The organism is Proteus mirabilis ATCC 29906, from assembly GCF_000160755.1.
Classification (GTDB): domain Bacteria; phylum Pseudomonadota; class Gammaproteobacteria; order Enterobacterales; family Enterobacteriaceae; genus Proteus; species Proteus mirabilis.
This window is the reverse complement of the sequence record NZ_GG668578.1, coordinates 504,060-561,730: the sequence shown is the minus strand read 5'-3', so window position 1 is coordinate 561,730 and position 57,671 is coordinate 504,060. Positions and strand designations below refer to the sequence as shown.

Below are 57,671 nucleotides of genomic sequence, written 5' to 3'. Positions count from 1 at the left end.
AATATCAGCAAACCAAATTCATAGGGAATACCCGCCGCGGTTTCTAATAAGCGAGCACCACCAATAAATTGTACGGTCATGGCACCAACAAAAGCTACCAGTAGACTTAAGCTGGCAAACCAGACTAAAAAGCGACTTTGGTAGCGAGCATAGAGCATATCATTTAGGGTGACGGCGTTATAACGACGCGCCAAAATAGCAAATTTTTTACCTAGTACCCCGAGGGAGAGCCAAATAGCGGGGAGCTGGATCATCGAAAGAAGTACCCAGCCAATGCCGTATTTGTAAGCCGCGCCTGGTCCCCCAATAAAAGAGCTAGCACTGACATAGGTTGCCGTGATGGTCATTGCAAGGACAAATCCACCCATAGAGCGGTTACCAAGAAAATACTCGTTAAGAAATTGTCCTTTTTCACGTTTACGATATGCGTATGCGGATAATAGGAAGACCAATAAGAGATAGCCAACCAGTGGCACGATAACCTCAGTTTGCATTGTCATGCTCATCTCCTAACGGCATATCTTTGAAAAAATAGCGTACCATCAGATAACACAGTAAAAAAAATAGCACAGGCAAAAATAGGCATGAAAGCTCAAACCAAACCGGTAGGCCGGTTAGCCCCACAGTATTATCGGGTAAATAGGCAGTAAGTAACCAACCCAATAAGTAGATAAAAGTAAGCACTAAGGCCAAGAGGGCTTCTTTGTGGGCCTGAACAAAACGCTTGTCCATCTGTTCTCCCAATCTTTATAGGATTAAAACGAATGGGAAGGATTGTACGGGAAAGTGAGAGGTGATTCAGTGAAAATTGATCATAAACTTATTGGTGGCATCAAATGATGAGGAATTGATTGGCGGTTAAGTGTGCTGCAGGAACTTATTTGGGTTATTTAATAGACTATTTAGTCGAATAAAAAAGGCATAGTCGATAAACTATGCCTTTTACTGATAAGCTAAAAAGATTAATTTTCAGTTAAACCTAGGCGTTTTTCTAGGTAGTGAATATTAGTACCACCTTTTTGGAATTGCTCATCATTCATAATGAATTGGTGTAGCTCAATATTGGTTTTAATGCCGTCAATAATAAGTTCTGCCAACGCATTTTTCATACGAGAAATCGCAATTTCACGTGTTTCACCGTAAGTGATCAATTTACCAATCATTGAATCATAGTGTGGTGGAACGGTGTAACCTGCGTAAATATGTGATTCCCAACGTACACCAAATCCGCCTGGTGAGTGGAAACGAGTGATGGTTCCCGGGCTTGGCAAGAAGGTTTTTGGATCTTCTGCGTTGATACGGCACTCAATAGCATGTCCATGAACGTGAATTTGATCTTGCGTGACCGATAATGGTAAGCCTGATGCAATACGCAGTTGCTCTTTGATAAGGTCAACACCGGTGATCATCTCAGTAACAGGGTGCTCAACCTGAATACGGGTATTCATTTCGATAAAGTAGAATTCGCCATTTTCATAGAGGAATTCAAACGTACCCGCACCGCGGTAGCCAATTTCAATACACGCATTTGCACAGCGTTCACCGATATTTTTACGGATCTCAGGGGTAATACCCGGTGCTGGTGCTTCTTCAACCACTTTTTGGTGGCGACGTTGCATTGAGCAGTCACGTTCAGCTAAATAGATAGCATTACCTTGTCCATCGGCCATCACCTGAATTTCGACGTGGCGTGGATTTTCAAGGTATTTTTCCATATAGACCATATCATTGCTAAATGCCGCTTTGGCTTCCGCACGGGTCATGGAGATTGCTTGCGCTAAGTCTTTTTCTGAGCGAACAACACGCATACCGCGACCACCGCCACCACCTGATGCTTTGATGATAACAGGGTAACCAATGCGTTTGGCGATTTCGATATTTTTGGCTGTATCGTTACCTAATGGGCCATCTGAACCTGGTACACAAGGAACACCGGCTTTTTTCATCGCTTCAATAGCGGAAACTTTATCACCCATTAGGCGAATGGTTTCCGCTTTAGGGCCAATAAAAATAAAGCCTGAGCGTTCAACTTGTTCGGCAAAATCGGCATTTTCAGACAGGAAGCCATATCCTGGGTGAATGGCTTGCGCGCCACTTATCTCTGCCGCGGCAATAATTGCCGGAATATTTAAGTAACTTTTTGCTGAAGCAGCGGGACCAATACAGATAGTCTCGTCTGCCAGCAGAACGTGTTTTAAATCACGGTCTGCCGTGGAGTGAACGGCGACTGCTTTGATCCCAAGTTCCTTACAAGCTCTTAGGATACGCAGTGCAATTTCACCACGGTTGGCAATGAGGATTTTTTCTAGCATGGGCCTGCCTCGTTATTCGATGACAAAGAGTGGATCGTCAAACTCAATAGTATCGCCATCTTGGCAAAGGATAGATTTAACAACGCCCGCTTTATCAGATTCGATTTGGTTCATCATTTTCATTGCTTCAACGATACACAGTGTATCGCCAACATTGACTTGCTGACCCACTTCAACAAAGACTTTTGCTTCTGGGCTTGGTGAACGATAGAAGGTACCTACCATTGGTGAGCGAACAACATGGCCGCTAATTTCTTGCGTTGCTGTAGCCGCTGGTGTTTCTGGTGCTACAGGTGCCACAGCAGCTGCTAATGCAGGTTGAGGTGCTGCTGGTGCCGCAAAATATTGCTGAGGAGCCATTTGACCCTGAACGCCAGAGTTGCGACTGATGCGTACTGACTCTTCACCTTCAGAAATTTCCAGTTCAGAAATGCCAGACTCTTCGACTAGCTCGATCAGTTTTTTAATTTTACGAATATCCATGAGTTGATTCCGTACTCTTTTGATGTTTTTTATTAAGACAAGCGGTTGACCGCTGCCTGTAAAGCAAATCGATACCCTTCAGCACCTAATCCACAGATTACGCCAGTTGCGATATCAGAAAGATAAGAGTGGTGACGGAAAGGTTCCCGACTGTAGACATTGGATAGGTGAATTTCAATAAATGGAATATTCACCCCTAATAATGCATCACGCAGTGCAACACTGGTGTGCGTAAATGCTGCAGGGTTGATAAGAATATAATCAACATTTCCCCGCGCCGCATGAATTTTATTTATTAGCTCATGTTCAGCATTTGATTGAAAATGAGTCAGTTTCACATTTAATGCTTGAGCATCCGCTGACAAACTTTGAACAATATCATTCAGAGTTAGGTGTCCGTAAGTTTCCGGCTCTCTAGTGCCAAGCAGGTTTAAGTTCGGACCATTCAGGAGCAAAATATGAAAATTTTCCGACATTATGCTTCTATCTCCGTCAATTCGTCAACGAAATGACAAAATAACCTGTGCTTTTCGTTTTGTCATCTTTTATTGTATCGAATGTTACGATACAAATCACAAAGTCCGACATTATAGACATTTCACAGAAGATAACAGCAAAATACTGGTCTAATCAGGGAAAGATGGGATTATTTTGATGAAAAGTTAAAAGTTTTTACAAGATTGTAAAACCAAGAAAGTAAAATAAACAGAAGTTTAAAAAATAATCATAACATGACGTTATTTATTGATGTGACAGGAAATCTACGCTTCTTTGAGCTGGATCGATAATATATGTTATAAATGTGATCTAGATCACATTGCTAAGCAGGTTTAATATTAAAAACGCAATAATCTGGCATTAAATTAATCTGTTTAATGCCAGAAATTAGCTCAAAATCATGATAAATAATTACAACTTAACTAAGGTTCTACCTGTTACTTGATTATCCATTATCATCTGAGCATAGCGTGGCACCTCATCGAGTGTAATTTCGGTTACTGTTTGCTGATAAAATGTATCAGGCAATAGCTGTAGTAAACGTTGCCATACTTGAGCGCGTTTTTCTGCAGGATAATAAACGGAATCGATACCTTGCAGACGAACATTGCGTAAAATAAATGGCATGACTGTAGTAGGTAACGTATATCCTCCTGCTAATCCACAGGCGGCAACGGTGCCATTGTAATGTGTTTGTGACAAGATATTGGCAAGGATTTGTCCACCTACGGTATCAATAGCGCCTGCCCAACGCTGTTTATCTAACGCTTTACCCGCAGCCTCAAATGCTTCACGGGTGATAATATGCTCGGCCCCCAGTTTACGTAAATAATCGTGATTGCTGGCTCTGCCACTGAGAGCGGTAACCTGATAGCCAAGTGCGGTTAATAAACTAATTGCGGTGCTACCGACACCACCGCTGGCACCTGTAACCAAAATCTCACCACTATCGGGTGTTATGCCACCTTGTTCTAACGCCATCACACAAAGCATGGCAGTAAAACCAGCTGTACCAATGATCATGGCATTTTTTAACGACAGTCCTTCGGGCAGCGCCGTTAACCAATCACCTTTAACGCCCGCTTTTTGTGCTAAACCGCCCCAGTGGTTTTCACCTACCCCCCAACCGGTTAGTAACACATGTTGTCCAATATGAAAACGGGGAGCTTCTGTATGGTGAACTACCCCTGAAAAATCGATACCGGGGACCATCGGAAATTGGCGTAGAATTTTTCCTTTACCTGTTATAGCTAAGCCATCTTTGTAGTTTAGTGTCGAGTAGTGGACATCAACAATGACCTCATGAATAGGGAGTTGTGATTCATCGATATGTTGGACGCCGGCGCTAAGTTTATCGCTGTGTTGTTCGACTAATAATGCTTTCATGATGACCTCTTATTGCTATCCGTTTCTGTCATGATAGGTGATTTTTTAGCAAGCGTTGTGATTGTGCACAATATCTCGTGTAATAATGAGACAAATTAACGCTTTTTAGTGTATAAACGATGGGTTCTATGTTCATTTAAGCAGAGATTATTCTGAGTTTTACATTTTTGTTGTGAGTTGATACTTAAAATATTTTACGATTGGGCCAAAAATAACATTTATCTTCGTTTATTGAAATTAAGCTAATAGGTTGTTTTGGCCACCATCAAGATGAGTATGATGATCGCTATCTTCATCAAATGATGGGGTAAATGTTATCGAAAATAGATATTGCTGATGTGAATAATTAAATGAATAAATTTTATTTGAACTTGAACCCTTACTTTTGTGTCACAGTGTGGCAACCAAGTAAGATTTTTCTTTGTCGATATCTACGTGATTTGTATTGTGATTAAGTCAAATAAATCTTACGTAGGATCGAATTTATGCGTTAATCGTTTTAATTAGCCCATTTTTATGCAGTTTTTTTCTGCTCCAATTGGGAAAAGTAACGTAGAATATTGTGCCTTTATGATTATTCACGTGTCCACTTTTAACTAAGTAGCGGATCGCGCCTTGTCGCTGCTTATTGTGGTTGGTAGAGTAGACGGATTTTTCCGTCCCGGCTTGCAGGATTATCCTTTCGTATGTTTAAAAAATTTCGTGGCATGTTTTCCAACGATCTGTCTATTGACTTGGGTACCGCCAATACCCTGATTTATGTCAAAGGACAAGGTATTGTTCTCGATGAACCTTCTGTAGTTGCGATCCGCCAAGATCGCGCAGGTACATCAAAAAGTGTTGCAGCCGTCGGGCATGAAGCCAAACAGATGCTAGGGCGTACACCTGGGAATATCGCAGCTATTCGTCCAATGAAAGACGGTGTTATTGCTGATTTTTATGTAACCGAAAAAATGCTTCAACACTTCATAAAACAGGTTCATAACAACAGCTTTATGCGTCCAAGCCCTCGTGTATTAGTGTGTGTACCTGTTGGTGCGACACAAGTTGAGCGTAGGGCTATCCGCGAGTCGGCACTTAGTGCGGGTGCTCGCGAAGTCTTTTTAATTGAAGAACCTATGTCTGCTGCAATTGGTGCAGGTTTACCGGTATCTGAAGCGACGGGTTCAATGGTCGTTGATATTGGTGGTGGGACTACAGAAGTTGCGGTTATCTCATTAAATGGTGTGGTTTATTCCTCTTCTGTACGTATTGGGGGAGACCGTTTTGATGAAGCTATCATTAACTATGTACGTCGTAACTACGGTTCGTTGATCGGTGAAGCAACCGCTGAGCGTATTAAGCATGATATTGGCTCTGCTTATCCTTCAGACGAATTAAATGAGATTGAAGTACGTGGACGTAATTTAGCGGAAGGGGTACCACGTAGCTTTACTTTAAATTCCAATGAGATCCTCGAAGCCTTACAAGAGCCATTAACAGGTATTGTAAGTGCTGTGATGGTTGCCTTAGAACAGTGTCCGCCAGAGCTTGCTTCTGATATTTCAGAACGAGGTATGGTCTTAACGGGTGGTGGGGCACTGTTACGTAACTTAGACCGTTTATTAATGGAAGAAACAGGTATTCCTGTTATTGTGGCTGAAGATCCGCTTACCTGTGTGGCTCGTGGTGGTGGTAAAGCATTAGAAATGATCGATATGCACGGTGGCGATCTATTTAGCGAAGATTAATATTATTGTGCGAGTAAGGGAGAAAGGATTCCCCCTTAATCACAATATAACAATATTAACACCTGTTCTTTTACTTCTCCGTGTGAGTGATCTTAGAGTTTATGAAGCCTATTTTTAGTCGGGGGCCTTCCCTGCAACTAAGATTAATAATCGCTGTGATTATCGCGATATCGTTGTTAATTGCTGATAATCGCATAGGTGCTTTTTCAAAAGTCCGTCAGTATTTGGATACTGCTGTGAGTCCTTTCTATTTTCTTGCAAATGGGCCTCGTCGTTTCCTTGATCAACTCTCTGAAACCTTTGCAACTCGCGAACGTTTACAATTTGAAAATCAAGCGCTAAGAAAAGAGCTTCTTGTTCGCAGTGGTGAAAGTCAGCTACTGGAACAATTTAAACAAGAAAATGCCCGCTTACGAGAATTACTTGGTTCACCTTTACGTCAAAATGAACAAATGACGGTAACACAAGTGTTGTCTGGTAATAGTACGCCTTATCGAGATCAAGTGGTGATAGACAAAGGCACTAATGATGGGGTGTATGAAGGTCAGCCTGTTATTAGTGATAAAGGCGTTGTTGGACAAGTTATTGCCGTAAGTGAGTTAACCAGCCGAGTACTGTTAATTTGTGATACCTCTCATGCATTACCGGTACAAGTATTACGTAATGATATTCGCGTTATTGCCTCAGGGGCTGGGTGTGCGGATGATCTACTGTTAGAGGCACTACCTGCGAATATCGATATTCGTGTAGGGGATGTGTTAGTCACCTCAGGATTAGGGGGACGCTTTCCTGAAGGTTATCCTGTTGGGGTTGTTTCTTCGGTAAAAGTCGATAATCAACGTGCTTATTCGGTGATTAATGTGCGACCTTCTGCTGAATTACAACGTTTACGTTATCTGTTGCTATTATGGAACGCCTCAGAGAAGAAACAAGCGCCACCGTTACCCTCAGAGGTTTACCGTGCTGCCAATGAACGTTTGATGCAATTAATGCCACAGGTACTGCCTAACTATGAACAAGCGGGGCCACCACTGCCTCGTTCTATGTCACAAGAGCCAACGGAAAATAGCGCCACCCCAAGTGATATAGCACCAGTACCACCAACGGAAAACAATAAACCTCAACCTAATACGAATCGAGGTAGATAGTGACAATCAATCCTTATCGTAGCCGTGGGCGTTGGATTATTTGGCTCTCGTTTCTAATAGCTTTGGTGTTACAAATTATGCCTTGGCCTGAGCAACTAGAAGTTTATCGCCCTATTTGGCCGGTGTTGTTTCTGATTTATTGGATAACGTCATTACCTCATCGTATTAGCGTTGGAACAGCATTTGTTCTTGGGATGAGCATGGATTTAGTGCAAGGGACAACATTAGGCGTAAATGCGTTGGCTTATACCCTAGTAAGTTATGTTATCGCCTTTAAATATCAATTATTTTGTAACTTAGCGTTATGGCAACAGGCATTAGTGGTAATGTTAGCGATTGGTGTGGTTGATCTTACTGTATTTTGGGCAGAATTTTTGCTTTCTCCCGTGACTTTTCACCCACAAGTATTCTGGAATAGTCCAGTCAGTGGTATTCTTTGGCCATGGCTTTATTTTTTGCTTCGCAAAGTCCGTCACCAGTTTTCAGTTCATTAACCTCTCTGGATCATGACGGTATTTTTGTGTCACCGTCATGAGGATATTATTGTGATCACTCTTTACCTTGCATCGAGTTCCCCCAGAAGGCGAGAGCTTCTGTCACTGTTGGATGTTCAATTTAGCACCATTACACCGGCAATTGATGAAATTTGGCAACAAGGTGAAGCACCAGAAGATTATGTTATCCGTTTGGCGAGAGAGAAATCTCAAGAGGGGGTACGTCAAGCGACAAATGACTATCCGGTATTAGGCTCTGATACTATCGTGGTTCAAGCAGGTCGTATTCTGGAAAAACCACGAGATAAAGCGCATGCAGCACAAATGCTAAGTAATCTTTCAGGTGCAACCCACCAAGTGATGACGGCGATTGCTATTTCAGATAAAACCCGAACAATAAGCCAATTAGTTGTCACGGATGTGACTTTTAGAAAGATGACAGAAAGTGAAATTAGTGCGTATATTGAAACGGGAGAGCCAATGGATAAAGCTGGCGCTTACGGTATTCAGGGAAAAGGAGGCCGTTTTGTACAACGGATTGAGGGTAGCTATCATGCTGTTGTCGGCTTACCGCTTGTTGAAACCGAAGCATTGATAGCTCAATTTTTGTCTCTAGCGAATGATAAGGAGATTTCATGACAGCAGAGCTATTAGTGAATGTGACTCCCTCTGAAACCCGAGTGGCCTATATCAGCGGGGGCATACTACAAGAGATCCACGTTGAAAGAGAAGCCAAACGAGGTCTTGTCGGAAACATCTACAAAGGTCGGGTAAGTCGTGTATTACCTGGGATGCAAGCTGCATTTATTGACATTGGGCTTGAGAAAGCCGCTTTTTTACATGCTTCTGATATTATGCCTCACACGGAATGTATCGCGGGTGAAGAGCAGAAAAAATTTAATGTTCGTGATATTGCGCAACTTGTACATCAAGGTCAGGACTTGATTGTACAAGTGGTGAAAGATCCTCTAGGTACAAAAGGGGCACGTCTTACAACAGATATCACATTACCATCACGTTACTTGGTGTTTATGCCGGGGGCTTCTCATGTGGGTGTTTCACAACGTATTGAAAGTGAAGAAGAACGTGAGCGCTTAAAACGCTTGGTAGAAGAGTATTGTGATGAAAATGGCGGGTTTATTATTCGCACTGCCGCTGAAGGTGTCGGCGAACATGAAATAAAACAAGATGCTGCTTTTTTAAAGCGCCTATGGAATAAAATCATTGAGCGTAAAAAAAGAAATAAAACGCGCATTCAAATTTATGGTGAGCTCGCTTTAGCACAACGTATTTTACGTGATTTTGCAGGGGCTGAATTAGATAGCATTCGGGTTGACTCTAAATTAACTTATCATCAATTACAGGAGTTTATTGGTGAATATATTCCTGAATTAACCGCTAAACTTGAATTACACCAAGGTAATCAACCTATTTTCGATCTTTACGGGGTTGAAAGTGAAATTCAGCGCGCGTTAGAGCGAAAGGTCGAGTTAAAATCAGGAGGCTATCTGATTATCGACCAAACCGAAGCAATGACAACGATTGATATCAATACGGGCGCTTTTGTTGGTCATCGTAATTTAGAAGAGACGATTTTTAATACCAATGTTGAGGCGAGTCAGGCGATAGCGCGGCAACTGAGATTACGTAATTTAGGCGGCATTATCATTATTGATTTTATTGATATGAGTAATGAAGATCATCGCCGTAGAGTATTAGCTTCCTTAGAACAAGCATTGAGCAAAGATCGCGTGAAAACGACCATCAATGGTTTTTCACAATTAGGTTTGGTTGAGATGACACGTAAACGAACCCGTGAAAGTCTCGAGCATGTACTTTGTGATGACTGTCCTACTTGCCAAGGCCGTGGTACAGTAAAATCAGTTGAAACGGTATGTTATGAAATATTACGAGAAATTGTTCGTGTTCATAAAACCATAGACGCAGATCGCTTTTTGGTTTATGCCGCCCCCGCTGTTGTGGAAGCACTAAAAGGTGATGAATCACATGCTTTAGCCGAAGTGGAAATTTTTGTTGGGAAGCAAGTCAAAGTGCAAACTGAGCTACTCTATAGTCAGGAGCAGTTTGATGTGGTGATGATGTAATGGATTCGCCTTGCTAATAAATATGATGGCAGAAAGGAGACTAAATGAAGCGGCTGTCTAAATCTTTATTATTGATAACCCTTTTTTGCCTGATTATTTTCGCCGTAGTATTAAGTGGATTTCGTTATTTTCTGCCTCGTTTAGATAATTATCGCCCTGAAATTGAAACCTATTTATCTAAACAGTTCAATAGCCCAGTCACCATGACACAGGTGAAAGGAGAATGGCAAAACTTTGGCCCTGATATCCAAATTACTGGGCTGTATATTGATAATAACAGTGTTGAAGTGAGTGCTGAACAGATCATTTTCTCTTTTGATGTTTGGCGTTCACTGCTTCATTTTCAACTCTATTTTCGTGAATTAACCTTTGAACAGTTAGCTGTAAATTACAAAAAGCCTATTTTTACTGGGCAAAATGGTGATATTACCTTCACTGAACCTGATGATATCTCTTCCATTTTCTTACAACAATTTGACCGATTTAAATTGGTTGATAGCCGTTTCGTGTTTTTATCACCTTCTGGTGACACTAGCACGCTCCATATTCCCGAATTAATGTGGCTCAATCAGAAAAACCGCCATCGTGCGCAAGGGGAAGTTACTTTAGATACCCCAATAAATCATTATGGTGGACTAAAAGTACGTCTTGATCTCTATACGAAAAAGCAGGGGGCACTCGATAAAGGACAGGTGTTTGTCACCGCTGATGAGGTTGATATTTCCCCTTGGTTAAGCCAATGGGTTAAAAGTAACAGTGGCCTTGGTGAAGCGAAAGCCAGCCTATCTAATTGGATAGAGATCAGTAATGGGCGGATCACGGGTAGCCAGTTACAAATCCATCAAGGTGAAATGGATTGGCGTAATGAAGGGCGCACACATGTATTAAAGGTAGAAGATTTAATTCTACGTATGAGACGCCAAGAAAATGGCTGGCTTGCTGATATCCCTTATACCCGAAAAATAACGATGGATGGCGATGAATGGCCAGATGGTTATTTAGCGGTACTTTATCAACCTAAAGAAAAACAACAAGATGAAGCTTGGCGTATCCGTGCTAAAAATATTGAATTAGAACGGTTATCTGCGTTATTGCCTTTGTTCTCTTTTTTAACGCCTGATGTCGTGCGCCAATGGCAGTATCGTCAATTTTCTGGCATGGTCGACTCATTTGCTCTTGATTTAGCCCCCGATGATTTTAAACGTAGTGCCATTGATATCAGTTGGCAAAATGTTGCTTGGAAACGCTGGCAAGAAATCCCTTCTGTGGCACATTTTAATGGTCATTTAAAGGGCACATTACAGCAAGGAGCGCTTAATTTTGCGCTTAATAACAGTGAAATTGATACTGCTGGGCTTTTTAAAGCGCCACTTAATATAGAAAAAGGCACTGGTACGGTTTACTGGCAGCATCAGGGAGATTCTCTGTCGTTATGGAGTCAAGGGATTGATATAAAAGCCACCTCCGCTTGGGTTGCCGGTGATTTTCGTTATCAAAAACAAGGAGAGCATCAACAACTGTCTATTCTTTCGGGAGTGAATGTGACCGATGCCGGTGAGACATGGCGCTATTTACCTGAAAAATATGTCGGTAAAGATTTAACACAATATCTCTCTGACGCGATTATTGCCGGAAACGTTAAAAACGGTACGTTTATTTTTCATGGTGATCCGCGGGATTTCCCTTTTGAACAACATAATGGTTGGTTTCAAGTCTATGCCCCAGTAAAACAGGCAACCTTCAAATATGATAGTGAATGGCCGGCACTGTTTGATCTCAATGTTAATCTTAATTTTATGAATAACGGCTTATGGATGTCCTCTGATAATGTTCAGGTTGGTAAAGCCACCGCTAAAAACTTGACGGCGATTATTGAGGACTATAACAAAGAAAAAATTGTTATTGATGCAGATATTGAAGCCACGGGCGATGATTTAAAAGAGTATTTTCTAGCTTCGCAAATGGCAACGATTGGTCATACACTTGAAATACTAAAAGTGGCTGGAAAAATTAACGGGAGTTTGCATCTCGACATTCCTTTTGATGGCGAGCAGGTGGTCGCTTCTGGTCAGGTAAACTTAAACAATAACGATGTCACATTAGCCTTTATGGATACCACCCTAGAAGGTGTTACGGGACAATTTCGTTACCATAATGATAAATTAGAGAGCGATACTTTAACCGCGAATTGGTTTGGTCAACCTCTGACATTTTCTTTTGCTGGTGGTGATCAACGGGATGCTTATCAAGTTGGTGTTGATCTAAAAGGACAATGGGATATCGGGAAAATTAAGGGATTACCTAATGATATACAACATAAATTAAGCGGTTTTTTACCTTGGCATGGCGCGGTAAGTGTTAATATTCCAGAAACAGCGGATGTCAATTATCAAGTGGATCTGACCGGACAAGTGAATGCGCTACAAAGTCAGTTAGCTGCGCCAAGTACCGATGATTTTAAAAACGCTTCCCCCATTGTGATTTCAGCAAAAGGGAATAGTGAAAAACTTAACGTTAGTGCCGATGCACAAGATCAGTGGTCATTAAATAGTGAATGGGCGTTAGGTGAACCATTACGTCTATTACAAGGTAATTTAGTCTCTTCCTCGCTCACACTACCTCAATTAAATGATCAATCACGATTGACTATTGCTTTGCAGGGATTGCAAGGCGATAAATGGCTACCTACTTTAATGGCTTTTTCATCATTAGCCCCTTCTGAAAACGCGATACGTTTCCCTACCAATATTCATATTAGTCTGCCTGAACTTAATTTTGCTGGTCAGCAATGGATTGCGCCACAAACAGAAATTATGCGTGCTGATGATGGTGTAAAATTATCCTTCTCAGGGAGTGAGTTACGAGGTGACTTATTTGTACCCAATACGGCACAACCTTGGCAGGTGAATATTACCTATCTCTATTTTAATGGCGCTAGCCCAACAGAAGAAAATAAATCCTTAAAAATGGCAAATGTGCCTGATGCCAAAAAAGCAGTTCAATTTTCACTTAAAGATATTCCTGCTATCAATTTCGCCTGCCAAGAGTGTTGGGTGAATGGATTATTACTAGGGAATATTGAAGGTGCAATACAGCCTCGTGACGGAGCATTATTGTTAACTGCAGGTAAGCTTAAAAATAGCAGTGGCGAGCTATCTGTGAGTGGTGTGTGGTCAGAAGATAGTTTAGGCAACAGTATCACTAAGTTGGCAGGTAAACTAACGGCACCGGAAGTCGATGAAATGGCGGCTTACTTTGGTTATATCATTCCGATTGTTCAGTCACCACTTACGGCAGATTTCTCACTGCAGTGGCACAATACCCCTTGGAATTTTGATCTAAAAACACTCAATGGTGAAGTGAATGCTTCTCTTGGAAAAGGGCGTATTGAAAAGGTGGATGTTGGGCAAGCAGGAAAATTATTACGTCTAGTCAGTTTTGATGCCCTGTTACGTAAGTTGCAATTCGACTTTAGAGATACTTTTAGTGATAATTTTGAGTATGATTCCATTAAAGGTGATTTGACGGTTAAACAAGGTGTTTTAAACGCGAAAAGCGTTGCTGTAGATGGTGTTATTGCCGATATTGCTATAAAAGGTCAAGTGGATCTGTTGGCGCGTAAAATGGACTTACAAGTAGTGGTAACTCCTGAAATATCAGCTACAGTAGGCGTTGCTACCGCATTTGCTATTAACCCCATCGCTGGTGCTGCTGTATTTGCAGCTTCAAAAGTACTGGGGCCACTTTGGAGTAAGATTTCAGTTATACGTTATCATGTTACCGGAACGGTAGAACAACCAAAGATTGACGAAGTACTGCGTCAACTTAAGGAGGATCAGGCGTTATGAAAAAAGTTAATGTCGCACTTTTGCAGCTTTGTAGCGGAAAAAATATAAAAAATAATCTGGCGCAAATAGAGCAACAGATTAAGCAACTCCCCGATTCAGTCAAGCTTGTATTAACGCCTGAAAATGCATTACTTTTCTCCAGCGCAAAAGATTATCATAAACATGCTGAAATTCAGGGGAAAGGACCATTACAAGATGCGATTGCTAATATGGCGCAGCGCTATAAGGTGTGGATCTTAGTGGGTTCAATGCCATTGATTAGCCGAGATTCTCCTGAGCAGATCACCAGTAGTAGTTTAGTTTTTGATGATGAAGGGGTGATCCGCGCTCGTTATGACAAAATTCATATGTTTGATGTGAACATTGATGATGAACAAGGCGAATATAATGAATCAGCCATTTATCAACGTGGTGAACGCTTGACTGTAGTGGATACACCTGTGGGTAAATTAGGTTTAACGATTTGTTATGATTTACGTTTTCCCGGTCTTTTCCAAGCATTAAGAGAAAAAGGTGCTGAAATTATTTCTGTACCGGCAGCCTTTACTCGTTTAACAGGTAAAGCGCACTGGGAGCCATTGTTACGCGCGCGGGCTATTGAAAATCAGTGTATTATTTTGGCACCGGCTCAAGTCGGTACCCATGATGCTCGTCGCACATGGGGTCATACAATGGCTGTGGATGGTTGGGGGAAAGTATTGAAAAAGAACCCTGATGCGGTCAGTGCCCTAACGCTCAATATTCGAGTCGATAGTTTAGAAGGTATGCGTGAACAGATACGGGTTGTGAAACATAATCGCTTTCGCCCGAAACTGACACACTTAATAAAAAAAGTTAAGGATAAAAAAGAATTATGAGTTTAGCTGTTGTCAGCGAAAGTCTGTTGGAAGCGAACAACCTGAGTTTAGATGATTTAGCATCGACACTAGAGCAGCTTGCACAGCGTCAAATTGATTATGGTGATCTTTATTTTCAATCAAGCTACCACGAAGCATGGATATTAGATGATCAGATAATTAAAGATGGCTCTTACAATATTGACCAAGGGGTTGGCGTTAGAGCGATTTATGGTGAAAAAACAGGTTTTGCTTATGCAGACCAATTAACACTCAACGCACTTAACCAAAGTGCTCATGCTGCGCGTAGTATTGTGCAAGCACAAGGCAATGGGCAGATCCATACACTGGGTGCTATTCAACATACTCCGTTATACAACCTAAATGATCCATTACAAAGTTTGTCTCGTGAAGAAAAAATAGCACTATTACATGACGTTGATCGTGTGGCACGGGCTGAAGATAAACGTGTTAAACAAGTCAATGCCTCATTAACGGGAGTGTATGAGCATGTGTTAGTTGCTGCAACGGATGGTACTTTAGCGGCGGATGTGCGTCCTCTTGTACGTCTTTCAGTAAGCGTACTGGTCGAAGATGACGGTAAACGTGAACGTGGTTCGAGTGGTGGCGGTGGTCGTTTTGGTTATGATTATTTTCTGACTAAAGAAAATGGCGAAACCCATGCAGCGACTTATGCCCGTGAAGCGGTACGCATGGCATTAGTTAATTTATCGGCTATTGCTGCACCGGCAGGTACAATGCCTGTGGTTTTAGGCGCCGGATGGCCCGGTGTTTTATTACATGAAGCTGTTGGACATGGTTTAGAAGGTGATTTTAATCGTCGTCAAACATCGGTATTCTCTGGGCGTATTGGCGATAAGGTAACTTCTGAGTTATGTACTATCGTGGATGATGGTTCAATTGAAGGCCGACGAGGCTCCGTGGCGATTGATGATGAAGGCGTACCAGGTCAATACAACGTATTAATCGAAAATGGCATCTTAAAAGGCTATATGCAAGATAAGATGAATGCGCGTTTAATGGGGGTAAAACCGACGGGCAATGGGCGTCGTGAATCCTATGCACATTTGCCAATGCCACGTATGACCAACACCTATATGCTTGCGGGTAAATCTTCTCCTGAAGAGATCATCGCCAGTGTCGATCGCGGTATTTATGCGCCAAACTTTGGTGGTGGGCAAGTTGATATTACCTCGGGTAAGTTTGTTTTCTCAACTTCAGAAGCCTATTTAATTGAAAAGGGTAAAATTACTAAACCAATTAAAGGCGCAACCTTGATAGGTTCAGGTATTGAAGCGATGCAACAAGTTTCTATGGTGGGTAATGATCTCGCATTAGATAAAGGTGTCGGGGTGTGCGGCAAAGAGGGGCAAAGCTTGCCGGTAGGGGTTGGGCAACCGACACTGAAATTGGATAAGTTAACCGTTGGTGGTACTGCTTAACAGTTGTTATTGTTATCTATTTATACAAATTACCCCAATAAAACTCCATCGCTATGATGGAGTTTCTATTTAAGTGAGTAAATGGAGCTATTTATGGGCAAACGTCTATTCCCTGTTCTTATTGTTGTGGCTGTTTTATTTTTTGTTCTTTATAAAGGATTAGTACCTGAAACGCAGATACCAGCAACAGCGCCTCCTACATCAACAACATCTACATCGTCAAAGAGTTCAATCAGTCAGCCTGAGTCTCAACGTCCTTTAGCAATTGATGAAAAGACCCAAGCCAATAAAGTGGCTGATTATTTGCAACAACACGCCCGCTTACCTGATTTTTATATCAGCAAAAAAGAGGCTCGTGCTAAAGGTTGGAATGCGAAAGCGGGCAATTTATGTGAAGTTTTACCAGGACGGGCGATTGGTGGTGATCGCTTTATGAACCGTGAAAAACAGTTACCTGAAGAAGCGGGGCGCCAATGGTTTGAAGCAGATGTCAATTATCAATGTGGACATCGTGGTAGCGATCGCCTGCTATATTCTAATGACGGATTAATTTATTTAACCACCGATCATTACCGTACCATGCAAAGAGTTGCACCTTAATGAAACAGATTATTTTTGATTTCAGCACATTGGCGGATCGAGATGCTTTTTATCATCAGTTTGCTCAGCAATTTCAATTGGATGAAGCATTTGGTAATAATCTTGATGCGTTATGGGATGTATTAACAGGAGAAATTGAATTGCCTGTTAATATTGTTTTCAGACATGCACCGCATCATTCCCGCACCTTCCAGCCCATTATTGAGATAATGCAAGAAGCGCAAGAGACGCTCGGTAAAGAGCTATTTCGCTTTCATTGTGAACATAAAAAAGCCAAGTAGAGCTAGCTGAAAGCCCATAAGTATTACAAGGTATCCTGAAAACCGCAGTGGTATCATGATTTAGCACTGCGTTTTCAGGAGCATCAGTCGTTAAGCTGACTCTGAGAGATCTTTTAGATATTGAAACAATAAGCGGAATGATTTTGGCGGTTTATTGGCTTCTTTCTCTTTTTTAGCATTACGAATAAGTGTGCGTAATTGCTGGCGATCGGCCATAGGATAAAGCGCTACCACTTCCTCAATCACTTCATTACCACCGTCAATCAGACGTGTACGCAGATCTTCTAGTTTATGTAACACTAAAATTTGCTGATTATGGCGATTTTTTAGTTTATCTAGTGCTTGGCGGATCGGCTCTTCATCAACATTACGGAGTAACTTACCGATATATTGAATTTGGCGACGACGCGCTTCGCGTTGTACCTTTTGCGCCAATTTAATTGAAGCGAGTAGTTTTTCATCAAGAGGAACACGTTCAAGCTCTTGAGCACTTAACTCAACAAGTTCGGTGCCTAATTTCTTTAACGCTTCAGCATCACGTTTAATTTCACTTTTGCTGACCCAAATGATCTCTTCCTCTTCTTCCTCTTCTAACGGTGTATTGTCAAATTCAGGATTGAGGTAGTGCCACTCTTCTGGCTGCTTTGCCATAATAAAAATTCCTGTTGCAGAGTAAGCCGGGAGTGTGATTTGGTGAATGACCAAAAGCCCGACGGGTGATAACATTCATATATCTTCTATTGTAACTGGGAAAATCGCTTGTTGACCACCTGTCAATTGATTTACTTTAGCAAAAATAAGTAAAAAGTGATGTTCTCCTTAGGAAAATGGTTCTCAATGAATAATACAGATCAGGTAAAACAGCTGGAAGAGGCAGTTTCTCTTGCACTGGAGATCGCCGCAAAACAGTGTGACGGTGCAGAAGTTGCAATTAATAAATCAACAGGCATAAGCGTTAGTACACGCTATGGTGAAGTAGAAAATGTTGAATTTAATAGTGATGGTGCATTAGGGATCACCGTCTATCAGCAACAACGTAAAGGGAGTGCATCTTCTACAGATTTAAGTCCTGATGCGATTAAACGTGCAGTACAAGCGGCTGTAGATATTGCGCGCTACACTTCTGTTGATCCTTATGCAGGGCCTGCTGATAAAGCCCTGTTAGCCTTCGATGCCCCTTTTCTTGATCTCTACCACCCAACAGACATAACAGCAGATAAAGCGATTGAGCTGGCGTCTCGTGCGGAGCAAGCTGCATTAGACAGTGATAGCCGTATCGTCAATACCGAAGGAGGAAGCTTTAATAGTCATAGTGGAACTCGCGTCTTTGGTAACAGCCTTGGTTTATTAAAAAGCTACTCTTCATCTCGTTATTCAATGTCGAGTTGCGTTATCGCTCGTGAGGGTGAGGATATGGAGCGCGATTATGCCTATACCATTAGTCGCCGTTTTGAGGCGTTACAATCTCCTGAATGGGTAGGACAAGAGTGTGCACGCCGTACCTTATCTCGTCTAGCTCCCCGTAAATTATCCACCATGAAAGCGCCTGTTCTTTTCTCAGCGGAAGTAGCAACGGGGATCTTCGGTCATTTAGTGGCAGCCATCAGTGGTAGCATGATCTACCGTGAGTCATCTTGTTTGTTAGATAGCTTAGGAAAACAGATTTTCCCTCAATGGTTAAATATTCAAGAGCGTCCACATATTGTGGGAGGATTAGCATCAACGCCTTTTGATAGTGAAGGGGTACGCACATCAGATGCAGATATTATTAAAGATGGGGTACTGCAAGAGTGGCTCCTTACTAGCTATTCCGCAAGAAAATTAGGGTTAAAAAGCAATGGACATGCGGGGGGCATTCATAACTGGCGTATCCCAGGGCAAGGCCTCTCCTTTGATGAATTGTTAAAAGAGATGGGCACAGGGCTTGTGGTCACTGAATTAATGGGACAAGGGGTTAGCACGGTGACAGGGGATTATTCCCGTGGTGCGAGCGGTTTCTGGGTCGAAAATGGTGAAATTCAGTATCCAGTGAGTGAAGTGACTATTGCCGGTAACTTGAAAGAGATGTGGGCGAATATTGCCACAATAGGTGATGATATTGAAACCCGCAGTAATATTCAGTGTGGATCGCTACTATTACCAGAAATGAGTATCGCAGGTCAGTAGCACCTTACCTTTAATCTCAGCCCATAAGTGGGCTGAGATATCGCGCTTACTTGTATTTTATTGCGTTAATAAGATAAAAAATAACACGCGAACCTTCAGCATTGCTTAACGGTGTAATTCACCAGCAGCTTCAGGTTGGTAGAGAATTTCTAATACTTTGACCTTAGTTTCAAGGCCATTAGGAAGCTGCCAACTGATCTCATCATTGATAGCTAAACCTAATAGTGCAGCCCCCATTGGCGCCATGACTGATAATTCAGTCGCACTATCTTTTAATGAAGCAGGGTAAACTAAAGTACGAATACGCTCTTCATTATTTTTTAAGTCCATAAAACGGACTTTGCTGTTCATGGTGACGATGTTAGCAGGGATATCAGCTGGTGTAACAATGTCAGCACGATCTAACTCTTCATTTAAAGCTTCTGCAATTGGGCTGTCTGCAAAGGCAGGTTGCTCTAGTAATGAATCTAAACGTTCTGCATCAAGTTCATTGATGATAATTGTTGGCTTTGTCATACCACACTCCAATTTGTTCCAATGCAAAACAACACCCCCACGGATTAGGTGGGGGTGTTGTTAAACTCTATGTAAGATAATAGGCGGTTCTGTAGCAAAAAGAAAGAGGCAGTGATCACAGTCTCTTTCTGGGATTTTTGTTAAGAAATGCTAATCTATTGTTTTTGATTAGAATTAATCTTCATCAAACCCTGATTCAAATAATGCAATAATCGCATCAATCGCTTCTTTTTCATCACAGCCACTGGCTTCTATATCGATGTGACTGCCTTGTTCGGAATCTAACATCAACATCGCAATCACACTATCTGCTTGCGCCTCAACGCCTTCATGGTTACGTAACGTCACCGTTGATTGAAATGTATTGACCAAATCAAACAATTTCATGGCAGGCCTTGCATGCATGCCTAAACGGTTTTTTATCGCTACGCGTCGATATTGGGTCATTTGCGCTTTTCAAGTGTTCTATGGCGTGATTGTACGTTTTTCCCTCTAGAGCGGAAATAGTCAGCCAGTTGTTCAGCCACGTAAACAGAACGATGTTTGCCGCCAGTACAACCAATAGCAACAGTTAGGTAACTACGATTATTCGTCTCTAACATCGGTAGCCAAAGTTCTAGATAACTTCTTGTTTGATAAATAAAGTTATGCACTTCGGTATGGCGATCGAGGAAGGCTGCGACTGGACGATCTAACCCCGTCATTGGGCGTAATTTGGGATCCCAGTGGGGATTAGGTAAAAATCGTACATCAAAGACATAATCAGCATCGATAGGAATACCATGTTTAAAACCGAAAGACTCAAATACCATGGTCAATTCGCGTTCACGTTTACCGAGTAAGCGAGTACGTAGCATTTCGGCTAATTCATGCACTGACATCTCTGAGGTATCAATAATCAGATCAGCCCGTGATCGTAAAGGTTCGAGCAGATCACTCTCTGTATCAATCGCCATTTCTAGCGAGAGGTTTTTCGTTGAAAGAGGGTGTAGGCGTCGAGTATCACTATAACGGCGGATCAGCGTATTTCTATCAGCATCTAAAAATAACAGTTGTGGAGAATATTCCGCGGGTAAACTTTCCAGCGCCTTTTCGAAAATCTCCGGTGATTCTGGCATATTACGTACGTCAATACTGACTGCGGCAGCGGCAGCATCACGCTCAGCCAGTGTTTTCGCAAGCTCCGGTAACAGATCGACAGGTAAGTTATCAACACAATAAAATCCCATGTCCTCAAGCGCACGCAAAGCGACTGACTTACCTGAACCAGAGCGTCCGCTGACTATCATCAGCACCATGAGGTAGCTCCCCTTAATTTCCCAGTGATGAATATCATTCCACTGTATGCTATTCGCGTCCTGATAAACCCAAACCCATTAGGTTTATTCTGTGATAATCTGATAAAGCTCTTCATCACTTTGTGCGGAGCGTAGTCGGCGACATAAATTTTTGTCAGCCAACTGTTTTGCAATCAAAGACAGTGTGTGTAAATGTTCCTTACATTGTGTTGCAGGAACGAGTAATGCAAACAACAAATCGACAGGTTGATTATCAATAGCGTCGAAGGCAATAGGCTCGCTTAGGTGAAGAAACACACCAACAACTTTTTCAGTTTCATCACTTTCAATACGCCCATGAGGGATAGCCAATCCACCCCCAATCCCTGTTGTACCGACTTTTTCACGCGTTAATAAAGCCTCAAAAATCAGTGTCTCTGGTAAATTCAGTGCTTGAGCTGCATTCTCACTGATAATTTCTAACGCGCGTTTTTTACTTGTGCAATGCACATTGTTATGTGTACATGCCAGAGTAAGTACGTCGCTAATATTCATCTTTGTATCGTTGTTCATTGTCTTATTCACTTAGACCAGCAAACCAGATGCCACAGAGTGACATCTGGTTTTTGTTAGCGGATTATTTAGGCGCTGTTTTTAATTGAACAAACGCGACATCAATAACACTCTAACATCGCCGATTGTATTCCCATTTTACAATGGGAAATGAATTAATGTTGTCTCAGTTTATCTTTGTGTTTGGTTAATTGACGAGCCAGTTTATCCATTAATCCATCAATTGCTGCGTACATATCTTCTGCTTCCGCAGAGGCATGTAATTCACCGCCATTTACTTGAATCGTCGCTTCCGCAATTTTAGTCACTTTTTCGACTTTGAGGATAACTTGGACGTTATTAATTTTGTCAAAGAACTGAGGTAATTTAGCGCTTTTTGCTTTGACGGTATCACGCAGAGCATCAGTTAATTCAATATTATGACCAGTGATTTGAAGTTCCATAGTGTCTTCCTTCTCAATTATGCTCAAACCAACTCTTTACGTTGATTTGAAGGCGGGATGGATAATGACTCTCTATATTTCGCAACAGTTCGTCGAGCAACCTGTATACCAAGCTCGGCGAGCATATTTGCCAGTTTACTATCACTTAGTGGTTTCGCTGGGTTTTCTGCTGCGATTAGTTTCTTCACTAAAGCCCGAATTGCTGTTGAAGAGGCTTCACCTCCGTTATCAGTATTTACGTGGCTTGAGAAAAAATACTTCAATTCGAAAATTCCCCGAGGACAATGCAAATATTTTTGCGTTGTAACGCGAGAAATGGTGGACTCGTGCATCTCAACCTGTTCTGCAATATCGGCCAAAACAAGGGGTTTCATATGCTCTTCACCGAATTCGAAAAACGCCTGCTGTGTGTCAACAATGCAATGAGCGACTTTTAATAATGTCTCATTACGGCTTTCTAAGCTTTTTATCAGCCATTTAGCCTCTTGTAAATTGTCACGAATAAATTTCCCATCGCTTTCGTTTTGAGCTGATTGCCCAAGCGCTGCATAAGTCTCATTTATGCGTAGGCGGGGAATGCTATCCGTATTTAACTCAACTTGCCAGTGTTCTCCTGATTTTTTTACCAGTACATCAGGAATAACATACTGTGATTCCTCTGTATCAATACTTAAACCCGGTTTTGGATCAAGAGATTGAATGGTCTCAATTACTACTTTTAATGTCTCTTCACGTAGCTTAGTGTGACGCATTAATTGGCGAAAATCACGATTACCTAATAACGCTAAATAGTGCTCAATAACAAGTTGAGTCTCTTTCAAATAAGGTGTATTAGTTGGAAATGTCGACAATTGAATTAACAGACACTCTTTTAAGTCTCTGGCTGCGACACCTACGGGATCAAAGCGTTGAATACGCTTTAATACCGCTTCAATCTCATCAAGCTCTAACTCATCATCACCCATTCCGGCAAGAATGTCATCTGTTGAAACTGTTAAATATCCTGTTTCATCGACAGCATCAATAATGCTTGTCGCGATAGCACGATCAGTATCAGTAAAAGGTGTTAGGTCAGCTTGCCAAGTAAGGTAATCTTGCAGTGAAGCCGTGGTTTCACCTTGATAGAGTGGTAATTCATCAGCCGCATAATCATTACTGGTGCCTGAAGGGGTGCCTGCGGTGTAAATTTCTTCCCATTGGGTATCGAGAGGAAGATCGTCAGGCATCTCCTTTTGCTCTAGTGCATCTAGGGTATCTAACACCTCATTATCACGCTCATTGTCTGGTGTACTATCATCACTCTCTTGTGTTAATGAGCTATCAGAATGCGTTACATCCGCTTGATCGTCTTCTTGTTCAAGCAATGGGTTAGATTCAAGGGCTTGTTGAATTTCTTGTTGTAATTCAAGCGTAGAAAGTTGCAACAAACGAATAGCCTGTTGGAGCTGTGGCGTCATGGCCAATTGCTGACTAAGACGAAGTTGCAGACTTTGTTTCATAGTGATGCGATGGATCCTCTTATGTTGTCATCCGTGACGAAATAAAAGTGTCACTCAGATCACAGGCGGAAGCCTTCACCTAAGTAAACACGTTTAACTTGCTCATTTGCCAAAATTTCTTCTGGTGAACCATGGGCAATAAGGTGTCCTTGACTGACGATATAAGCACGTTCACACACATCTAAGGTTTCGCGTACATTATGGTCGGTAATTAATACGCCCAAGCCATAATCGCGTAGATGTTGGATAATTTTCTTAATATCTAAAACGGAAATAGGGTCAACACCGGCAAAAGGCTCATCCAATAAAATAAATTTAGGATTTGCCGCTAGCGCCCGTGCTATCTCTACACGACGGCGTTCACCCCCTGATAAAGATTGCCCTAAACTATTACGTAAGTGACTGACATTAAACTCTTCAAGTAGCTCTTCTGCACGATCTTTTCGTTGTTCGGCCGTTAAATCATGGCGTATTTCTAAAATTCCCATGATATTGTCATAAACGCTTAAGCGTCTAAAAATAGAGGCTTCTTGTGGCAAATAACCAATACCCTTACGCGCACGCTCATGTAACGGGAGTAAGGTAATATCTTCATCGTCGATAGTAATGCTACCCGCATCACGGGCGACAATACCTACCACCATATAAAAGGTGGTGGTTTTCCCCGCACCGTTAGGGCCAAGTAAGCCAACAATCTCACCGGAGTTAACATTGAGGCTCACATCACCGACAACGGTGCGCCCTTTGTATGCTTTTGCTAAATTTTCAGCTTTTAACAGCGCCATAAAGTGTTACTTACCTTTGTTGTTAACACCGGGACCTTTCTCTTGTAACTGAGAAGGGAGTAAAACGGTGGTGACTTGTTTTCCCTTACCGCTAAATGCTTCCATTTGTTGTGTCGGTACGAGATAAGTGATTTTATCACCGGTGATATTACTGTCTAATTGTTCAAGATAAGCCTTACCTGTTAAGGTCACCAGCTCTTTGTCCATCTCATAGGTCATTTTATCACCACGACCTTTGATTGGTTTACCATCATCTTGTAACTGATAGAATGTCACAGGGTTACCAAAAGCTTCAATCACGATTTTTTTAGAATCGCCACCAGGACGTGTAACCACTACTTTATCAGCTCTTATATCAATAGAGCCTTGTTTTACCACAACATTTTGTGTGAAAGTGGTAATGTTTTTTTCTAAATTAAGTGACTGTTTCTCGGAATTAACAACAATAGGTTGTTGTGTATCATCTTTAAGTGCCATAACTGGGACACTTATTGAGAATAACGTACTGATAATTAGTGTATTACGGATTTTTCGATTCATTAGGGATCTCATAATAGGTGTTCACCTGTTCAATCAGCTCTGCACGTTTTTCACGCAGATTGCCTCGCATTTTTAAGCCGACTGATTTCAGTCCGACGCCGATAATAGTCACTTCATCATCAGAGGAAACATCTTGTGTATCCAGATCTGCGATAGCATTTTCTGTGCTGATCCGCTGAAGTTGGGAGTCATCAGTTAAACTATCAATTTGAACGTCGCCATAAAGATAGAGCATTTTACTGTTTGTCAGTTTGGCTTTATTTGCACGCACTGTCCATGTTGCATCTCCTGTCGGCGAATAAGTCGTTAAGACAGGATTAGTAAACCATGTAAACTTTTGCTGAGCATAGTTTTTGACATCATCAGCAACTAGTTTATATCCCAGTATACCTGTTGGTTCATAAACAAAGGATATTGATGATTTAGATTGGTAGGTGGGTTGACCATCTTCAACAATCTTTCCATCATCAAGCTCAGTATTGTTAGTATAGTTCCAGCCAATTAGCCCAAGAGCAATAATGGCTAAAATCAGGGTAAACCAGGATTTTAATTTATTCATTCTGTGTCGTTATACGTTTAAATCGATAAACCTTTAGCTTCTTCAAGTCGACCTTGGGCTAATAGGATCAAATCACATAATTCTCGTACTGCACCGCGTCCACCTAAAATATGGGTAACATAGTCGGCACGAGGTGTGAGTAATGGATGGGCATCAGCAACGGCAACTGACAGTCCTACTTTTTCCATTACCGGTAAATCAATCAGATCATCGCCAATATAGGCTGTCTGTTCTGGTTTAAGGTTTAGTGTATCTAACAGTTGTTGATACGCCAAAAGCTTATTATGCTGTCCTTGGTAAAGATATGTAATGCCAAGTGTTTTGGCTCTATCTTCTAAAAGCTTAGATTGACGACCCGTAATGATAGCGACCTCAATACCCGATGTAAGTAAACAACGAATGCCATAGCCATCACGGACATTAAACGCTTTCAACTCTTCACCGTTATTGCCCATATAAATAAGTCCGTCAGACATCACACCATCAACATCGCAAATCAGCAATTGGACTTTTTCTGCTTTTTGCATTATTTGCTTGCTTACTGCACCGTAGCAGGTCTCTATCATTGTATTCATCTTTATCCTTATGAACGCATAACAAGCTTAAACAACCCCAGCTTGCAATAAATCGTGCATATGTAAAACACCTAATAAAATATCACTATCTGGTTCAGTGACTAACAGTGAAGTGATATGTTTTGCTTGCATTAAATTAAGCGCTTCTACCGCTAAGCTATCTGGGGAAATGCGAATTCCGCCTTTCGTCATTACATCTGATATTTTGGCATTATTAAGATCAATACCTAAATCAAAGATACGACGCAAATCACCATCAGTAAAAATACCGTTAATCAACATATTATCATCACAGATAACGGTCATACCTAATTTTTTACGGGTGATCTCTACCAGTGCTTCGCGTAATGTCGCTTCTTTGCTGACGCGTGGAATATCATCCTCTTTATTCATTAAATCACTGACATGAAGCAATAATTTGCGCCCCAATGCACCACCGGGATGCGATAGTGCAAAGTCTTCCGCCGTAAAACCTCGAGCGCGCAATAAAGCGATAGCTAAGGCATCTCCCATCACCAGTGTTGCCGTCGTGCTGGTGGTAGGGGCTAAACCTAACGGACAAGCTTCTTTAGGGACTTTTATACAAAGATGAATATCAGCAGCTTTCCCCATTGTACTTTGAGGTGAGCGTGTCATACAAATTAAAAGGATCTGTTTACGCTTGAGGACAGGGATAAGGGCGAGAATTTCACTGGCTTCACCTGAATTTGAAATTGCCAGCACAATGTCTTTTTCTGTCACCATACCTAAATCGCCATGACTGGCTTCACCGGGGTGAACAAAAAAAGAAGGGGTGCCGGTACTGGCAAAGGTGGCGGCAATTTTATGCCCAATATGACCTGATTTTCCCATGCCCATAACAATCACTCTTCCCTGACAGTGAAAGATTTTTTCACAGGCAAGAGAAAAATCGTCATTGATATATTGTGCTAACTCAGCTAATCCTTCTTGTTCAATTTGAAGAACCTTTTTACCTGCTTGCTGAAAATCAAATCCGGTCATTTTTTTGTACCATTTATTTTAGGTTAAGAGAGAATGTGCAACGCACAACACCGTAATATAAACAATAAAACAAACTAATAAGAAAATCCCCTTTCCACGGTTTAGCCGCTGTTTGCGCCCCAATGAAAAGAGTGAGAAAAGTAGGCCCGCGACCACCAGCACAGTAAAACTAAAATAGAATGCTTGCATATTAAATGTGCTAGGAGAGAGTAATGCGGGCATGCCTAGTACAAAGGTGAGATTAAAAATATTAGCGCCAATAATATTGCCTAGAGCCAGTTCATTTTCACGTCTTAAGGCTGCCACAACGGTCGTTGCTAATTCAGGTAAACTGGTGCCAATAGATAGCAAGGTTAGTCCAACTAAAAAACCGCTGAGATGATACTGTTGCATGATGATAAAAACATTATCAATGATCATTCTTGTTGCAACAGGGATTATCAGTAATGCAATAACCACCCAAAATAGGGCAACAGAATTACGTGGATTAGTTTGTAATTCAAAACGTGAAAGTGTCTCTAGCGGTAACACATGGCGCACTTGTGTTAAGGTTTTATGGAGCATTTTTATCATTAGAAAAAGAGAGGCGAAGCCGATGAAAAAAAGTAAACAGCCTTCTCTCAACCCTAGATGACTATTAGAAACCACCAGTCCTGCTAATAAGATGACTATAATCATCAAAGGAAGTTCTTTTTTTAGTACCGCAGATTGGATATTCATGGGATAAATCATCGCTCCAATCCCAGCAATCAGTAGCAGATTCGTTAATGAAGATCCTATTGCTGTACCTATCGCTATCTCGGGTAAATTGTGGATGGCCGCGTCGGTTGCAACAAAAAGCTCCGGCAATGAAGTACCCATTCCCACAATAACAATACCGATAACGGCAGGAGGGAGCTTTAATGATTGAGCAAACACACTTGCACCATACACCAGTCGGTCTGATGCATAGACTAATAACATCAACCCAACAATGAGAAGAGACAAAGTAATCAACATGCCATCAGTTTTCCAACAATGAGTGAAAAATAAAGAAAAAACCAATAAGACAGGGCTGATAAAAAACATTATTGTCAAAAGGTTTTGCTAATTCACCATATTTTGACTAGCCAAGCACGAAAAGTAAAATCAACCGTGCAATAAATTGCTAAATAGTGGTGATTTCTTTGTAACATTGACAATGACCTGCCAAAATAGCGTATAAATTTTGTTTATGCAGACAGGCTTAAGGACGTTTTATTCATGAACGCACAACCAGACAATTTAATTGAAGTGCGCAATATGAACTTTACTCGCGGTAGCAGAAAGATTTTTTCGCAAATCAATCTGGATGTGCCTAGAGGAAAAGTGACTGCAATAATGGGGCCTTCAGGGATAGGTAAAACCACCTTATTACGCTTGATGGGGGGACAAATTCTGCCTGATAGTGGTGATATTTGGTTTGATGGTGACAATATTCCTAAGTTATCACGCTCTGCTTTATATCAGTCAAGAAAAAAAATGAGTATGCTTTTTCAATCAGGCGCCCTTTTTACTGATATGAATGTATTTGAAAATGTCGCCTTCCCATTAAGAGAGCATACTAATTTACCCGAGGCGTTAATTCACACTACCGTGATGATGAAGTTAGAAGCGGTAGGGTTAAGAGGGGCAGCTAATTTAATGCCATCTGAATTATCGGGGGGAATGGCGCGCAGAGCCGCTTTAGCAAGAGCGATAGCCCTTGATCCAGATTTAATCATGTTTGACGAGCCATTCGTTGGACAAGATCCCATTACCATGGGGGTATTAGTAAAACTGATTGATGAATTAAACCATGCATTAGGGGTCACTTGTGTGGTGGTGTCTCATGATGTCCCTGAAGTACTGAGTATTGCCGATTATGCATATATTATTGCAGAACAGAAAATCATTGCTCAGGGAAGTGCAAAAGAGCTACAGGAAAATCCAGACAGACAAGTAAGACAGTTTTTAGATGGTATTGCTGATGGACCTGTACCTTTCCGTTTTCCTGCGGGGAACTATCAGGATGATCTATTAGGACGAGGTAATTAGTACGTGGTTAATTTACTAGCGCAGTTAGGCGCGCGATCACTGTCGATTTTTGCGACTTTTGGTAGAGCCGGCATCATGCTATTTCGAGCATTGATCGGTAAGCCTGAGTTTCGTAAGCAGTGGCCATTATTAATGAAGCAACTGTACAGTGTTGGTGTTCAGTCGCTACTGATCATTATGGTTTCTGGACTTTTTATTGGCATGGTTCTTGGTTTACAGGGCTATCTAGTACTGACGACATTTAGTGCGGAAGCGAGCCTAGGTATGATGGTAGCACTTTCTTTGTTACGAGAGTTAGGCCCTGTGGTGACGGCGCTATTATTTGCTGGACGTGCAGGCTCTGCACTGACCGCAGAAATAGGTTTAATGAAAGCAACAGAGCAGATATCCAGTTTAGAAATGATGGCTGTCGACCCTCTTAGACGAGTGGTTGCGCCACGTTTTTGGGCCGGGTTTATTAGTATGCCATTACTTTCACTGATCTTTGTTGCGGTGGGGATCTGGGGTGGTGCTATTGTCGGCGTGGATTGGAAAGGCATTGATGAAGGCTTTTTCTGGGCATCAATGCAAGGTGCGGTTGAGTGGCAAAAAGACTTAGTGAACTGTTTTATTAAGAGTGTCGTGTTTGCCATTACCGTGACTTGGATAGCGCTGTTTAACGGGTATGACGCAATCCCAACATCGGAAGGGATTAGCAGAGCAACAACGCGTACCGTTGTTCATTCATCGTTAGCCGTATTAGGTTTAGATTTTGTGCTAACTGCACTGATGTTTGGGAATTAAGTCATGCAAAGTAAAAAAATTGAAGTTTGGGTTGGTTTATTTGTTGTTATTGCACTGATAGCGGTTGTCTTTTTAAGCTTAAAAGTGGCTGATATTAAAGAAGTGGGTAATCAACCTACTTATCGTGTCTACGCAAGTTTTGGTAATATTGGTGGTTTAAAAGAGCGTTCACCGGTTAAAATCGGTGGGGTGGTTATTGGTCGCGTTGCCTCTATTACCTTAAAAGAAGAGGTGGAAGGTAACTATCGTCCTGAAGTTGCTCTCGATATTTTAAACATTTATGACCATATTCCTGACAGCAGTTCTCTTTCTATTCGCACATCAGGTTTATTAGGTGAACAGTTTTTGGCCTTAAATCTCGGCTTTTATGATGAAGATTTAGGTTCTGATTTTCTAAAGGATGGTGGCAGAATTACCAATACCCATTCAGCCATGGTGCTTGAAGATTTGATTGGTCAGTTCCTTTATAAAACCGGTGACGGAGATGGAAAAACAACCTCTGACTCAAAAACGCAAACCGAACAACCAGCATTACCTTAATGCTCATTCGCTTACGGTGTGGTTTATTTAGTGCACCGTATTTACTGAAATATAATCCCAAGAGGAAGCGAGTATGTTTAAACGCTTATTAATGGTCGCATTATTGGTGATAACACCTTTTGCGATGGCGGTCGATAAAACCAATCCTTATGCTTTGATGGAAGATGCCGCGCAAAAAACCTTTGATAAATTAAAAACTGAGCAACCAGAAATCCGTAAAAATCCGGAACTGTTACGTGAGATTGTTCAACAAGAGTTGTTACCTTATGTACATATCAAATATGCCGGAGCATTAGTGTTAGGGCCTTATTATCGTAATGCAACGCCGGCTCAGCGTGATGCTTACTTTGCCGCTTTTAAAGATTATCTTGCACAAGTATATGGTCAAGCATTAGCAATGTATGAAGGGCAAGAATATCGCATAGAACCCGCTAAACCTTTTGCGGATAAATCAAACTTGACTATTCGTGTCACTATTATTGATAAAAATGGTCGACCACCAGTACGCCTTGATTTTCAATGGCGCAAGAACAGTAAAACGGGTGAATGGCAAGCCTATGATATGATTGCCGAAGGCGTTAGCATGATCACCACCAAACAAAATGAGTGGTCTGATATTTTAAGTGCGAAAGGGGTTGATGGTTTAACTAAGCAATTAGAAATTAGTGCCAAAACACCGATTACATTAGATGAGAAAAAATAGTATGTCAGCTTCGTTAAATTGGCAAAAAGAGGGTGAAATACTCTCTTTCCAAGGAACGCTAGATAGAGAAACGTTATTGCCAGTTTGGCAACAACGTAAAGCGTTATTAGCTGATATTAATATCATCGATATTTCTCAACTTGATCATATTGACTCAACCGGATTAGCACTTTTTGTCCATCTAAAGGCCGAAATGGAAGCACTTGAGCGTCAATGTGTTATTCAAGGTGTTAGTGAGCGCTTTCAAACGCTAATCACACTCTATGATCTTGATGAAATTATGAATATTGCTTAATGCTTTTCCCGATAAAGCAATAAAAAAATCCCCCTTATTGATACTTTTATCATTAAGGGGGTTTTTCATGGTTTAAGAGTAGGCCGGATTCTATTAGGATAGGCAACTGATTATTATTTTAACGTTGAGATTGAGCAATTATGGATACAAATGAAATCAAACAAGTATTAATGGATACCCTATCTTTAGATGAAGTCATTGTTAATGGTGATGGCAGTCATTTTCAGGTTGTGGTTGTTGGCGCGATGTTTGAAGGAATGAGCAGAGTGAAACAACAACAAACCATTTATGCCCCTTTGATGGAATATATCGCAGATAATCGTATTCACGCTTTATCTATTAAAGCCTACACACCTGAAGAGTGGAAAAGGGATCGTAAACTCAGCGGGCTTTAATTCAGTAGGTATACAGCGTACAGCAAAATAAAAAAGAGAGTTCTACAGATGGATAAATTTAGAGTACAAGGGCCTACCTGCTTATCCGGTGAGGTCACTATTTCAGGCGCAAAAAATGCTGCACTACCAATTCTGTTCGCTGCTATCCTTGCCGAAGAGCCAGTAGAATTAACCAATGTTCCTAAGCTAAAAGATATTGATACCACCATTAAGTTACTTAATCGTTTAGGTACTAAAGTCGAACGCAACGGCTCTGTTTTTGTTGATGCTCGTCATATCAACGAATTTTGTGCCCCCTATGAATTAGTTAAAACGATGCGTGCCTCTATTTGGGCATTAGGGCCATTAGTTGCACGTTTCGGACGTGGTCAGGTTTCTTTGCCAGGTGGTTGTGCGATTGGTGCGCGCCCAGTTGATCTGCATATTACAGGTTTAGAGCAGCTTGGTGCGGAAATTACGCTGGATGAAGGTTATGTGAAAGCGCGTGTTGATGGTCGCTTAAAAGGGGCACATATTGTAATGGATAAAGTGAGCGTAGGTGCCACTATTACCATTATGACTGCCGCTGTTTTAGCCGAAGGTAAAACCATTATTGAAAACGCGGCGAGAGAGCCAGAAATTGAAGATACCGCGAATTTTCTTAATACCTTAGGCGCAAAAATCAGTGGTGCAGGCACCGATAGCATTACTATTGAAGGGGTTGAACGCCTTGGTGGAGGCACCTATCAAATTTTACCAGACCGTATTGAAACGGGGACATTCTTAGTCGCGGCGGCGGTTTCTCGTGGTCGTGTTGTTTGTCGCAATGCTAAACCAGATACGCTTGATGCGGTATTAGCTAAATTACGTGAAGCGGGTGCTGATATTGAAACGGGCGAAGACTGGATAAGCCTTGATATGCATGGTAAACGTCCTAAAGCGGTCACTCTGCGTACGGCACCACATCCTGGTTTCCCAACCGATATGCAAGCTCAGTTTAGTCTTTTAAATCTTGTGGCTGATGGAGCAGGAATGATCACTGAAACGATTTTTGAAAATCGTTTTATGCATATTCCTGAACTTATCCGTATGGGGGCTCATGCTGAAATCGAAAGCAATACTGTACTTTGTCATGGTGTTGATAAGCTTTCAGGCGCTCAAGTGATGGCTACCGATTTACGTGCTTCTGCCAGCTTAGTATTAGCCGGTTGCATTGCTGAAGGTACGACGATTGTTGATCGTATCTATCATATCGACCGTGGCTATGAAAATATTGAAGCCAAATTACAGGGTTTAGGGGCTAAAATCGAACGTCTACATTCTAATGACTAATTAAGTTTAGTTACCCTGTTATCGTGATTAAAAACCATAGCACTTTATTGGTGCTATGGTTTTTTGTATTTCTTCTGTTTAATAATGCAACAGAATAAGATAATTCATAAGGTCACTCTTTATTAACCGCTTACCAATAAAAAAGGAAAAAACGCCATGCAGGTCACAAGGAAACAAGAGCGTGTTATTCGTCAAGCACTTGATCATTGGCAACAATCTGGTGAGCTATCAGCACAACAGCATCAACAACTAGAAAGTACATTACAACGCCTTCCCTTTGATTGGAAAAGATTGAGTCGCTATGCTTTTTGGATAGCTATTGCCTGCTTAATTATTGCTGCCGTTAACCTTTTTAGTGATACTGCGTTAATTCATTATCTTATCGAATTATTTAGTATTTCTGAGATTATGCGTGTGGTATTTCCTGCACTTATTGCTGGTATGTTTTATTTTTGGGGCTTTAAACGCCAACGCAAAGAAATACTATGGCATTACAGTACTGAGTTTATTCTCTTTTTAGGGATATTATTTACGGCGGTTTTTCTTTGGCAACTCGGTGAGTTGTTAGATGATGGTAGTGGTAATATTGCGCCACTTCTTTTAATGGGTTGCATTATTTATGCTGTGATTGGCTTTATCAGTCGCTCTTCATTAGTGTGGTTATTTTTCTTATTAATGTTGGGCAATTGGTTTGGTGCTAAAACGGGTTATATGTCCGGTTGGGGCGCTTATTGGCTAGGCATGAATTATCCTATTCGCTTCGTGTTATTTGGCTCTGCATTATTAGCGGGATGCTATTTTTTGCAACATATTTTAATGCGTCGTCGCTTATTTTTTATGACAAAGATAATGGGACTGTTTTATCTCTTTATTGCGTTGTGGATCATGTCTATTTTTGGTAATTACGATCCGGATACGTGGTATTACATTTCAAGTGTGCAGTTATTACCTTGGGCTTTATTATTTGCTGTTGTTGCTGTCATTTGTATTTATATCAGTTTAAAAACCGATGATGGCATGTTGAGAGGCTTTGGACTAACATTCCTTGGTATCAATCTTTATACCCGCTTTTTTGAATATTTCTGGAATAGCTTACATAGTGCAATTTTCTTTTTTATCTTGGCTATTTCTCTGATTTTTATTGGACGTAAAGCAGAAAAAATTTGGCATGCCATTGAAAATAGCCGCATGGTAAATAAGCAATAATGTCGTGAATAACAAGGTAACTCGCGAAAGTTAGCTATGGCTATGACTCTGGCTGATATTCTGAAATTGTGACATCAACATTTATTTCATTACCATCACGTAATAAGGTTACCGGTAAAACGGTACCAGGACGTGTTTCTGCAATATAGTCCATCATCTCCATAGCTGATTTGGCCGGAGCATGGTCGATACTTAAAATGATATCGCCAATTTTCATTCCCGCTTTATCAGCAGGACTATTGGGCGTAATGCGGAAGATACGTAATCCTTGGATCTGTTTAATATCGGTATTTGAAGAGCGAATTTTAGGTAGCTCTTTCGCGGTAATACCAATAAAACCACGAATAACTCGCCCATCACGGATAAGCTTATTCATAATTTTTACGGCTAATTGTGTTGGAATAGCAAAGCCAAGTCCTTCCGCACTGGGGCGATAGCCATTGTAGGTGCCTGAATCAAAGGTCATGGTATTAATACCCACTAACTCACCTTCAGTATTAATCAGTGCCCCCCCTGAATTTCCTTCATTAATTGACGCATCGGTTTGAAGGAAGTTTTGGTAACGTGTTGGGCTTAAGCCGACACGTCCTGTGGCACTAATAATACCTTGTGTGATCGTTTGCCCAATATTAAATGGGTTACCAATGGCTAAAACAACATCACCCACATGAGAAATACGCTTACTATTGATGGGGATGGTGGGTAATTTTTCTGCATCAACTTTTAATACTGCAAGATCGGTTAAGGGATCTGAGCCAATCAATAACCCTTCATAGAGATCACCATTTTGTAAAGCCACAATAATTTGATCTGCATTATTAATAACGTGCTGATTGGTAAGAATATAGCCCCGCGGATCCATAATCACCCCCGCACCTAGCGAGGTAAGCTCGCGCCCTTCTTGAGAAAAGCTTCCCATTGTGCTGCTGTAGACATTAACTACCGCAGGTGCCGCACGGCGCACGGCTTTGTTATAGCTAAATGGGGCATTAAGAAAATCACCATTAATCAGGTGTTCAATAAAGATAGGGCGGATAGAAGGTACCGCAACCAAAAGAATGGCAGCTGTTAAAACACCAATCAAGGTAGATCGCAGTAGCTTGCTTAACATAAAAATCCTGTATTTATGTTTGAATAAGAGGATAGCGTCGTAAGTGTCATGAGAATAGCACAGTTTCGCTTTTGAAAGGATATGTCAGCGTAGAAAATCGTTTTTTAGTGATATGAAATCAAGAAAAAAACCCTATTACCGAAGTAATAGGGCAGAAAGGAACAAATAAATTAGATACAAGTAAGTGGGGGTTTAACGCGAGCTGTTACGTAACAGAAGATAAATTTCTTCGTTGCCACGTTTAATGTTTAATGCAAGAACCGGTGGTTTAGCATCGATGGTTTTACGTAAGTCACCTAAGGAGCCAATTGGCATATTGTTGATACCAATAATAAGGTCGCCTTTTTGTAACCCCGATGCTGCCGCCGCTGAGCCTTTCTCCACAGAATCTACAGCAACCGCTTTAACTTGTTTGTTAACATAGTTACTGAGCGTTGCCCCTTGAAGTGCGGGAGAGAAGTTATCCGCTCGCGTTGCATCTGCTGATTGTTTCTCTAGTGTAACTTTGACATCCATTGGTTTTCCTTGGCGGATCAAACCAATCAGGATCTCTTTACCTGGTGGTGTTGTACCAACTTTTGCTTTTAATTCAGCAAAGCTATTAATGCGTTTACCATCAATAGAAATAAGGACATCACCTGGTTTTATACCGGCTTTAGCTGCGGAAGAGTCCGCCAATACTTCACTGACAAAAGCACCGCGTTGGGCATCAATTTTAAAGGATTTCGCTAAATCAGCATTCATTTCAGTGCCGCGAATACCTAAAATACCGCGTTTTACTTCACCATGTGTAATCAGTTGTTGGCTGAGATCACGCGCCATATTACTTGGGATCGCGAAACCAATACCAATATTGCCACCACCTGGTGCTAAAATTGCGGTATTAATACCGATAAGTTCACCATTGAGATTAACTAAAGCACCACCAGAGTTACCACGGTTAATTGATGCATCAGTTTGAATAAAGTTTTCTAACCCTTCCAGATTTAAACCACTACGACCTAAGGCTGAAATAATACCGGAAGTCGCGGTTTGACCTAAACCAAATGGATTACCCACAGCAACCGCAAAGTCACCAACACGTAATTTATCCGAGTCAGTCATTTTAATGGCGGTTAAGTTATTGGGTTTCTCAATTTGTAGCAGGGCGATATCTGTTTGTGGATCGCTACCAATTAATTTGGCGTCAAATTCACGGCCATCATTAATTTGGAGTTGAATTTTATCGGCTCCATCAACAACGTGATTATTGGTTAATACATAACCTTTTTCAGCATCAATAATCACCCCTGAACCTAAGCCTTCAAAAGGGCGGATGCTTTGTTGTTGTGAAGGAAAATTTGGACCAAAGAAAAATTTAAACTCTTCTGGAACCTGCTGGCTTTGTACTCGAGTTCCAGAAACATGCACACTGACCACAGCGGGCAAGACTTTTTCTAGCATTGGAGCCAAGCTAGGTAGTTGTTCTCCAGATGGCATTACCGAAGGCAGGGCAGCCATACTGGTTGCCGGGAGAGTAGAGAGTGATAAACCAACACTCATCGCTAATGCGCTAAGTAGTAATTTTCTTTTTTTAGTCAACATGAATATGAGTCTCTTGATATTGTTATCAAAAATATTTATTGCTCAATATGAGCTCGATGTTACTAAGACATATAGAAATAAAGGAAAGTTCATTGGTAAGCTATCAGTAGGGCTTTCTTTTACATGGATTTACAAGACAATAGCTATCTTTAAACCGTCCCATTAAATCATTAACTTTTTACAAAATAATATAAAATAAACGCCACAATAGTTGTGGCGTTTGTGTGTTAATCATCTTTTTTATCGGTAGGTCTAAATAATCCAGATGCCCCTTCGGAATAATCCCGTGGCGGCATTTTGATCGGGGATTGATCATTGGCTGCCTCTGATTCACTTAACCGATAATTAAATGGGTTATCTTGAACAGGCATGTCTGGCATTAACTCATTGGAGCTTTTTGCCATGTGTTGATAAAGTTGGCGGTAGTCTTTCGCCATATTGTCCAGTAGTTCAGCACTTCGAGCAAAGTGGCTGACAAGCTCGTTGCGATATGTATCAAGTTCTTCTTTTTTAGTATCTAATTCTGCTTTTATAGCATCTTGTTGGCGCATGGTTTTATTACCATAACGCATTGCCAGTGCGCCGATAATAAGACCAACAACTAATCCAATCAGTGCATAAACCCAAACCATGGCAACTCCTTTTCATCTAATAGTGAGGACGATGGATTCTTATAACATCATAACCGCTAAAAGGCATGGGTGGAATAATATCCTTAAGCTTAATATGAAAATTCCTGTGTTACATCGATGTTAAAACAATTCTTACTGCTTATAATAGAGGCATTCGCAAGGTATTTACTTATGTCAAAATTTTAAGGATAAGAGAGCATCCATGACCGTTAGCACGCCATTATCACTTTATGAAACCGCGTTACAGCAGGGGGATTATCAACCTGATGAGGTTCAGCGACAAACCGTTCTCCATCTGCAACAGTTATACCATGCATTATTAAACCGGACATCACCAGAAAAAAGTTCTATTACTCAGCGGTTGTTAGGAAAGTTTCGTGCGAAAAAAAGCACAATTGTCCCTGAGCGTGGTGTTTATATGTGGGGAGGGGTTGGGCGAGGTAAAACCTGGTTGATGGATATGTTCTATCAAAGCTTACCCACAGAACGAAAACTGCGTCTGCACTTTCACCGCTTTATGTTACGGGTGCAAGATGAATTAAAAGGCTTACAAGGGCAAGAAAATCCACTGGATATCATTGCTGACGGCTTTAAAGCGCAAACCGATGTACTCTGTTTTGATGAGTTCTTTGTTTCAGATATTACTGATGCGATGATTTTAGGAACATTACTTGAAGCGTTATTTGCCAGAGGTATTACTTTAGTGGCGACATCTAATATTCCCCCTGATGATCTCTATCGCAATGGACTACAACGAGCACGTTTTTTACCTGCTATAGAACAAATAAAAAACCATTGTGAAATTTTGAATGTTGATGCGGGGATTGATTATCGCTTAAGAACATTAACTCAAGCCCATCTATTTTTATCTCCATTAACAGAGCATAACCGCCAGCAAATGGATAAAATTTTTACTCAGCTTGCCAGCAGTAGTGAAGTTGTATTCGCGCCCACATTAACCATTAATCATCGTCCAATGGTAATGAGAAAAGTGGCTAATGGTGTACTGGCGGTTAACTTTGATACGTTATGTGTACAAGCGCGGAGTCAACTTGATTATATTGAATTATCAAAGCACTATCACACTGTGTTGCTTTATGAAATGGTGCAGATGGGGAGTAGAAATGAAGATGTTGCCCGTCGTTTCTTAGCATTGGTTGATGAGTTCTATGAGCGTAAGGTGAAACTAATTATTAATGCTGATGTTGAGATGAGCGAGATTTATCAAGGGCAATTTTTACGTTTTGAATACCAACGTTGTTTATCGCGTTTGCAAGAAATGCAAAGTGAAGAGTATCTTTCACAGCCTCATCTCGCTTAATTGTTAAAGAAACTCTGTTTTGATTATGGTAGGATGGCGCTCATTGTAACGCTTGATGCTATTGATTGTTATAAAAATGGCAAAACGGTACTTATTAAGTGATTACAATCGCTTTGGCAAGGGAGAATGCTTCTCTTCAGGTGGTAATAGTTGATGACAGAGATGGCGAGTAGGCTAACAAAAATAGCGCCATAAGGTATTTTTTGCTGAAATATTGAAAAAGAATCCAATTGTTTTTCAATTATGACTCGATTTTTTTTTCTGACTTCTCTATAATCTTGCGACCCCACGTTGCAGCAAGTTTTTTATTTCCCAAAAAACTCGCATTTTAGAGTCAGCAGTGCTACTCGAAGGGGTAGGTTTGCTGGACACAAGAGTCGTGTGAACCTCAATAGCATTTGAACCGAGTGTTCACCAACGTGTAACTAAACATTGGGTAATTTTCAATAATGAAAACTTTTACAGCTAAACCAGAAACCGTAAAACGCGACTGGTATGTTGTTGATGCAGACGGCAAAACTTTAGGTCGTTTAGCAACTGAAATCGCACGCCGTTTACGCGGTAAACATAAAGCGGAATACACTCCGCACGTTGATACTGGTGACTACATCATCGTTTTAAACGCTGAGAAAGTAGCGGTAACTGGTCATAAACGTACTGACAAAGTTTACTACCGTCATACTGGTCACGTAGGTGGTATCAAGCAAGCGACTTTCGAAGAGATGATCGCCCGTAGTCCTGAGCGTGTAATCGAAATCGCGGTAAAAGGCATGCTGCCAAAAGGGCCTCTGGGTCGTGCTATGTACCGTAAACTGAAAGTTTACGCAGGCGCTGAGCACAACCACGCGGCACAACAACCGCAAGTTCTGGACATTTAATCGGGATAATAGGCAATGGCTGATAATCAATACTACGGCACAGGTCGCCGCAAAAGTTCTTCCGCACGTGTCTTCATTAAGCCAGGTAGCGGTAATATCGTAATCAACAAACGTAGCCTTGAAGTTTACTTCGGCCGCGAAACAGCACGTATGGTTGTTCGTCAACCGCTGGAATTAGTTGATATGCTTGGTAAACTGGATTTATATATCACTGTTAAAGGTGGTGGTATCTCTGGTCAAGCAGGTGCGATTCGTCACGGTATCACTCGTGCACTGATGGAGTACGATGAGACTCTACGTTCTGATCTGCGTAAAGCTGGTTTCGTTACCCGTGATGCGCGTTCTGTTGAACGTAAAAAAGTGGGTCTGCGCAAAGCACGTCGTCGTCCACAGTTCTCAAAACGTTAATTTGTTATCTTTTAGATATCAATTTGATGTTGAAAAACCCGTCTTTACAGGCGGGTTTTTTTATTTTTAAAATTGTTTTGAAAATGTGGTGTTGTGGTCGAAAAAAGCATGGATTAAAAGCAGATCAAAAATACGTTTTTTTAGAGTTTAATCCTTAATATCTTTTTTTTATGATATTATAAACTTAGTTTTTGTGTATATTAGCAGAATGAATTGAATTATTCGCATTGTTCACCCTAAGTGACATGAAATCTGATAGAATAGCCTGCTTTAGTGTCTTTCTTTCGACGATTTCTTAATGCTGCATGCTGCCTATGGCCATTTTACTGTGGTTAATGTCCATAAAGAATTTGACAGTCATACCAAAACTATTATGACAAATTGATATTGTGATTGTTTTGGTATTGCTTGATTATGATATGTGCCGCAAAGACAAACGGTTTTTTGAACCTGTAAAATACAATTATCTTAGGATAAGACTATTATGCAGGTGGTACTCAATGTCGTACTCAATGAAGTTAAGTTATTTATAACTTTTTAAGTTAACGGCATGAGTCTGTTTGTCTTGTAGGAATGGGGGAATGGAAGATGCATAAGCATGTTTGTTCCTTTAATTGATTAACTTGGAGGTTTTCATGGCTGTCGCTGCCAACAAACGTTCGGTAATGACTTTGTTTTCCGGTCCGACTGATATTTTCAGCCATCAGGTCAGAATTGTCCTTGCGGAGAAAGGTGTCAGTGTTGAAATTGAACAGGTTGAAGCTGGTAATCTTCCACAAGATCTTATCGATCTTAACCCGTACCAGAGTGTGCCGACTTTGGTCGATCGTGAACTGACTTTATATGATTCACGTATTATTATGGAATATCTTGATGAACGCTTCCCTCATCCTCCTTTGATGCCAGTGTATCCTGTTGCTCGTGGTAGTAGCCGTTTAATGATGCATCGCATTGAACAAGATTGGTACTCTTTAATGAATGTTATTGAAAAGGGTAACGATCAACAAGCTAATGCAGCACGTAAACAACTCGCCGAAGAGCTATTGGCGGTATCTCCGGTATTTAAAGAATACCCTTATTTTATGAGTGAAGAGTTTAGCTTAGTGGATTGCTACCTAGCTCCTCTCTTATGGCGTTTACCTGTATTAGGCGTGGATTTAAGCGGTGCAGGTGCGAAAGATGTACAAATTTATATGCAACGTGTTTTTGAGCGGGATTCTTTCCTTGCGTCATTAACCGAAGCAGAGCGCGAAATGCGTTTACCTTCAAGAGGATAATAGAGCATGGAGATTAAGGATATGTCTCCGCGCCGTCCGCATTTATTGCGTGCGCATTATGATTGGATCCTTGAAAACGAGTTAACCCCCCACTTAGTGGTAGATGTTAATGTCGTGGGTGTTCAAGTCCCTATGGAATATGCGCACGATGGTCAAATCGTACTAAATATTTCTCCTTTTGCGGTAAGTCATCTTGAATTGATGCCGCATCAGGTACTATTTAGTGCAAGCTTTGGTGGTGTACCTCGTAAAGTGCGCGTACCTATGGCGGCTGTAATAGCAATATATGCGCGAGAAAATGGTGCGGGTATGATGTTTGAGCCAGAGCCAGCCTATGAGGAAGGTTATACACCATCATTGGTGGATGATGAGCAGCAAGACGGCAGTTCAGCTTCGGCCACTGAAGGACTGTCTTTAGTGAAAGATGAGACACAGGCTGAAAACCCATCTTCTCCAGATGATGATCCTGAGCCTCCTCGCCCAACAGGTCGCCCATCATTGCGTGTAGTGAAATAAATAACGTTTTTATTTTCATTGCATAAAGCCCAGTTAAATGCTGGGCTTTTTTATATCTATTTGATTTTTCAATTAACGCTATTTTTGCACTAGCAAACTAATAGCCGTAAATAAATATTGACCAATCTCAGGTGTCATCCATGTACCTTTAGCGATTTCATGATCAGTTTGATAAATGGTACGGATCTTGGCCTGAATATCACTATCACCCTGTGTAAACTGATTGAACATATTTAGCCACATCTTAGCGAGGTTTTGCACCTGCTCTGAATCTGCTTTTTCTCCGCAAGTGAGTGCATTATATAATCCAGAAATAAGCTCAGGCCAGACACTGCCAGCATCAAAATAGTGCTGATGTACTACGGCAAATTGTTCCGGAGTCAGATGAGGTTTAAAAACAGATAATTGATATTCGCTAAAGCCTTTAGCAACAAAATCTATCATCTGTTTAGTAATACCGGTAGCCGTCGCAAACTTATCATCAGAAATATGCATTTTATTTAAACGGACAAAAAAGTCGGGATTTCCCCCAGTATCTTTCTCTAAAGCTATCATCCACTCTCTTGAAACTTGCATCGCTTCATTTGAATCGGCAGATTTACCTTGTTTAATCAAATTATTGACGATTGAAATACGCTGTTGCCATGCTTGGCTTTTTAATGTGTGCGCAGTATAGAGGGGTAACTGCGCTAACTCAGAATAAGTAAAATATTTATCGTACATAGACATCATCTCCAATAAAGAAAACCAGTCATGTTGCGTAAATGGAGTGCCTGTTTGTATTTGTTGTTGAACATGCTCTAGCTGATAACGCAATTTGGCAATTTGTTGCATTTGCGTGGTTAATTGGCTAATGCGCTCTTCAATTAAACAAGCTATCTCTGCACTATGACCATTAAGAATATGACCGATGTCTTTCAGTTTGACGCCAATTTGACGTAGCATTTGAATTTGCGTTAATCGCTCTATGCTTTTCATATCATAGAGTCGATAACCTGCATCGGTTCTTGCAGTCGGTTGCAATAAACCTATCTCTTCATAATGATGGAGAGTACGGACTGTTAATCCCGTCTTTTTAGCGATCTCTCCTACTTGAAATAGCATATCTTCACCTCCTGTATGTCATGCAGGTTAAAACCTCACGTAACGTAAGGGTCAATAGGTTAATTTAAATTTTTTTGTACGATAAAACAGCATAAAAAAACGCCCTATAGTGATATAGAGCGTTTTAATGAGTCAATTAAATAAAAGAGATTATTTCAGTAATTCTTCTAAACAACCCGTGTAAAGATTTACCGCAGTCATCAGTTGTTGTTCATCAAAATCAAAGCCTGCTTGGTGATGTCCGGCAGTTCTATCGGCACCAACAATAAAGTAAAGAGATTTACCACCACAGCGTTGTACTCGTTTTGCTAACACCGTTGCATCTTCACTTCCGCCGAATGGACGGGTTGGGATCGCAGTGAGTTCTGGGTGTTTACCCACCACTTTGGCCATCACATCAATCAGTTCTTGGTCATTGGTTAAATCAACCGCTTCCCCCATCACTTCGCTTTCCATTTCTAATTGGAAGCTATGTGCGGCACCTTCTGCCATACGTACAGCATTGGCAGCCATAAAGCTATTGATCTCTTCATTTTCACCACGCACTTCGATTTGCATTTCGGCATTGGCAGGAGTGACGTTACGACCTTCACCGGCTTTTAATACCCCAATATTAATACGAGACATCCCCTTACCATGGCGAGAGATCCCCAGCATTTGTGTTGCGGCATGGCAAGCGCCTGCTAATGCGTTACGACCTAGCTCTGGCTCTGCCCCCGCATGAGAAGGCGTACCTTTAAAACGGAAATCATATTTAGTGGTACATAAAAAATGTGTTGGGTTAAGAACGATTTCACCACTATTGGCGATAAAGCCTAAGTGTGAGCCTAAGAAGTAATTTGCATCATCAGCAATGCCACTTTCCGCCATTGCTCTTGCACCACGAACGCCTTCTTCTGCGGGTTGGAATAAAATTTTTACTTTACCGCTCACTTTATCTTTATTGTCGACTAACCAGTGAGCAACCCCTAAACCAATAGTAATATGACCATCATGACCACAAGCATGCATTTCGCCAGGATGACAAGAGGCGAAATTTTCTACTTGTGGACGATGTTGAGTCTCTGTTGTTTCTGTTACCCCAACACAGTCAATATCAAAACGCAGTGCAACAGTAGGCCCTGGTTTGCCACTATCGAAAATAGCGACACAACCCGTAAGCTCTTGCATTTCATCAAGCAGTGCTTCGTCAACATGGTGTTTTCTTGCTACCGCCAATCCTTTTTCAACCACCTGACGACGGCGTCCAAAAGCAAAGTCTTGGTTAATAACTTCAGGGCCGACTTTAACTTCTAATCCTAAGCCACGTAGCACTTTGACGATTTTGGCAGTGGTTAAAAATTCAGACCAGCCAATTTCAGGGTATTGGTGAAATTCGCGACGCCATTTAATTAATTGTTCTAGTGAAACTGACATAATCATTTCTCCACTTATAACATGAATAACGCAACAGCGATGACGCCGATAATCATACCCGGTGCAGTACGTTTTGCGATTTCCATAGGGTTGATATTGGCAAGACCAGCACAAACAATGGCTGCCCCTGCTAATGGTGACATTGTACGACCTAATGCGCCTGATAATGCTGCTGCCATACCCATGTCAGGAATTTCATAACCAAATTGTGCAGCGTGTGGTGTGACGGTTTCGTTGAAAGCAAATGCTGCAGCATCACCAGAGCCAGTAATAATCCCCATTAAGAATGGCCCTAATGTACCACCCCAACGGGCAAATTCAGGTGAGTGAGTTAAGAAGTTGATAAAGGCATCAATCAGACCTGATGCTTTTAGACCGGCTGCAAATACGGCTGCTGCGATAATGATCCCCAGCACATCCCCATAAGCATTACCCATCCCTTTAAAGAACTCTTTAGTAATTTGAGCCGGATTGGTTAATGTGATGATCAGTGCATAAATAGCACCAATTAACATTGCTGCTGGCACAGATAGTTTAAAAGTACTAAATGTTTCGAAGAAAGGCAGTATTAATAGAATTAATGGGATAAAAGGCGCAGTTGCATATAAATAATTAGGGCGTACTGCTTCTGGTGTTGCTTGAGAAGATGAGTTGGCGACATCTGTGGCTACAGAAGAGACTTTAAACTCTTTTTTCACTAAAGCGACAACAGCGAGTGAAACAGCTGCTATTGCTCCTGCCATTAAACTATATGGGCTATGGCGAGCGATTAAATCGACGACTTCCATATTGGCCATATTCGCCACAAAAGCGTTATGTGACATACCAGGGCTTAACATGGAACCGATAGTACCACATAACACCGCACCACCTGCGATTGCGGGGTGAATACGTGCCGCGATTAATAACGGAATAAGTGTTGCACCAACGGCCGCTGCACATCCGGCTGCTGATGGGATCGCAATATTAATAAAATAAGTGACGATCACGGTTGCTGGAATAAGAAAGAAACCAAGACGAGTCAGGACTTTTGATAAAACATGGACTAAGTGCATATCGCACTTGGTGTATTTCATCACGTAGGCAAAACCCATACTTGAACAGATAGCTTGAATTAATGATGATGAAACCATGCGATCACTAAATGCAGTGAAAGCATCGAGCGGTGTCAGACTTAAAATACATAACAATAAGCCGGCACCGATCAATACCATACGGGTTTCATATTTTTTTATTAGCAAATAGACCGTTACGATAATAACGGCTACGGCTATAAGTTGCATCACCATGGTGATCCCCTAGTTAATTATGACAATGTGCTTAATGAATAAAATAACCCAATATCAATAAGTTATATTTTTCGGTAAAGTTATCAGGTAATTCCATTATGAAGTTGCTAGGCTGACAATATTTGATTGTTATCAAGTTTGCGCACTGAAATAAAATCTATTTTTTTAGACTGTGATGTTATTAACAATTGCAGTCAAATAATGATGGACAAAAATTAGCGTAAAAGTTAAATAAAAACAGATAAAGTAAAAATTAGGAAAATAAATTAAATTAACTATAGAGCATAGATGTTATTTTTATACAAAATAAAACAACTATTTTTTGTAGAAAGGTGTTGGAGGAAATTATTATTAAACAATAATGAGAATAATTATTAAAATAGTTGTTTTTAGGAGGGGATAATTAATATTTATAATAGTTAAAAATAAATTACCCCATTTTAATAAAACAGGGTAATTTATAAATAAAATTGTATTGTTACTATTTTAGTATTAAAGATAAGTAATATTGAATATTGCTATCTTTAACAAGATAAATAACGCAAGATCCCTTCCGCTGCTTCTCTTCCTTGTGCTATCGCGGTGACCACCAGATCGGAGCCTCTTACAATATCACCTCCAGCAAACACCTTAGGATTGGTCGTTTGCAAAGGTAATAGTGGATCATCATTAATAATAATTCTACCCGATGATGCGTATTGAATATTATTTTCATCTAACCACGGATAGTGTGCAGGTTTAAAACCAAATGCAAGAATAACCGCATCTGCGGATAATATATGTTCGCTGCCTTCTATATATTTTAATTCCCCGTTGGTTTGTGTTTTTATTACACGAACACCGATGACGTTATTATTAGCATCTACTTCAATATCAAGGGGTTGGCGATTAAATAAAAATTCGCCACCTTCTTCTTTGGCATTTTTTACTTCACGTTTAGAGCCGGGCATATTATTTTCATCGCGACGATAAACACAAGTTACTTTAGTGGCACCTTGGCGAATAGCGGTTCGTACACAATCCATCGCCGTATCCCCACCCCCTAACACCACCACGTGCTTTTTATTGAGGTCGATATAAGGTGATTGGGGATCTTCTGCATAACCCATTAAATGGCGAGTATTACCAATTAAATAAGGTAAGGCATTATAAACCCCCATTGCGTTCTCATGGGCAAAATGACCACTCAAACTTTGATAAGTACCCAAGCCAAGGAAAACAGCATCATATTGCTCCGTCAGTGTTTTTAGTGAGATATCTTTGCCTATTTCTGTATTAAGACAAAAGGTTATTCCCATTTCGCTAAATAACTCGCGTCGTCTTACCATCAGCGATTTTTCAAGTTTAAAAGAGGGAATACCGAAAGTGAGTAATCCACCGATTTCAGGGTGTTTATCATAGACTACGGGTTTTACTCCTTGGCGGATCAGCACATCAGCACAAGCCAATCCCGCAGGGCCTGCACCAATAATGGCGACTTTTTTATCTGTCATGGTGACTTGAGACAGGGAAGGGCGCCAGCCCAGCGCAAAGGCGGTATCATTGATATAGCGTTCTATATTACCAATAGTGACCGCACCAAATTCATCATTTAACGTACAAGCGCCTTCGCATAATCGGTCTTGTGGACAAACACGACCACAGATTTCCGGTAAGCTATTGGTTTGATGAGAAAGCTCTGCTGCTTCTATTATTCGTCCTTCATTGGCTAATTTTAGCCAATTAGGGATATAGTTATGCACCGGGCATTTCCATTCACAATAAGGATTACCACAGTCTAAACAGCGATCGGCTTGTGCAGAGGCTTGCTCAGCAGAAAATGCCTCATAAATTTCGACAAACTCAATTTTACGCACAGCTAACGGCTTTTTAGTCGGTTCAACGCGATTTAAGTCGATAAATTGATACACATTCTGACCCATCATTTTTCTCCTATTGTGCCTGAACGCGTAATTCAGCGATTGAACGGCGAGGATGACCTAATAAGGCATGAACATCACTCGATTTAGGTTTGACTAATTTAAAGTGTTGTGACCAATATTCCCATTGAGAAAGTAGTCTTTCTCCTTGTTGGGAGCCAGTTAGCCGTACATGCTCTGCGATCATACCGCGAAGATGCTCTGCCAAAATCGCATAATTAGCCACGGGAAGAAGCTCAATAGAGGCGTTATTGATCCGTTGTGATAGTGTGGTATCTTCATCTAACAGATAGGCAAAGCCCCCCGTCATCCCTGCACCAAAGTTAATCCCTGTTTTACCCAGAATACAGACAATACCGCCGGTCATATATTCGCAGCCATTATCCCCAACCCCTTCAATCACCGCAATGGCGCCAGAGTTTCTGACTGCAAAACGTTCACCCGCTAATCCAGATGCATAGAGTTTTCCACCTGTTGCGCCATATAAACAGGTATTTCCCATAATCGTGGTCTGATGGGCTTTAAAGGCAGAACCGACTGGCGGTGAAATAACAATGCGTCCACCCGCCATGCCTTTCCCGACATAATCATTGGCATCACCCACTAAGGTTAATTCCACCCCTTGCGCATTCCAAACGCCAAAACTTTGGCCAGCAGTACCCGTAAAGTGAAGTTTTATTGGTGTAGCAGATAAACCACTTTCACCATAGGTTTTGGCAATGAGCCCGGATAACGTGGCTCCCACTGAACGGTCTGTGTTACGAATGGAAAAATAGTGGGTTTGGCTTATCTTTTGTTCGACGCCTGTGATGGTTTGCGCAACAATACGTTGATTTAATTCTCCTTTATCATAAGTATCATTGTGCTCCTGACAATAGAGCGCTTTACCTGTAGGAGAGGACGCGGTTTCTAATAATCCTGTGAGCGATAATTTTTGCTGCTTACTGGTTATCCCCTCTAAGCAAGAAAGCAAATCCGTTCTGCCGATTAAATCGGTTATTTTCCTTACGCCAAGTTGTGCCATAAGTTCACGGGTTTCTTGGGCAATAAAGCGGAAATAGTTGATAACGCGCTCAGGTAAACCATGAAAATGTTGGCGGCGTAGGGTTTCATCTTGGGTCGCAACCCCCATAGCGCAATTATTTAAATGGCAAATTCGCAGATATTTACAGCCTAACGCCACCATTGGCCCGGTACCGAAACCAAAACTTTCAGCTCCTAAAATGGCCGCTTTGATAATATCAACCCCCGTTTTTAATCCACCATCAACTTGTAAGCGCACTTTATGACGCAGATTGTTGGCAACTAATGCTTGTTGCGCTTCTACTAGCCCTAATTCCCAAGGGCTACCTGCATATTTAACTGACGTTAATGGGCTGGCACCAGTACCGCCGTCATAACCTGCAATAGTAATTAAGTCTGCATAAGCTTTAGCGACTCCGGTGGCGATTGTACCAACGCCCGGCTCAGAGACCAGTTTGACAGAAATAAGCGCACGGGGATTAATCTGTTTTAAATCGAAAATCAGTTGTGCTAAATCTTCAATAGAGTAGATATCATGATGGGGAGGCGGGGAAATCAGTGTGACTCCCGGTACGGCATAACGCAGTTGCGCAATATAAGGCGTGACTTTATCACCGGGTAACTGGCCACCTTCACCGGGTTTTGCCCCTTGTGCCACTTTGATTTGTAATACATCGGCACTCATTAGATAAGATGGCGTGACACCGAAACGACCTGAAGCTATCTGTTTGATACGTGAAACTTTGTTGGTGTTGTAGCGTGCCGGATCTTCACCACCTTCTCCAGAGTTTGAAAATCCGCCTAAGGTATTCATTGCTTGCGCAAGGGCTTCATGGGCTTCTTTACTTAATGCACCAATTGACATCGCCGCAGTATCAAAGCGTTTAAACAGTTCACTTTCTGCTTCGACATCTTCAATTGCAATAGGGGTTGTGTCATTGAGAGCTAATAGATCACGTAAGGTGGTAATAGGGCGTTGTTGCACTAATTGGGAATAATGTTGGTAATCAGCGTAGTCACCACTATTTACCGCTTTTTGCAACGCTTGAACCACATCAGGATTATAGGCGTGATATTCACCTTGATGGGTATATTTTAATAACCCACCAGCGTCTAGAGGATAGCGAGTTAGCCAAGCACGTTTGGATAGATTAAATAAGTCTTGTTCAAAATCGCTAAAATCTGCACCGTTAATACGATTATCAACCCCATCGAAGCAACGTTTAACGACATTATCATGCAACCCTACGGCTTCAAATAGCTGTGAGCAACGGTAAGAGGCAACGGTGGAGATCCCCATTTTGGACATTATCTTATACAGACCTTTGTTGATCCCATTGCGATAATTGAGCATGACTTGCGCATAAGTACCCGACAATATTTTTTTATCGACTCGTTGCGCTAAGGATTCATAAGCCAGGTAAGGGTAAATAGCGGTTGCGCCAAAACCTAATAGTACAGCAAAGTGGTGGGGATCACGGGCGCTTGCGGTTTCAACAATAATATTGGCATCACAGCGTAAATTATTATCTACCAAGGCTTTTTGTACCGCGCCTACTGCCATAGGCGCAGGAATAGGTAATCGCGCTTGAGTGATATTTCTGTCGGATAAAACCAGTAATACTGCGCCACGATTAACCGCTTGTTGCGCCGTTTCACATAAGATGTGTAGTGCGGTTTCTAAATTATTTTCAGTCGGTTGATAGGTGATATCTAGCGTGATGGATGAATAATAAGGGCTTTCTTGATTGAGTAATTGTTGAAAATCACTATAAAGCAAAATGGGTGATTTAAAACTGAGGCGATGGGCTTGTCCTTCCGCTTCACTAAAGACATTCATTTCGCGACCAATACAGGTTGCTAAAGACATCACATGCGCTTCTCTTAATGGATCAATCGGCGGATTGGTCACTTGCGCAAATTTTTGTCTAAAATAGTCATAAATTAAGCGTGGGCGCTGAGAAAGTACGGCAAAGGGCGTGTCATCTCCCATCGAGCCGGTGGCTTCCTGCCCATTTTCAGCCAGTACATGCAAAATCGTTTCCAGCTCTTCTTGGCTATAAGCGAACTGTTTTTGGTATGTCGCCAGTAAGCTATCATCAAAAGCGCGCTCTCCTGTCGCTTGTGGCTCAGGCAATTGCTCAAAAGGGATCAGGCGTTTAACGTTACGCTCCAACCAAAGTTTATACGGGTGTCGCCTTTTTAAATCTTCGTCAGTTTCAGCAGAATGTAAAATGCGACCTTGATAAGTATCTATTACCATTAGTTCGCCAGGGCCGACACGCCCTTTTTCTAGAACTTCATCAGGTTGATAATCCCAAATGCCAATTTCAGAAGCACAGGTAATAATATTATCGGTCGTGATAACATAGCGAGCTGGACGCAGGCCATTTCTATCTAGTGTACAGGCTGCATAGCGACCGTCAGATAACACGATCCCCGCAGGTCCATCCCAAGGCTCCATATGCATAGAGTTAAAATCAAAAAAAGCACGTAGATCATCATCCATTTGTGGATTATTTTGCCATGCGGGCGGCACTAATAGGCGCATAGCGCGGACAATATCCATCCCCCCATTAAGAAAGAGTTCGAGCATATTATCCAGTGAGCTTGAGTCTGAGCCACTCTCATTTACAAAAGGCGCTGCAGTTTGTAAATCGGGGATCAGCGGCGTATGAAATTTATAGGCTCTTGCTCTTGCCCATTGACGATTTCCTGTAATGGTATTGATTTCACCATTATGGGCAAGATAGCGAAAAGGCTGCGCAAGCGGCCATTTTGGGGTGGTATTGGTGGAAAAACGTTGATGAAAAAGACAGATGGACGATTCCATCCGTAAATCCGCTAAGTCAGTAAAAAAGCGAGGCAAATCAATTGCCATGCACAGCCCTTTATAGACAGTCACTAAATTAGAGAGGCTACAAATATAAAAATCATTATCGGTAATACGTTTTTCAATTCGGCGACGAGCGATAAATAAGCGGCGCTCAATATCATTAATACGCCATCCGGCAGGCGCATTGACAAAAATTTGTTCTATTGACGGTAAAGAAGAGAGGGCGATACTGCCTAAAATATCTGTGTTAGTTGGTACTTTACGCCAGCCAACGATAGAGAGTGTTTCTCGTTGCAATTCTTCTTCAACAATTTGACGGCACTGTGCAGCAATAGCATTATCTTGGCTTAGAAATAGCATGCCTACTGCGTAATTGTTCGCTAAATGCCAGCCATTTTCCTCGGCAATTAACTGAAAAAAACGCGTTGGTTTTTGTAATAATAACCCACAACCATCGCCGGTTTTTCCATCAGCAAGGATCGCGCCACGATGCTGCATACGGGCAAGGCCATGGATCGCATTTCTGACAATTTTATGGCTGGCTTTCCCCTCAATATGGGCTATTAACCCAAAACCACAATTCTCTTTTTCCGCTGTTTTTTGATAGAGCATAGTTTGCTTCCTACTCAGTTTATGGGCACCTCAAGAACGAGCGCAAAAGGAACGATTTTGTCTCAAGGGTGTAGGTAAATTTATGGGTGCTCATCGGGTGATGGTGTCTTTAGCTTTGCTATCTCGGTTTTTTATTTTGCTAAGCTACTAGTCAAATTATCGATAAATAAAAAACAGGTCAATCAGCAAGGATATTTGACTATAGCCAGCGTGATGAGCGTTTTTTTTCTTTAATTATTTGATAAATAAAAATATTATTTGGAAATTATTTCATTGGTTATGGGATAGTGAGTGTGAGCTATCTCACTTTTTTTATGGGGTTCTGCTTTATTGCATTCTTTGATGTTAGGTAATGCCAGTGAATTTATCTTAATTATTAATCTATTTTAGTATTTTATTGTTTTTATACTTTTTATCTAAAAAAAGACAAATTGCATTTTTTAATTTCTCTCTTTGGTAAAGAATATAACTATTATTTATGTAATACCTCTATAAATTGTTTTTATAAATGCTCGCGGGGAAAAAGGAGGATCACTGATACAAAATAATGCAAAGGCAAGATACAAGGTGAAAAATCGTGTTTTGGCTACAATTTTCTGAATGTTCACCACTTCGTCAATGTATTTTTAAGGTATCATTCTCTAGATTCAATCTATTGGAGTTTTCAATGAAATTGCTCAAAGGGCTTGCCCAATATTATGTAGATTTAATGATGAGGCTAGGGTTAATCCGCTTCTCATTACTGTTAGCATCCGCATTGGTTGTATTAGCGATGGTCGTACAGATGGCCGTGACATTCCTACTTGCCGGTGATGTCACTAGTATCGATCTGGTACGCTCTATCTTCTTTGGTTTGATTATTACCCCTTGGGCTGTCTATTTTCTTTCCGTGGTGGTAGAGCAACTTGAAGAATCACGACGTCGTTTATCGCGGATGGTCGATAAATTAGGCGTAATGCGACAGCGAGACTTAGAGCTGAATTCACAATTAAAAGAGAATATTGAGCAATTAAATTTAGAGATCCAAGAGCGTGAAAAAGTAGAAAAAGCCCATCTTGAACTATTGGAAAAACTCAAAAGTGAAATGAAGCGTCGTGAATTGACGCAAATTGAACTAGAGCAACAATCTTCCTTGTTACGCTCCTTCTTAGATGCCTCGCCAGATCTGGTCTACTATCGCAACGAAGATAATGAATTTTCTGGTTGTAACCGTGCTACAGAGCTATTGACCGGTAAAAGTGAAAAGCAATTAATTGGCTTAACACCACTGGATGTGTATGACGAAGATATCGCCGTCAAAGTGATGGAAACCGATGAGAAAGTCTTTCGCCATAATGTGTCACTCACTTATGAGCAGTGGTTGGTGTATCCGGATGGGCGTAAAGCGTGTTTTGAGTTACGCAAAGTGCCCTTTTATGACCGAATTGGTAAGCGTCACGGCTTAATGGGCTTTGGACGTGACATTACAGAGCGTAAGCGCTATCAAGACGCGTTAGAAAATGCTAGCCGTGATAAGACCACCTTTATTTCTACAATCAGCCATGAGCTACGTACGCCGCTTAATGGGATTGTGGGGTTAAGTCGTATTTTATTGGATACCGAATTATCACCAGAACAGCTCAACTACTTAAAAACTATCCATGTCAGTGCCATAACGTTAGGTAATATTTTTAACGATGTGATTGAAATGGATAAAATTGAGCGCAGAAAGATCCAGCTTGATAACCAACCTATCGACTTTACTGAATTTATCTCTGATTTAGAAAACCTATCGGGATTATTAGTCCAGCCTAAAGGGTTAAAATTCACCTTAGAAGCGCAAGAAACGTTACCGCATAAAATTACCACCGATGGGACTCGTTTGCGTCAAATCTTATGGAACTTAATTGGTAATGCGGTGAAATTTACCCAAGAAGGGGAAATTAAAGTACGTATTTGGCAAGAAGCGCCTGATAAGTTGTTCTTTGAGGTGAAAGATAGTGGTATTGGTATCCCTCAAGGTGAACTTGAGAAAATCTTTGCCATGTACTATCAGGTCAACGACAGTCAAGGTGGACGTTCTGCAACGGGAACAGGTATTGGTCTTGCTGTCTCAAAACGCTTAGCACAGCATATGGGAGGCGATATTCATGTGGAGAGTGAGTTAGGACATGGTTCTATCTTTACGCTTTCCATTGTCGCTCCTGCGATTAAAGAGCAAAGTGATTTTGAAGAGGATGATGAATTATTGCTTCCTGCCCTTAATATCTTACTGGTTGAGGATATTGAGCTAAATGTTATCGTAGCATGTTCAGTATTAGAAAAATTAGGCAACACGGTAGATGTGGCGATGACTGGGCAAGAGGCTTTGCAAATGTTTAAGCCGGGTGAATATGACTTAGTGCTGTTAGACATTCAATTACCTGATATGACCGGATTTGATATTTCAAGAAAATTACGTCAAGAGTTTGATAGCAGTGAACTGCCGCCATTGATTGCTTTAACCGCCAATGTCTTAAAAGACAAAAAAGAGTATTTAGACGCTGGAATGAATGATGTGCTCAGTAAACCGCTTTCTGTGGATGCGTTGACAGCCATTATTAATAAATTCTGGGGAGATGAAGCGGTTTCCGTGACATCGAGTGAGTCACCTCAATTGTTGAGTAAAAATGAAGAGTTACTCGATATCGACATGCTGAATCAATACATCGAACTTGTCGGACCTCAATTAATCACGGATGGTTTAGATGTTTTTGAAAAGATGATGCCAAGTTACCTGTCTGTCCTTGAATCTAATCTGACGGCACGAGATCAAAAGGGCATCACTGAGGAAGGACATAAAATCAAAGGCGCGGCAGGCTCTATAGGTTTAAAACATTTACAGCAACTGGCAAAACAGATCCAATCTCCAGAATTACCTGCATGGTGGGATAATGTTCAGGAATGGGTAGATGAGTTAGAAAGAGATTGGAGAAAGGATGTAGAAAGTTTAAGAAACTGGTTGGCAGACGCTAGAAAAAAATAACCCCAACCGAAGGTTGGGGTGCGCGAATACTGCGCCAACACCAGGGAAACTTTTCTACTCGCTTTTTTGATTATCATTACATAGGCGAATAGGATGAAGCTATTCCATACATCATACAAGCAACAAAATAGCAAATATAAGTTTTTTTGTTACAAGAAACATTTAAATATGTGATGGCGATTGGTGTTTACACCTATAAATGGGTAACTAGTAATCTACTACAAATGGAGAAAGATATGAAATCAATTGCGGTAATTTTAAGTGGTTGTGGTGTCTTTGATGGCAGTGAAATTCACGAATCAGTGCTCACAATGCTTGCTTTAAGCCAAAATAAAGCTGAGGTTCATTATTTTTCACCTAATGATTTTCAACCTACTGTAATTAATCATATTACTGGAGAAGAAAAAGCAGAAAAAAGGAATATGATGGAGGAGGCTTCACGTATTTCTCGTGGGAAAATATCGCCTTTATCAGATGCTAAGGCTGAAAACTTTGATGCGGTAATTATCCCCGGAGGTTTTGGTGCAGCAAAGAACTTATGTAATTTCGCCACGAAAGGTGTTCAGTGTGAAATTAACCAACAGCTCTTAACTTTTGTTCAAAAGATGCATCAACAGAAAAAACCATTAGGTTTAATGTGTATCGCCCCCGTTATGTTACCAAAGATGTTAAATGCCCCAGTAAAATTAACCATTGGTAATGATGCAAAAACGGCAGAAATGATCACCGAAATGGGAGGGATACATATTAATTGTCCTGTCGACGAAATAGTGGTTGATGATGAGTATCGGGTTGTGACCACCCCTGCATATATGCTGGCAGAATCGATAGCACAAGCTCAGGTGGGGATTGAGAAGCTGGTTAAAAAAGTACTAGAAATGGCATAACAATAGAGTGAATACAGCAGATGGTACTAGTGAGAAAGTTAAAGAAACTATTAATTATTCTAATTGCTTTATGGTTAGGGATAGTTGTCCTGTTTTCTTTTTTACCGGTGCCTTTTTCTGCTGTAATGCTACAAAGACAAATTTCTTCGTGGAGTAAGTTTGATTTTTCTTATGTATCCCATTCTACATGGGTTAGTGAAAATGAGATATCCCCACAGATCTATTTAGCGGTAATAGCCTCTGAAGATCAAAATTTTCCAAAACATTGGGGATTTGATTTCGATGCGATTGAAAAAGTTTTCCAAAATAGCCTGCAAAGCTCAAAAACGATACGAGGTGCCTCTACTATTTCACAACAAACGGTCAAAAACTTATTTTTGTGGGATGGGCGCAGTTGGATAAGAAAAGGACTTGAAGCCGGAATGACGCCAGTGGTGGAGCTGATTTGGTCTAAAAAACGTATTTTAACCGTTTATCTGAATATCGTAGAGTTTGGCGACGGTATTTTTGGGGTTGAGCAGGCTTCTCAGCACTATTTTCGCAAGCCTGCTAAACAACTCACCGCCCATGAGGCGGCTTTATTAGCCGCTGTTTTACCTAATCCACATATTCTTCATGTTAATAAGCCTTCCGCGTATTTGCTAAAACGACAGCAGTGGATCTTAAATCAAATGCGATTAATGGGAGGAACTTCGTTTTTAAGCAAAAATGCGTTGTTATAACCATTAAAATACTTTTTTTATTGATTCGTCATTTTGTGACGCCATTGTGGCTATTGCATTCGGATCGTTTGCTTGGCGGGATTGAGTGCGAAATTGCGATGGTGTCATACCATATTTACGTTTAAATGCGTCACAAAAATAAGCATTACTACCAAAACCACAGCGATGACTAATTTGAAACACAGAATAGTTAGAAAAGGTGAGGTAATTTAATGCGATCCCCATTCTGACATCCAACAGTAATTGACAAAACGAAACGCCCTCTTTACTTAAATGACGACGTAATGTTGATGGCGTAGTATAGAGCGTTTTTGCTACATCCTCTAAATGCCATTTACGTTGCGGATCTTGTGTTATTAGATGAGTAATCGCCTGATTTTTTGGCTCATCATAATTAAAACGAAAAATATTAAGAATATCGACCCCTTCGTGATAAACCGCCAGCAAAATAAAAAAGAGGCTCTGTTGCATAAACAGGGTCTCTTGAGAGGGGGTGCCATGTTCAAGCGGTAGACATTGCTGAAGTAACGTAAAATTAGTTTTAACCACCTCAGGTGTTGATAGATGATAATCAGGAAGATGACGAGTAATCGGCGCCCCTGATTTTATTAATGGTTTAAGTAAAGAGAACACAGATTGTAATTCAGTTTCAGACAGTACTAAGGTATGTAATTCAATCGGTTTGGTCGGGAAAAAATTTGTCACATCACAAGAAACTTGACTAT

55 protein-coding genes (2 of these 55 cut by a window edge) are annotated in these 57,671 nt (G+C 41.1%); 27 read left to right on the top strand and 28 right to left on the bottom strand.

The genetic code is table 11. The features are described 5' to 3' along the window. From panF to acuI, 6 genes are all read right to left on the bottom strand, one after another. Positions 1–494, bottom strand: partial view of a sodium/pantothenate symporter gene (panF, locus tag HMPREF0693_RS10570; RefSeq protein ID WP_004245338.1) — the 5' portion only. 952 nt of this gene lie to the left of the window's left edge; only the first 494 of its 1,446 coding nucleotides appear in the window; the start codon lies at positions 492–494; the stop codon falls past the left edge of the window. Then, the gene (locus HMPREF0693_RS10565; RefSeq protein ID WP_004245337.1) at positions 484–732 is read right to left on the bottom strand and encodes a YhdT family protein; all 249 of its coding nucleotides are present in this window, start codon (positions 730–732) and stop codon (positions 484–486) included. The genes panF and HMPREF0693_RS10565 overlap by 11 nt, the downstream gene beginning before the upstream one ends. A gap of 230 nt (positions 733–962) precedes the next feature. Continuing rightward, a complete protein-coding gene (gene accC, locus HMPREF0693_RS10560; RefSeq protein WP_004245336.1) occupies positions 963–2,312 on the bottom strand; it encodes an acetyl-CoA carboxylase biotin carboxylase subunit in 1,350 nt (449 codons plus the stop codon). Between the two features lie 12 nt (positions 2,313–2,324). Continuing rightward, entirely contained in the window at positions 2,325–2,795 is a 471-nt protein-coding gene (gene accB, locus HMPREF0693_RS10555; RefSeq protein WP_004245333.1) for an acetyl-CoA carboxylase biotin carboxyl carrier protein, read from the bottom strand. Between the two features lie 32 nt (positions 2,796–2,827). Beyond that, positions 2,828–3,271 carry a type II 3-dehydroquinate dehydratase gene (gene aroQ, locus HMPREF0693_RS10550; protein ID WP_004245332.1) on the bottom strand — a complete coding sequence of 148 codons (444 nt, stop codon included), beginning with the start codon at positions 3,269–3,271 and terminating at the stop codon, positions 2,828–2,830. Between the two features lie 433 nt (positions 3,272–3,704). After that, positions 3,705–4,679: an acrylyl-CoA reductase (NADPH) gene (gene acuI, locus HMPREF0693_RS10545; protein ID WP_004245331.1), complete on the bottom strand. Its 975-nt coding sequence runs from the start codon at positions 4,677–4,679 to the stop codon at positions 3,705–3,707. Positions 4,680–5,365: 686 nt separating this feature from the next. Between acuI and mreB the strand changes: the two genes are divergently transcribed. The 10 genes from mreB (at position 5,366) to HMPREF0693_RS10495 (ending at position 17,184) form a co-directional block, all read left to right on the top strand. Then, positions 5,366–6,409, top strand: coding sequence for a rod shape-determining protein MreB (gene mreB, locus HMPREF0693_RS10540; RefSeq protein ID WP_004245330.1), 1,044 nt, complete (start codon positions 5,366–5,368; stop codon positions 6,407–6,409). Positions 6,410–6,510: 101 nt separating this feature from the next. Continuing rightward, positions 6,511–7,557: a rod shape-determining protein MreC gene (mreC, locus tag HMPREF0693_RS10535; RefSeq protein ID WP_004245329.1), complete on the top strand. Its 1,047-nt coding sequence runs from the start codon at positions 6,511–6,513 to the stop codon at positions 7,555–7,557. 5 nt (positions 7,558–7,562) lie between these two features. Further along, positions 7,563–8,051, top strand: coding sequence for a rod shape-determining protein MreD (gene mreD / locus HMPREF0693_RS10530; protein ID WP_026164602.1), 489 nt, complete (start codon positions 7,563–7,565; stop codon positions 8,049–8,051). Positions 8,052–8,102: 51 nt separating this feature from the next. Beyond that, the gene (locus HMPREF0693_RS10525; protein WP_004248907.1) at positions 8,103–8,690 is read left to right on the top strand and encodes a Maf family protein; all 588 of its coding nucleotides are present in this window, start codon (positions 8,103–8,105) and stop codon (positions 8,688–8,690) included. Further along, positions 8,687–10,156 carry a ribonuclease G gene (gene rng, locus HMPREF0693_RS10520; protein ID WP_004245326.1) on the top strand — a complete coding sequence of 490 codons (1,470 nt, stop codon included), beginning with the start codon at positions 8,687–8,689 and terminating at the stop codon, positions 10,154–10,156. The genes HMPREF0693_RS10525 and rng overlap by 4 nt, the downstream gene beginning before the upstream one ends. 44 nt (positions 10,157–10,200) lie before the next feature. Beyond that, positions 10,201–14,004 carry an AsmA2 domain-containing protein YhdP gene (gene yhdP, locus HMPREF0693_RS10515; RefSeq protein ID WP_004245325.1) on the top strand — a complete coding sequence of 1,268 codons (3,804 nt, stop codon included), beginning with the start codon at positions 10,201–10,203 and terminating at the stop codon, positions 14,002–14,004. Further along, a complete protein-coding gene (nit1, locus tag HMPREF0693_RS10510; RefSeq protein WP_004245324.1) occupies positions 14,001–14,861 on the top strand; it encodes a deaminated glutathione amidase in 861 nt (286 codons plus the stop codon). Before yhdP ends, nit1 begins: the two co-directional genes overlap by 4 nt. Beyond that, positions 14,858–16,303 carry a metalloprotease TldD gene (gene tldD / locus HMPREF0693_RS10505; RefSeq protein WP_004245322.1) on the top strand — a complete coding sequence of 482 codons (1,446 nt, stop codon included), beginning with the start codon at positions 14,858–14,860 and terminating at the stop codon, positions 16,301–16,303. The genes nit1 and tldD overlap by 4 nt, the downstream gene beginning before the upstream one ends. Positions 16,304–16,396: 93 nt before the next feature. After that, entirely contained in the window at positions 16,397–16,903 is a 507-nt protein-coding gene (locus HMPREF0693_RS10500) for a ribonuclease (protein WP_036932390.1), read from the top strand. Then, entirely contained in the window at positions 16,903–17,184 is a 282-nt protein-coding gene (locus HMPREF0693_RS10495) for a barstar family protein (RefSeq protein WP_004245317.1), read from the top strand. The genes HMPREF0693_RS10500 and HMPREF0693_RS10495 overlap by 1 nt, the downstream gene beginning before the upstream one ends. Positions 17,185–17,274: 90 nt before the next feature. On the opposite strand, the gene yjgA is transcribed toward HMPREF0693_RS10495, so the two are convergent. After that, complete coding sequence (gene yjgA, locus HMPREF0693_RS10490) at positions 17,275–17,835, bottom strand: ribosome biogenesis factor YjgA (RefSeq protein ID WP_004248913.1); 561 nt, start codon at positions 17,833–17,835, stop codon at positions 17,275–17,277. Between the two features lie 186 nt (positions 17,836–18,021). On the opposite strand from yjgA, the gene pmbA reads away from it, so the two are divergent. Further along, entirely contained in the window at positions 18,022–19,350 is a 1,329-nt protein-coding gene (gene pmbA, locus HMPREF0693_RS10485) for a metalloprotease PmbA (protein WP_004248914.1), read from the top strand. A 105-nt stretch (positions 19,351–19,455) separates the two neighbouring features. Here pmbA and rnk read toward each other — a convergent pair whose 3' ends face one another. The 12 genes from rnk to HMPREF0693_RS10425 form a co-directional block, all read right to left on the bottom strand. Beyond that, positions 19,456–19,866 carry a nucleoside diphosphate kinase regulator gene (rnk, locus tag HMPREF0693_RS10480; RefSeq protein ID WP_004245312.1) on the bottom strand — a complete coding sequence of 137 codons (411 nt, stop codon included), beginning with the start codon at positions 19,864–19,866 and terminating at the stop codon, positions 19,456–19,458. Positions 19,867–20,040: 174 nt separating this feature from the next. After that, on the bottom strand, positions 20,041–20,313 hold the full coding sequence (gene npr / locus HMPREF0693_RS10475) for a PTS phosphocarrier protein NPr (protein ID WP_004245309.1): 273 nt from the start codon (positions 20,311–20,313) through the stop codon (positions 20,041–20,043). After that, positions 20,310–21,164, bottom strand: coding sequence for an RNase adapter RapZ (gene rapZ, locus HMPREF0693_RS10470; protein WP_004245308.1), 855 nt, complete (start codon positions 21,162–21,164; stop codon positions 20,310–20,312). The genes npr and rapZ overlap by 4 nt, the downstream gene beginning before the upstream one ends. Positions 21,165–21,248: 84 nt before the next feature. Continuing rightward, entirely contained in the window at positions 21,249–21,716 is a 468-nt protein-coding gene (gene ptsN / locus HMPREF0693_RS10465; RefSeq protein ID WP_004245307.1) for a PTS IIA-like nitrogen regulatory protein PtsN, read from the bottom strand. 155 nt (positions 21,717–21,871) lie between these two features. Continuing rightward, on the bottom strand, positions 21,872–22,159 hold the full coding sequence (gene hpf / locus HMPREF0693_RS10460; RefSeq protein WP_004248916.1) for a ribosome hibernation promoting factor: 288 nt from the start codon (positions 22,157–22,159) through the stop codon (positions 21,872–21,874). 23 nt (positions 22,160–22,182) lie between these two features. After that, positions 22,183–23,658: an RNA polymerase factor sigma-54 gene (rpoN, locus tag HMPREF0693_RS10455; RefSeq protein WP_004245305.1), complete on the bottom strand. Its 1,476-nt coding sequence runs from the start codon at positions 23,656–23,658 to the stop codon at positions 22,183–22,185. A gap of 59 nt (positions 23,659–23,717) precedes the next feature. Beyond that, positions 23,718–24,443 (bottom strand): LPS export ABC transporter ATP-binding protein, encoded by a 726-nt coding sequence (gene lptB, locus HMPREF0693_RS10450; protein WP_004245304.1) that lies wholly within the window; start codon positions 24,441–24,443, stop codon positions 23,718–23,720. Between the two features lie 6 nt (positions 24,444–24,449). Next, complete coding sequence (gene lptA / locus HMPREF0693_RS10445; RefSeq protein ID WP_004245303.1) at positions 24,450–24,983, bottom strand: lipopolysaccharide ABC transporter substrate-binding protein LptA; 534 nt, start codon at positions 24,981–24,983, stop codon at positions 24,450–24,452. Continuing rightward, positions 24,964–25,542: an LPS export ABC transporter periplasmic protein LptC gene (lptC, locus tag HMPREF0693_RS10440; protein ID WP_004245302.1), complete on the bottom strand. Its 579-nt coding sequence runs from the start codon at positions 25,540–25,542 to the stop codon at positions 24,964–24,966. The genes lptA and lptC overlap by 20 nt, the downstream gene beginning before the upstream one ends. Positions 25,543–25,559: 17 nt before the next feature. Next, positions 25,560–26,117, bottom strand: a complete 558-nt coding sequence (gene kdsC, locus HMPREF0693_RS10435) for a 3-deoxy-manno-octulosonate-8-phosphatase KdsC (protein ID WP_004245301.1) — start codon at positions 26,115–26,117, stop codon at positions 25,560–25,562. A 27-nt stretch (positions 26,118–26,144) separates the two neighbouring features. Further along, a complete protein-coding gene (kdsD, locus tag HMPREF0693_RS10430) occupies positions 26,145–27,119 on the bottom strand; it encodes an arabinose-5-phosphate isomerase KdsD (RefSeq protein ID WP_004245300.1) in 975 nt (324 codons plus the stop codon). 18 nt (positions 27,120–27,137) lie between these two features. Next, positions 27,138–28,118, bottom strand: a complete 981-nt coding sequence (locus tag HMPREF0693_RS10425; protein WP_036932408.1) for a calcium/sodium antiporter — start codon at positions 28,116–28,118, stop codon at positions 27,138–27,140. A 243-nt stretch (positions 28,119–28,361) separates the two neighbouring features. Here HMPREF0693_RS10425 and mlaF point away from each other — a divergent pair, with 243 nt between their 5' ends. The 8 genes from mlaF to HMPREF0693_RS10385 all read left to right on the top strand — a co-directional run bounded on the left by mlaF (position 28,362) and on the right by HMPREF0693_RS10385 (position 34,407). Beyond that, positions 28,362–29,174: a phospholipid ABC transporter ATP-binding protein MlaF gene (gene mlaF, locus HMPREF0693_RS10420; protein ID WP_004245298.1), complete on the top strand. Its 813-nt coding sequence runs from the start codon at positions 28,362–28,364 to the stop codon at positions 29,172–29,174. Positions 29,175–29,177: 3 nt separating this feature from the next. Next, positions 29,178–29,957: a lipid asymmetry maintenance ABC transporter permease subunit MlaE gene (gene mlaE, locus HMPREF0693_RS10415; protein ID WP_004245297.1), complete on the top strand. Its 780-nt coding sequence runs from the start codon at positions 29,178–29,180 to the stop codon at positions 29,955–29,957. Positions 29,958–29,960: 3 nt separating this feature from the next. Continuing rightward, positions 29,961–30,497, top strand: a complete 537-nt coding sequence (gene mlaD, locus HMPREF0693_RS10410; RefSeq protein ID WP_004245296.1) for an outer membrane lipid asymmetry maintenance protein MlaD — start codon at positions 29,961–29,963, stop codon at positions 30,495–30,497. 73 nt (positions 30,498–30,570) lie between these two features. Then, positions 30,571–31,200 (top strand): phospholipid-binding protein MlaC, encoded by a 630-nt coding sequence (gene mlaC, locus HMPREF0693_RS10405; protein ID WP_004245295.1) that lies wholly within the window; start codon positions 30,571–30,573, stop codon positions 31,198–31,200. A gap of 1 nt (position 31,201) precedes the next feature. Further along, on the top strand, positions 31,202–31,495 hold the full coding sequence (gene mlaB, locus HMPREF0693_RS10400; protein ID WP_012368836.1) for a lipid asymmetry maintenance protein MlaB: 294 nt from the start codon (positions 31,202–31,204) through the stop codon (positions 31,493–31,495). 140 nt (positions 31,496–31,635) lie between these two features. After that, positions 31,636–31,890 carry a BolA family iron metabolism protein IbaG gene (ibaG, locus tag HMPREF0693_RS10395; protein WP_004245293.1) on the top strand — a complete coding sequence of 85 codons (255 nt, stop codon included), beginning with the start codon at positions 31,636–31,638 and terminating at the stop codon, positions 31,888–31,890. Between the two features lie 48 nt (positions 31,891–31,938). Next, positions 31,939–33,201 (top strand): UDP-N-acetylglucosamine 1-carboxyvinyltransferase, encoded by a 1,263-nt coding sequence (gene murA, locus HMPREF0693_RS10390; protein WP_004245292.1) that lies wholly within the window; start codon positions 31,939–31,941, stop codon positions 33,199–33,201. Between the two features lie 156 nt (positions 33,202–33,357). Next, positions 33,358–34,407 (top strand): hypothetical protein, encoded by a 1,050-nt coding sequence (locus tag HMPREF0693_RS10385; protein WP_004245291.1) that lies wholly within the window; start codon positions 33,358–33,360, stop codon positions 34,405–34,407. Positions 34,408–34,447: 40 nt separating this feature from the next. Here the strand turns inward: HMPREF0693_RS10385 and degS are convergent, their stop codons facing one another. The 3 genes from degS to zapG all read right to left on the bottom strand — a co-directional run bounded on the left by degS (position 34,448) and on the right by zapG (position 37,734). After that, positions 34,448–35,518 carry an outer membrane-stress sensor serine endopeptidase DegS gene (gene degS, locus HMPREF0693_RS10380; protein WP_004245290.1) on the bottom strand — a complete coding sequence of 357 codons (1,071 nt, stop codon included), beginning with the start codon at positions 35,516–35,518 and terminating at the stop codon, positions 34,448–34,450. Positions 35,519–35,710: 192 nt separating this feature from the next. Further along, on the bottom strand, positions 35,711–37,102 hold the full coding sequence (gene degQ, locus HMPREF0693_RS10375) for a serine endoprotease DegQ (protein ID WP_004245289.1): 1,392 nt from the start codon (positions 37,100–37,102) through the stop codon (positions 35,711–35,713). Between the two features lie 227 nt (positions 37,103–37,329). Then, positions 37,330–37,734, bottom strand: coding sequence for a Z-ring associated protein ZapG (gene zapG / locus HMPREF0693_RS10370; RefSeq protein ID WP_004245287.1), 405 nt, complete (start codon positions 37,732–37,734; stop codon positions 37,330–37,332). 202 nt (positions 37,735–37,936) lie between these two features. On the opposite strand from zapG, the gene zapE reads away from it, so the two are divergent. From zapE to sspB, 5 genes are all read left to right on the top strand, one after another. Beyond that, the gene (zapE, locus tag HMPREF0693_RS10365) at positions 37,937–39,055 is read left to right on the top strand and encodes a cell division protein ZapE (RefSeq protein WP_004245286.1); all 1,119 of its coding nucleotides are present in this window, start codon (positions 37,937–37,939) and stop codon (positions 39,053–39,055) included. Positions 39,056–39,504: 449 nt separating this feature from the next. Continuing rightward, on the top strand, positions 39,505–39,933 hold the full coding sequence (gene rplM, locus HMPREF0693_RS10360) for a 50S ribosomal protein L13 (protein WP_004245285.1): 429 nt from the start codon (positions 39,505–39,507) through the stop codon (positions 39,931–39,933). Between the two features lie 15 nt (positions 39,934–39,948). Continuing rightward, on the top strand, positions 39,949–40,341 hold the full coding sequence (gene rpsI, locus HMPREF0693_RS10355; RefSeq protein ID WP_004245284.1) for a 30S ribosomal protein S9: 393 nt from the start codon (positions 39,949–39,951) through the stop codon (positions 40,339–40,341). 635 nt (positions 40,342–40,976) lie between these two features. After that, positions 40,977–41,618, top strand: a complete 642-nt coding sequence (sspA, locus tag HMPREF0693_RS10350) for a stringent starvation protein SspA (RefSeq protein ID WP_004245282.1) — start codon at positions 40,977–40,979, stop codon at positions 41,616–41,618. A gap of 6 nt (positions 41,619–41,624) precedes the next feature. After that, on the top strand, positions 41,625–42,134 hold the full coding sequence (sspB, locus tag HMPREF0693_RS10345; RefSeq protein WP_004245280.1) for a ClpXP protease specificity-enhancing factor: 510 nt from the start codon (positions 41,625–41,627) through the stop codon (positions 42,132–42,134). A 78-nt stretch (positions 42,135–42,212) separates the two neighbouring features. On the opposite strand, the gene HMPREF0693_RS10340 is transcribed toward sspB, so the two are convergent. From HMPREF0693_RS10340 to gltB, 5 genes are all read right to left on the bottom strand, one after another. Then, positions 42,213–43,238, bottom strand: coding sequence for a MerR family transcriptional regulator (locus tag HMPREF0693_RS10340; RefSeq protein WP_004245279.1), 1,026 nt, complete (start codon positions 43,236–43,238; stop codon positions 42,213–42,215). A gap of 150 nt (positions 43,239–43,388) precedes the next feature. Beyond that, positions 43,389–44,654, bottom strand: coding sequence for an amidohydrolase (locus tag HMPREF0693_RS10335; RefSeq protein WP_004248927.1), 1,266 nt, complete (start codon positions 44,652–44,654; stop codon positions 43,389–43,391). A 14-nt stretch (positions 44,655–44,668) separates the two neighbouring features. Further along, positions 44,669–45,943, bottom strand: coding sequence for a C4-dicarboxylate transporter DcuC (dcuC, locus tag HMPREF0693_RS10330; protein WP_004245277.1), 1,275 nt, complete (start codon positions 45,941–45,943; stop codon positions 44,669–44,671). Between the two features lie 524 nt (positions 45,944–46,467). Then, positions 46,468–47,865, bottom strand: a complete 1,398-nt coding sequence (locus tag HMPREF0693_RS10325; RefSeq protein WP_026090455.1) for an FAD-dependent oxidoreductase — start codon at positions 47,863–47,865, stop codon at positions 46,468–46,470. 10 nt (positions 47,866–47,875) lie between these two features. After that, the gene (gltB, locus tag HMPREF0693_RS10320; protein ID WP_004245274.1) at positions 47,876–52,333 is read right to left on the bottom strand and encodes a glutamate synthase large subunit; all 4,458 of its coding nucleotides are present in this window, start codon (positions 52,331–52,333) and stop codon (positions 47,876–47,878) included. Between the two features lie 667 nt (positions 52,334–53,000). Between gltB and arcB the strand changes: the two genes are divergently transcribed. The 3 genes from arcB (at position 53,001) to mtgA (ending at position 56,946) form a co-directional block, all read left to right on the top strand. After that, positions 53,001–55,337 (top strand): aerobic respiration two-component sensor histidine kinase ArcB, encoded by a 2,337-nt coding sequence (arcB, locus tag HMPREF0693_RS10315; RefSeq protein ID WP_004245272.1) that lies wholly within the window; start codon positions 53,001–53,003, stop codon positions 55,335–55,337. Positions 55,338–55,573: 236 nt separating this feature from the next. Next, positions 55,574–56,224, top strand: coding sequence for an isoprenoid biosynthesis glyoxalase ElbB (elbB, locus tag HMPREF0693_RS10310; RefSeq protein ID WP_012368845.1), 651 nt, complete (start codon positions 55,574–55,576; stop codon positions 56,222–56,224). A 20-nt stretch (positions 56,225–56,244) separates the two neighbouring features. Next, complete coding sequence (gene mtgA / locus HMPREF0693_RS10305; protein WP_004245269.1) at positions 56,245–56,946, top strand: monofunctional biosynthetic peptidoglycan transglycosylase; 702 nt, start codon at positions 56,245–56,247, stop codon at positions 56,944–56,946. A gap of 3 nt (positions 56,947–56,949) precedes the next feature. Here the strand turns inward: mtgA and HMPREF0693_RS10300 are convergent, their stop codons facing one another. Next, a protein-coding gene (locus HMPREF0693_RS10300) for a helix-turn-helix transcriptional regulator (RefSeq protein ID WP_004245268.1) crosses the window boundary here: on the bottom strand, positions 56,950–57,671 show its 3' portion. The gene runs 160 nt beyond the window's last position; 722 of the gene's 882 nt are visible here — the last part of the coding sequence; the start codon falls outside the window, past its right edge; the stop codon is at positions 56,950–56,952.

Excerpts from the sequence above, each read along its gene's own strand:
- hpf (WP_004248916.1), bottom strand. The coding sequence starts at position 22,159 with ATGGAACTTCAAATCACTGGTCATAATATTGAATTAACTGATGCTCTG.
- sspB (WP_004245280.1), top strand. The coding sequence starts at position 41,625 with ATGGAGATTAAGGATATGTCTCCGCGCCGTCCGCATTTATTGCGTGCG.
- rplM (WP_004245285.1), top strand. The coding sequence starts at position 39,505 with ATGAAAACTTTTACAGCTAAACCAGAAACCGTAAAACGCGACTGGTAT.
- aroQ (WP_004245332.1), bottom strand. The coding sequence starts at position 3,271 with ATGTCGGAAAATTTTCATATTTTGCTCCTGAATGGTCCGAACTTAAAC.
- rpsI (WP_004245284.1), top strand. The coding sequence starts at position 39,949 with ATGGCTGATAATCAATACTACGGCACAGGTCGCCGCAAAAGTTCTTCC.
- HMPREF0693_RS10385 (WP_004245291.1), top strand. The coding sequence starts at position 33,358 with ATGCAGGTCACAAGGAAACAAGAGCGTGTTATTCGTCAAGCACTTGAT.
- elbB (WP_012368845.1), top strand. The coding sequence starts at position 55,574 with ATGAAATCAATTGCGGTAATTTTAAGTGGTTGTGGTGTCTTTGATGGC.
- rapZ (WP_004245308.1), bottom strand. The coding sequence starts at position 21,164 with ATGGTGCTGATGATAGTCAGCGGACGCTCTGGTTCAGGTAAGTCAGTC.
- lptB (WP_004245304.1), bottom strand. The coding sequence starts at position 24,443 with ATGGCGCTGTTAAAAGCTGAAAATTTAGCAAAAGCATACAAAGGGCGC.
- rng (WP_004245326.1), top strand. The coding sequence starts at position 8,687 with ATGACAGCAGAGCTATTAGTGAATGTGACTCCCTCTGAAACCCGAGTG.
- mlaC (WP_004245295.1), top strand. The coding sequence starts at position 30,571 with ATGTTTAAACGCTTATTAATGGTCGCATTATTGGTGATAACACCTTTT.
- mreC (WP_004245329.1), top strand. The coding sequence starts at position 6,511 with ATGAAGCCTATTTTTAGTCGGGGGCCTTCCCTGCAACTAAGATTAATA.
- lptA (WP_004245303.1), bottom strand. The coding sequence starts at position 24,983 with ATGAATCGAAAAATCCGTAATACACTAATTATCAGTACGTTATTCTCA.
- accB (WP_004245333.1), bottom strand. The coding sequence starts at position 2,795 with ATGGATATTCGTAAAATTAAAAAACTGATCGAGCTAGTCGAAGAGTCT.
- mlaB (WP_012368836.1), top strand. The coding sequence starts at position 31,202 with ATGTCAGCTTCGTTAAATTGGCAAAAAGAGGGTGAAATACTCTCTTTC.
- HMPREF0693_RS10495 (WP_004245317.1), top strand. The coding sequence starts at position 16,903 with ATGAAACAGATTATTTTTGATTTCAGCACATTGGCGGATCGAGATGCT.
- HMPREF0693_RS10335 (WP_004248927.1), bottom strand. The coding sequence starts at position 44,654 with ATGTCAGTTTCACTAGAACAATTAATTAAATGGCGTCGCGAATTTCAC.
- tldD (WP_004245322.1), top strand. The coding sequence starts at position 14,858 with ATGAGTTTAGCTGTTGTCAGCGAAAGTCTGTTGGAAGCGAACAACCTG.
- acuI (WP_004245331.1), bottom strand. The coding sequence starts at position 4,679 with ATGAAAGCATTATTAGTCGAACAACACAGCGATAAACTTAGCGCCGGC.
- accC (WP_004245336.1), bottom strand. The coding sequence starts at position 2,312 with ATGCTAGAAAAAATCCTCATTGCCAACCGTGGTGAAATTGCACTGCGT.
- ptsN (WP_004245307.1), bottom strand. The coding sequence starts at position 21,716 with ATGAACAACGATACAAAGATGAATATTAGCGACGTACTTACTCTGGCA.
- zapG (WP_004245287.1), bottom strand. The coding sequence starts at position 37,734 with ATGGTTTGGGTTTATGCACTGATTGGATTAGTTGTTGGTCTTATTATC.
- gltB (WP_004245274.1), bottom strand. The coding sequence starts at position 52,333 with ATGCTCTATCAAAAAACAGCGGAAAAAGAGAATTGTGGTTTTGGGTTA.
- HMPREF0693_RS10340 (WP_004245279.1), bottom strand. The coding sequence starts at position 43,238 with ATGCTATTTCAAGTAGGAGAGATCGCTAAAAAGACGGGATTAACAGTC.
- HMPREF0693_RS10565 (WP_004245337.1), bottom strand. The coding sequence starts at position 732 with ATGGACAAGCGTTTTGTTCAGGCCCACAAAGAAGCCCTCTTGGCCTTA.
- yjgA (WP_004248913.1), bottom strand. The coding sequence starts at position 17,835 with ATGGCAAAGCAGCCAGAAGAGTGGCACTACCTCAATCCTGAATTTGAC.
- zapE (WP_004245286.1), top strand. The coding sequence starts at position 37,937 with ATGACCGTTAGCACGCCATTATCACTTTATGAAACCGCGTTACAGCAG.
- HMPREF0693_RS10500 (WP_036932390.1), top strand. The coding sequence starts at position 16,397 with ATGGGCAAACGTCTATTCCCTGTTCTTATTGTTGTGGCTGTTTTATTT.
- kdsD (WP_004245300.1), bottom strand. The coding sequence starts at position 27,119 with ATGACCGGATTTGATTTTCAGCAAGCAGGTAAAAAGGTTCTTCAAATT.
- murA (WP_004245292.1), top strand. The coding sequence starts at position 31,939 with ATGGATAAATTTAGAGTACAAGGGCCTACCTGCTTATCCGGTGAGGTC.
- ibaG (WP_004245293.1), top strand. The coding sequence starts at position 31,636 with ATGGATACAAATGAAATCAAACAAGTATTAATGGATACCCTATCTTTA.
- mlaD (WP_004245296.1), top strand. The coding sequence starts at position 29,961 with ATGCAAAGTAAAAAAATTGAAGTTTGGGTTGGTTTATTTGTTGTTATT.
- npr (WP_004245309.1), bottom strand. The coding sequence starts at position 20,313 with ATGACCCAATATCGACGCGTAGCGATAAAAAACCGTTTAGGCATGCAT.
- yhdP (WP_004245325.1), top strand. The coding sequence starts at position 10,201 with ATGAAGCGGCTGTCTAAATCTTTATTATTGATAACCCTTTTTTGCCTG.
- nit1 (WP_004245324.1), top strand. The coding sequence starts at position 14,001 with ATGAAAAAAGTTAATGTCGCACTTTTGCAGCTTTGTAGCGGAAAAAAT.
- HMPREF0693_RS10325 (WP_026090455.1), bottom strand. The coding sequence starts at position 47,865 with ATGGGTCAGAATGTGTATCAATTTATCGACTTAAATCGCGTTGAACCG.
- pmbA (WP_004248914.1), top strand. The coding sequence starts at position 18,022 with ATGAATAATACAGATCAGGTAAAACAGCTGGAAGAGGCAGTTTCTCTT.
- dcuC (WP_004245277.1), bottom strand. The coding sequence starts at position 45,943 with ATGGTGATGCAACTTATAGCCGTAGCCGTTATTATCGTAACGGTCTAT.
- degQ (WP_004245289.1), bottom strand. The coding sequence starts at position 37,102 with ATGTTGACTAAAAAAAGAAAATTACTACTTAGCGCATTAGCGATGAGT.
- rnk (WP_004245312.1), bottom strand. The coding sequence starts at position 19,866 with ATGACAAAGCCAACAATTATCATCAATGAACTTGATGCAGAACGTTTA.
- mlaF (WP_004245298.1), top strand. The coding sequence starts at position 28,362 with ATGAACGCACAACCAGACAATTTAATTGAAGTGCGCAATATGAACTTT.
- HMPREF0693_RS10425 (WP_036932408.1), bottom strand. The coding sequence starts at position 28,118 with ATGTTGATTACTTTGTCTCTTCTCATTGTTGGGTTGATGTTATTAGTC.
- mtgA (WP_004245269.1), top strand. The coding sequence starts at position 56,245 with ATGGTACTAGTGAGAAAGTTAAAGAAACTATTAATTATTCTAATTGCT.
- degS (WP_004245290.1), bottom strand. The coding sequence starts at position 35,518 with ATGTTAAGCAAGCTACTGCGATCTACCTTGATTGGTGTTTTAACAGCT.
- sspA (WP_004245282.1), top strand. The coding sequence starts at position 40,977 with ATGGCTGTCGCTGCCAACAAACGTTCGGTAATGACTTTGTTTTCCGGT.
- kdsC (WP_004245301.1), bottom strand. The coding sequence starts at position 26,117 with ATGAATACAATGATAGAGACCTGCTACGGTGCAGTAAGCAAGCAAATA.
- lptC (WP_004245302.1), bottom strand. The coding sequence starts at position 25,542 with ATGAATAAATTAAAATCCTGGTTTACCCTGATTTTAGCCATTATTGCT.
- mreB (WP_004245330.1), top strand. The coding sequence starts at position 5,366 with ATGTTTAAAAAATTTCGTGGCATGTTTTCCAACGATCTGTCTATTGAC.
- arcB (WP_004245272.1), top strand. The coding sequence starts at position 53,001 with ATGAAATTGCTCAAAGGGCTTGCCCAATATTATGTAGATTTAATGATG.
- rpoN (WP_004245305.1), bottom strand. The coding sequence starts at position 23,658 with ATGAAACAAAGTCTGCAACTTCGTCTTAGTCAGCAATTGGCCATGACG.